This is a genomic window from Desulfitobacterium sp. (assembly GCF_034927245.1).
In the GTDB taxonomy this organism is placed as follows: domain Bacteria; phylum Bacillota; class Desulfitobacteriia; order Desulfitobacteriales; family Desulfitobacteriaceae; genus Desulfitobacterium_A.
Genome location: NZ_JAYFQK010000005.1, coordinates 1 through 57,671, shown reverse-complemented (window position 1 = coordinate 57,671; position 57,671 = coordinate 1). Strand labels below are relative to the sequence as shown.

The 57,671-nt window shown below is 41.9% G+C and carries 51 protein-coding genes, 5 tRNA genes, 1 other RNA gene and 1 riboswitch (1 of these 58 running past the window's edge); of the genes, 45 read left to right on the top strand and 12 right to left on the bottom strand.

Features of this window, described 5'->3' with window-relative positions; translation table 11 throughout:
* The 6 genes from mnmE to rpmH all read right to left on the bottom strand — a co-directional run.
* Nucleotides 1-1,040, bottom strand: the 5' portion of a protein-coding gene (mnmE, locus tag VB077_RS01385; RefSeq protein WP_323413415.1) for a tRNA uridine-5-carboxymethylaminomethyl(34) synthesis GTPase MnmE. Its footprint begins 322 nt before the window's first position; 1,040 of the gene's 1,362 nt are visible here — the first part of the coding sequence; it begins with the start codon at nucleotides 1,038-1,040; its stop codon lies beyond the left edge, outside the window.
* A gap of 53 nt (nucleotides 1,041-1,093) precedes the next feature.
* Nucleotides 1,094-1,732, bottom strand: coding sequence for an RNA-binding cell elongation regulator Jag/EloR (gene jag, locus VB077_RS01380; protein WP_323413414.1), 639 nt, complete (start codon nucleotides 1,730-1,732; stop codon nucleotides 1,094-1,096).
* A 27-nt stretch (nucleotides 1,733-1,759) separates the two neighbouring features.
* Nucleotides 1,760-2,452: a YidC/Oxa1 family membrane protein insertase gene (locus VB077_RS01375; protein WP_323413413.1), complete on the bottom strand. Its 693-nt coding sequence runs from the start codon at nucleotides 2,450-2,452 to the stop codon at nucleotides 1,760-1,762.
* 11 nt (nucleotides 2,453-2,463) lie between these two features.
* Nucleotides 2,464-2,682, bottom strand: a complete 219-nt coding sequence (gene yidD, locus VB077_RS01370) for a membrane protein insertion efficiency factor YidD (protein ID WP_323413431.1) — start codon at nucleotides 2,680-2,682, stop codon at nucleotides 2,464-2,466.
* A gap of 37 nt (nucleotides 2,683-2,719) precedes the next feature.
* The gene (rnpA, locus tag VB077_RS01365) at nucleotides 2,720-3,049 is read right to left on the bottom strand and encodes a ribonuclease P protein component (RefSeq protein WP_323413412.1); all 330 of its coding nucleotides are present in this window, start codon (nucleotides 3,047-3,049) and stop codon (nucleotides 2,720-2,722) included.
* 150 nt (nucleotides 3,050-3,199) lie between these two features.
* Complete coding sequence (gene rpmH, locus VB077_RS01360; protein ID WP_025248573.1) at nucleotides 3,200-3,334, bottom strand: 50S ribosomal protein L34; 135 nt, start codon at nucleotides 3,332-3,334, stop codon at nucleotides 3,200-3,202.
* 361 nt (nucleotides 3,335-3,695) lie between these two features.
* Between rpmH and dnaA the strand changes: the two genes are divergently transcribed.
* The 32 genes from dnaA (at nucleotide 3,696) to rsmI (ending at nucleotide 34,568) form a co-directional block, all read left to right on the top strand.
* Nucleotides 3,696-5,045, top strand: coding sequence for a chromosomal replication initiator protein DnaA (dnaA, locus tag VB077_RS01355; RefSeq protein WP_323413411.1), 1,350 nt, complete (start codon nucleotides 3,696-3,698; stop codon nucleotides 5,043-5,045).
* Between the two features lie 193 nt (nucleotides 5,046-5,238).
* Nucleotides 5,239-6,345 carry a DNA polymerase III subunit beta gene (dnaN, locus tag VB077_RS01350; protein ID WP_323413410.1) on the top strand — a complete coding sequence of 369 codons (1,107 nt, stop codon included), beginning with the start codon at nucleotides 5,239-5,241 and terminating at the stop codon, nucleotides 6,343-6,345.
* A 3-nt stretch (nucleotides 6,346-6,348) separates the two neighbouring features.
* Complete coding sequence (recF, locus tag VB077_RS01345; RefSeq protein WP_323413409.1) at nucleotides 6,349-7,440, top strand: DNA replication/repair protein RecF; 1,092 nt, start codon at nucleotides 6,349-6,351, stop codon at nucleotides 7,438-7,440.
* Complete coding sequence (remB, locus tag VB077_RS01340; protein ID WP_323413408.1) at nucleotides 7,440-7,712, top strand: extracellular matrix regulator RemB; 273 nt, start codon at nucleotides 7,440-7,442, stop codon at nucleotides 7,710-7,712. The genes recF and remB overlap by 1 nt, the downstream gene beginning before the upstream one ends.
* A gap of 74 nt (nucleotides 7,713-7,786) precedes the next feature.
* Nucleotides 7,787-9,721 carry a DNA topoisomerase (ATP-hydrolyzing) subunit B gene (gyrB, locus tag VB077_RS01335; RefSeq protein ID WP_323413407.1) on the top strand — a complete coding sequence of 645 codons (1,935 nt, stop codon included), beginning with the start codon at nucleotides 7,787-7,789 and terminating at the stop codon, nucleotides 9,719-9,721.
* A 14-nt stretch (nucleotides 9,722-9,735) separates the two neighbouring features.
* Complete coding sequence (gene gyrA / locus VB077_RS01330) at nucleotides 9,736-12,210, top strand: DNA gyrase subunit A (protein ID WP_323413406.1); 2,475 nt, start codon at nucleotides 9,736-9,738, stop codon at nucleotides 12,208-12,210.
* Between the two features lie 80 nt (nucleotides 12,211-12,290).
* On the top strand, nucleotides 12,291-13,175 hold the full coding sequence (pdxS, locus tag VB077_RS01325; RefSeq protein WP_323413405.1) for a pyridoxal 5'-phosphate synthase lyase subunit PdxS: 885 nt from the start codon (nucleotides 12,291-12,293) through the stop codon (nucleotides 13,173-13,175).
* A gap of 3 nt (nucleotides 13,176-13,178) precedes the next feature.
* Nucleotides 13,179-13,766, top strand: coding sequence for a pyridoxal 5'-phosphate synthase glutaminase subunit PdxT (pdxT, locus tag VB077_RS01320; protein WP_323413404.1), 588 nt, complete (start codon nucleotides 13,179-13,181; stop codon nucleotides 13,764-13,766).
* A gap of 23 nt (nucleotides 13,767-13,789) precedes the next feature.
* A complete protein-coding gene (gene serS, locus VB077_RS01315) occupies nucleotides 13,790-15,055 on the top strand; it encodes a serine--tRNA ligase (protein ID WP_323413403.1) in 1,266 nt (421 codons plus the stop codon).
* Nucleotides 15,056-15,121: 66 nt separating this feature from the next.
* Nucleotides 15,122-15,210, top strand: a tRNA-Ser gene (locus tag VB077_RS01310).
* A gap of 179 nt (nucleotides 15,211-15,389) precedes the next feature.
* Nucleotides 15,390-15,466 (top strand) — tRNA-Arg (locus VB077_RS01305).
* A gap of 27 nt (nucleotides 15,467-15,493) precedes the next feature.
* Nucleotides 15,494-15,572: transfer RNA gene (locus tag VB077_RS01300), tRNA-Arg, on the top strand.
* Nucleotides 15,573-15,587: 15 nt separating this feature from the next.
* On the top strand, nucleotides 15,588-16,034 hold the full coding sequence (tadA, locus tag VB077_RS01295; protein ID WP_323413402.1) for a tRNA adenosine(34) deaminase TadA: 447 nt from the start codon (nucleotides 15,588-15,590) through the stop codon (nucleotides 16,032-16,034).
* Nucleotides 16,035-16,049: 15 nt separating this feature from the next.
* Nucleotides 16,050-16,140, top strand: a tRNA-Ser gene (locus VB077_RS01290).
* A 445-nt stretch (nucleotides 16,141-16,585) separates the two neighbouring features.
* Nucleotides 16,586-17,800, top strand: a complete 1,215-nt coding sequence (locus tag VB077_RS01285) for an ATP-binding protein (RefSeq protein WP_323413401.1) — start codon at nucleotides 16,586-16,588, stop codon at nucleotides 17,798-17,800.
* 365 nt (nucleotides 17,801-18,165) lie between these two features.
* Nucleotides 18,166-18,336, top strand: coding sequence for an aspartyl-phosphate phosphatase Spo0E family protein (locus tag VB077_RS01280; protein ID WP_323413400.1), 171 nt, complete (start codon nucleotides 18,166-18,168; stop codon nucleotides 18,334-18,336).
* Between the two features lie 123 nt (nucleotides 18,337-18,459).
* Nucleotides 18,460-18,552 (top strand) — tRNA-Ser (locus tag VB077_RS01275).
* 73 nt (nucleotides 18,553-18,625) lie between these two features.
* Nucleotides 18,626-18,890, top strand: an RNA gene (ffs, locus tag VB077_RS01270) — signal recognition particle sRNA large type.
* Nucleotides 18,891-18,982: 92 nt separating this feature from the next.
* Entirely contained in the window at nucleotides 18,983-20,668 is a 1,686-nt protein-coding gene (gene dnaX, locus VB077_RS01265; protein WP_323413399.1) for a DNA polymerase III subunit gamma/tau, read from the top strand.
* A gap of 64 nt (nucleotides 20,669-20,732) precedes the next feature.
* Nucleotides 20,733-21,080, top strand: coding sequence for a YbaB/EbfC family nucleoid-associated protein (locus VB077_RS01260; RefSeq protein ID WP_323413398.1), 348 nt, complete (start codon nucleotides 20,733-20,735; stop codon nucleotides 21,078-21,080).
* A 19-nt stretch (nucleotides 21,081-21,099) separates the two neighbouring features.
* On the top strand, nucleotides 21,100-21,696 hold the full coding sequence (gene recR, locus VB077_RS01255; RefSeq protein WP_323413397.1) for a recombination mediator RecR: 597 nt from the start codon (nucleotides 21,100-21,102) through the stop codon (nucleotides 21,694-21,696).
* 128 nt (nucleotides 21,697-21,824) lie between these two features.
* Entirely contained in the window at nucleotides 21,825-22,079 is a 255-nt protein-coding gene (locus VB077_RS01250; protein ID WP_323413396.1) for a pro-sigmaK processing inhibitor BofA family protein, read from the top strand.
* Nucleotides 22,080-22,336: 257 nt separating this feature from the next.
* Complete coding sequence (nifJ, locus tag VB077_RS01245) at nucleotides 22,337-25,867, top strand: pyruvate:ferredoxin (flavodoxin) oxidoreductase (RefSeq protein ID WP_323413395.1); 3,531 nt, start codon at nucleotides 22,337-22,339, stop codon at nucleotides 25,865-25,867.
* 178 nt (nucleotides 25,868-26,045) lie between these two features.
* Nucleotides 26,046-27,617, top strand: coding sequence for a spore germination protein (locus VB077_RS01240; protein WP_323413394.1), 1,572 nt, complete (start codon nucleotides 26,046-26,048; stop codon nucleotides 27,615-27,617).
* Nucleotides 27,618-28,709, top strand: coding sequence for a GerAB/ArcD/ProY family transporter (locus VB077_RS01235; protein WP_323413393.1), 1,092 nt, complete (start codon nucleotides 27,618-27,620; stop codon nucleotides 28,707-28,709).
* Nucleotides 28,682-29,899, top strand: a complete 1,218-nt coding sequence (locus tag VB077_RS01230; RefSeq protein ID WP_323413392.1) for a Ger(x)C family spore germination protein — start codon at nucleotides 28,682-28,684, stop codon at nucleotides 29,897-29,899. The genes VB077_RS01235 and VB077_RS01230 overlap by 28 nt, the downstream gene beginning before the upstream one ends.
* Before the next feature lie 33 nt (nucleotides 29,900-29,932).
* Nucleotides 29,933-30,121: a hypothetical protein gene (locus tag VB077_RS01225; protein WP_323413391.1), complete on the top strand. Its 189-nt coding sequence runs from the start codon at nucleotides 29,933-29,935 to the stop codon at nucleotides 30,119-30,121.
* A 111-nt stretch (nucleotides 30,122-30,232) separates the two neighbouring features.
* Nucleotides 30,233-31,669 carry an amino acid decarboxylase gene (locus VB077_RS01220; RefSeq protein ID WP_323413390.1) on the top strand — a complete coding sequence of 479 codons (1,437 nt, stop codon included), beginning with the start codon at nucleotides 30,233-30,235 and terminating at the stop codon, nucleotides 31,667-31,669.
* 3 nt (nucleotides 31,670-31,672) lie between these two features.
* The gene (locus VB077_RS01215; protein ID WP_323413389.1) at nucleotides 31,673-32,533 is read left to right on the top strand and encodes a DNA polymerase III subunit delta'; all 861 of its coding nucleotides are present in this window, start codon (nucleotides 31,673-31,675) and stop codon (nucleotides 32,531-32,533) included.
* Nucleotides 32,534-33,376, top strand: coding sequence for a stage 0 sporulation family protein (locus VB077_RS01210; RefSeq protein ID WP_323413388.1), 843 nt, complete (start codon nucleotides 32,534-32,536; stop codon nucleotides 33,374-33,376).
* Complete coding sequence (locus VB077_RS01205) at nucleotides 33,373-33,684, top strand: initiation-control protein YabA (protein WP_323413387.1); 312 nt, start codon at nucleotides 33,373-33,375, stop codon at nucleotides 33,682-33,684. The genes VB077_RS01210 and VB077_RS01205 overlap by 4 nt, the downstream gene beginning before the upstream one ends.
* Nucleotides 33,685-33,728: 44 nt before the next feature.
* On the top strand, nucleotides 33,729-34,568 hold the full coding sequence (rsmI, locus tag VB077_RS01200) for a 16S rRNA (cytidine(1402)-2'-O)-methyltransferase (RefSeq protein ID WP_323413386.1): 840 nt from the start codon (nucleotides 33,729-33,731) through the stop codon (nucleotides 34,566-34,568).
* 91 nt (nucleotides 34,569-34,659) lie between these two features.
* Here rsmI and VB077_RS01195 read toward each other — a convergent pair whose 3' ends face one another.
* Nucleotides 34,660-34,932, bottom strand: a complete 273-nt coding sequence (locus VB077_RS01195; protein ID WP_323413430.1) for an AbrB/MazE/SpoVT family DNA-binding domain-containing protein — start codon at nucleotides 34,930-34,932, stop codon at nucleotides 34,660-34,662.
* Nucleotides 34,933-35,167: 235 nt separating this feature from the next.
* Here VB077_RS01195 and metG point away from each other — a divergent pair, with 235 nt between their 5' ends.
* The 9 genes from metG to rsmA all read left to right on the top strand — a co-directional run bounded on the left by metG (nucleotide 35,168) and on the right by rsmA (nucleotide 44,847).
* Entirely contained in the window at nucleotides 35,168-37,132 is a 1,965-nt protein-coding gene (gene metG / locus VB077_RS01190; protein WP_323413385.1) for a methionine--tRNA ligase, read from the top strand.
* The gene (locus VB077_RS01185; RefSeq protein ID WP_323413384.1) at nucleotides 37,129-37,893 is read left to right on the top strand and encodes a TatD family hydrolase; all 765 of its coding nucleotides are present in this window, start codon (nucleotides 37,129-37,131) and stop codon (nucleotides 37,891-37,893) included. Before metG ends, VB077_RS01185 begins: the two co-directional genes overlap by 4 nt.
* A 124-nt stretch (nucleotides 37,894-38,017) precedes the next feature.
* A complete protein-coding gene (locus VB077_RS01180) occupies nucleotides 38,018-38,806 on the top strand; it encodes a Fic family protein (protein WP_416337010.1) in 789 nt (262 codons plus the stop codon).
* A gap of 175 nt (nucleotides 38,807-38,981) precedes the next feature.
* Nucleotides 38,982-39,821, top strand: coding sequence for a 3D domain-containing protein (locus tag VB077_RS01175; RefSeq protein WP_323413382.1), 840 nt, complete (start codon nucleotides 38,982-38,984; stop codon nucleotides 39,819-39,821).
* 103 nt (nucleotides 39,822-39,924) lie between these two features.
* Nucleotides 39,925-41,094, top strand: a complete 1,170-nt coding sequence (locus VB077_RS01170; protein WP_323413381.1) for a ubiquitin-like domain-containing protein — start codon at nucleotides 39,925-39,927, stop codon at nucleotides 41,092-41,094.
* Between the two features lie 198 nt (nucleotides 41,095-41,292).
* Nucleotides 41,293-42,006 (top strand): N-acetylmuramoyl-L-alanine amidase, encoded by a 714-nt coding sequence (locus VB077_RS01165; protein WP_323413380.1) that lies wholly within the window; start codon nucleotides 41,293-41,295, stop codon nucleotides 42,004-42,006.
* Between the two features lie 114 nt (nucleotides 42,007-42,120).
* A complete protein-coding gene (locus VB077_RS01160; protein ID WP_323413379.1) occupies nucleotides 42,121-43,275 on the top strand; it encodes a glycosyl hydrolase family 18 protein in 1,155 nt (384 codons plus the stop codon).
* A gap of 182 nt (nucleotides 43,276-43,457) precedes the next feature.
* Nucleotides 43,458-44,027 (top strand): ribonuclease M5, encoded by a 570-nt coding sequence (rnmV, locus tag VB077_RS01155; protein ID WP_323413378.1) that lies wholly within the window; start codon nucleotides 43,458-43,460, stop codon nucleotides 44,025-44,027.
* A complete protein-coding gene (gene rsmA / locus VB077_RS01150) occupies nucleotides 44,011-44,847 on the top strand; it encodes a 16S rRNA (adenine(1518)-N(6)/adenine(1519)-N(6))-dimethyltransferase RsmA (RefSeq protein WP_323413377.1) in 837 nt (278 codons plus the stop codon). Before rnmV ends, rsmA begins: the two co-directional genes overlap by 17 nt.
* Here rsmA and VB077_RS01145 read toward each other — a convergent pair.
* A complete protein-coding gene (locus VB077_RS01145; RefSeq protein ID WP_323413376.1) occupies nucleotides 44,840-46,426 on the bottom strand; it encodes a methylenetetrahydrofolate reductase C-terminal domain-containing protein in 1,587 nt (528 codons plus the stop codon). The two genes, rsmA and VB077_RS01145, sit on opposite strands and share 8 nt — an antisense overlap.
* Nucleotides 46,427-46,635: 209 nt before the next feature.
* Nucleotides 46,636-46,725, top strand: a riboswitch (cyclic di-GMP riboswitch).
* Nucleotides 46,726-46,833: 108 nt separating this feature from the next.
* On the opposite strand from VB077_RS01145, the gene VB077_RS01140 reads away from it, so the two are divergent.
* On the top strand, nucleotides 46,834-48,600 hold the full coding sequence (locus VB077_RS01140) for a methyl-accepting chemotaxis protein (RefSeq protein WP_323413375.1): 1,767 nt from the start codon (nucleotides 46,834-46,836) through the stop codon (nucleotides 48,598-48,600).
* Nucleotides 48,601-48,624: 24 nt separating this feature from the next.
* Here VB077_RS01140 and VB077_RS01135 read toward each other — a convergent pair whose 3' ends face one another.
* A complete protein-coding gene (locus VB077_RS01135; RefSeq protein WP_323413374.1) occupies nucleotides 48,625-49,314 on the bottom strand; it encodes a heparan-alpha-glucosaminide N-acetyltransferase in 690 nt (229 codons plus the stop codon).
* Between the two features lie 29 nt (nucleotides 49,315-49,343).
* Nucleotides 49,344-50,189, bottom strand: coding sequence for a glycosyltransferase family 2 protein (locus VB077_RS01130; protein ID WP_323413373.1), 846 nt, complete (start codon nucleotides 50,187-50,189; stop codon nucleotides 49,344-49,346).
* A gap of 96 nt (nucleotides 50,190-50,285) precedes the next feature.
* Here VB077_RS01130 and yabG point away from each other — a divergent pair, with 96 nt between their 5' ends.
* Nucleotides 50,286-51,125, top strand: coding sequence for a sporulation peptidase YabG (gene yabG, locus VB077_RS01125; protein ID WP_323413372.1), 840 nt, complete (start codon nucleotides 50,286-50,288; stop codon nucleotides 51,123-51,125).
* Nucleotides 51,126-51,212: 87 nt separating this feature from the next.
* Here yabG and VB077_RS01120 read toward each other — a convergent pair whose 3' ends face one another.
* Together VB077_RS01120 and VB077_RS01115 are read right to left on the bottom strand one after the other, a co-directional pair.
* The gene (locus VB077_RS01120) at nucleotides 51,213-52,571 is read right to left on the bottom strand and encodes an MFS transporter (RefSeq protein ID WP_323413371.1); all 1,359 of its coding nucleotides are present in this window, start codon (nucleotides 52,569-52,571) and stop codon (nucleotides 51,213-51,215) included.
* 25 nt (nucleotides 52,572-52,596) lie between these two features.
* Nucleotides 52,597-54,105: an FAD-dependent oxidoreductase gene (locus VB077_RS01115; RefSeq protein ID WP_323413370.1), complete on the bottom strand. Its 1,509-nt coding sequence runs from the start codon at nucleotides 54,103-54,105 to the stop codon at nucleotides 52,597-52,599.
* 298 nt (nucleotides 54,106-54,403) lie between these two features.
* Here VB077_RS01115 and VB077_RS01110 point away from each other — a divergent pair, with 298 nt between their 5' ends.
* Both VB077_RS01110 and VB077_RS01105 read left to right on the top strand, forming a co-directional pair.
* Nucleotides 54,404-56,023 carry a sigma-54 interaction domain-containing protein gene (locus VB077_RS01110; RefSeq protein ID WP_323413369.1) on the top strand — a complete coding sequence of 540 codons (1,620 nt, stop codon included), beginning with the start codon at nucleotides 54,404-54,406 and terminating at the stop codon, nucleotides 56,021-56,023.
* Nucleotides 56,024-56,338: 315 nt separating this feature from the next.
* Nucleotides 56,339-57,499 carry an amidohydrolase family protein gene (locus tag VB077_RS01105; RefSeq protein ID WP_323413368.1) on the top strand — a complete coding sequence of 387 codons (1,161 nt, stop codon included), beginning with the start codon at nucleotides 56,339-56,341 and terminating at the stop codon, nucleotides 57,497-57,499.
* Nucleotides 57,500-57,671: the final 172 nt, after the last annotated feature.

Genomic DNA, 57,671 nt, shown 5'->3' with positions numbered 1-57,671 from the left:
TTTAACGGAGATACGCTAGGCATACTTTCAAGAAGATCAACTTTATTTAATAAAACAATAATGCGTTCTGAAAAACGTTCAATAATTTCTCTCTCTTCACTAGATAATTCTTTTCCCGCCTCGATAATCAAGAGAATGAGTTCCGCCTTTTCAACAGCCTTCCGGGTCCGCTCAATTCCAATCTTTTCAATCAAATCTTCACTTTTTCTAATTCCCGCAGTATCTACAAGCTGTAATAAAATTCCGCCAACATTTACCGACTCACGTATCTCATCCCGTGTTGTCCCGGGTATATTGGTAACAATAGCACGCTCTTCATGCATTAAAGCATTAAGAAGACTCGATTTACCTACATTAGGTTGACCGACAATTACAGTCAATAAACCTTCGCGCAAGATTTTACCTGTTTTGCTCCCCTGTAACAAATCCTCGGCTTGTTTAATTCCGCGATCTATTCGGGATTCTAAGGCATCTCTGTCGAGTTCCTCAACATCATCTTCGGGAAAATCAATACCTGCTTCAATAAACGCTAATATTTCCAAAACGGACTCACGCAAGGCTGCAATTTTAGCGGATAACCCTCCGTCCAGCTGCGAGAGTGCTAAATCTGCTGATGCATCATTTTTAGCCGAAATTAAATCAATAATTGCCTCCGCTTGAATAAGATCTAATTTACCATTGAGAAAAGCCCTTTTTGTAAACTCACCGGCCTCGGCAAGGCGTGCACCATTTTTTAAGCATATTTCCAATATCTTTTGAGCAACAAACAAACCGCCATGACAACTAATTTCAATGACATCTTCCCCGGTAAAAGAATTCGGGGCAAGCATTCTGCTCACTAAAACCTCATCAATAATTCTATCCTGATCTCTGAATTTTCCTAAATACAGAGTATATGTTTCATGACGAACCCAACGCTCTTTATTTTTAGGCAAAAAACAGTGATTGATTATTTCCGAAGCTTTTGGACCACTGAGTCTAATAACATGGATACTCGCTTCTCCTAAAGAGGTAGCCAAGGCGACAATTGTATCATCCACTCAAATCGCTCCCAATAAATAGAGTATAAAACAAAAAAAGGGGGCAAAGCCCCTCAAGAAATTTCTTTTGTCTTTTTTAGAGAAATAATGACCCGGCGATGGGGCTCTTCTCCTTCGCTAAACGTGGAAATTCGTGAATCATCTTGAAGCGCAGTATGGATAATCCTACGTTCATGGGGGTTCATCGGTTCTAAGACTACTCGATTTCCCGTTCTTTTCACTCTCTCAGATAATCGCTTAGCCAAACTAATTAACGTGTCCTCACGTCTTTGTCGATAGCCTTCAACATCAACAAGGATCCTTATTTTCTCGGACATTTTTTTCGAAACAGCTAAATTCGTAAGAAATTGCAAAGCTTCGAGAGTATCTCCTCTTCTTCCGATCAAAATTCCCAATTCGGAACCCGTAATATTAACATACCGTTGCTTATCTTTTTGCCCTGAATTAAATTCAGCCTGAACGCCCATTGCTGTACAGACTTCTTCTAAAAACTGACAAGCAAGAATACCCGGATCATCTTCATAGGATACTCTTACTTTGGCTAAACTCGTTCCTAATAAACCAAAAAGTCCTTTTTTAACGGGTTCTTCTAAAACTTCTATCGTGGCATTTTCTCGTTTAACTCCTAATTCCGTAAGACAAGCTTCAATAGCGTCTTCCACAGTTTTTCCTGTTTTCTCAGCTATTCTCATGGAAATCCTCCCTCACGTTCCTCCATCTTAGGCAGCAGCTTTTTCTTTCTCCTTTTCTAACTTGCGATTGATATAAAGTTGTTGAAATACAGAAACAACATTCATAACAACAAAATATAATCCGAGACCCGCCGGAACAGTATACGTAATATACCCCATAAATAGCGGCATAATGTACATCATCGATTTTTGGGTTGAAGCCATCGCCGCAGCACTGGAATTATCACCTGCCGAAGGGGTAGCAGCCGTCGTAAGTTTTGTTTGCAGGAAAGTCGTTGCCGCCGATAAAATGGGTAAAATAAAAGTTTTATCACTAAGAGTTAGGTTAAACCATAAAAATTGGGCTTGGCTTGGATCGGTAATATAATTGCCAAAACTGGCTAATGTTTTATATAGTGCCCAGAATATTGGGAGTTGAATAATAAGCGGTAAACATCCGGCTGCCGGATTAACGTTATTCTCTTTATAGAGCTCCATTACCTTGGCATTCATTTTTTCCGGTTCATTTTTGAACTTTTTCTGAATTTCCTGCATCTTTGGTTGTAAATCCGCAGTTTTCCGCATAGAAGCCATCTGTTTCCATGTTAAAGGATAAATAATCGATTTGATAATTATCGTTAAGAGAATAATGGCAATACCATAACTCGGTATTCCAATAAGAGCAGTTATATCATATAACCACTTTAAAAGAGTTGTCATCCACTGAACAAAAATATTCACAAAAACCCTCCTTAAACTGGATCATAGCCTCCCGGATGAAAAGGATGACATTTAGAAATCCGGACAATGGATTTCCATCCTCCTTTAATAACCCCATATTTTCTTAATGCTTGAATCGCATACTCCGAACATGTCGGATAAAAACGGCAAGAAGGCGGTTTTAAAGGAGAAATAAACTTTTGGTAAAATCGAATCATACCAATTAATAATTTTATTAATAATTTTTTCATAGCAATCACACTAACTCTTCATAATTTATAAAATAATTTATAGCAAAGCCTTTGCTTTTTTTAGCGTATCTAAACAACTCTTTTCAACTTCCCGATAAGAAACTCCTTTAATATTTGCCCGCGCAATACAAATTATTTCTAGATTAGGCTTTATTTTAACCGCATTTAGCCAAAAGACTTCGCGCATTAACCGTTTTGCCCGGTTTCGCTGAACCGCATTTCCCACTTTTTTCGAAGCAATAAATCCGTACTTCGACTTTCCCTCCATAATGTAAAAAACAACATAACGATTGGAGAAACTTCTTCCATGAGCAAAAACGTTCTTATAATCTTTCTTATGGCGTAAGCGAAGATTTCGCGCAAGCATAGTTCCTCCGAAAAAGAATATCCCCTCTATACTAGTATTAAAAACCTTAATCATTTTTAAACTTGGGAAATTCAAAATAAACTTGGCGAGCGCCAAGTTTCAACGCATTATCACGATGAGCACGATGAAAAAGGCCACAAATATGCGGCCTTAAGCAGATAATTTTTTCCGCCCTTTTAGACGACGTCTTTTAAGTACATTTCTTCCCGTTGCACTACTCATCCGGCTTAAGAAACCGTGTACTCTTTTATGACGGCGATTTTTCGGTTGATACGTTCTCTTCACTGAAGCACCTCCTTTGAGCAAAAGGACATTAAACGAAGAATATCTCAATAACAGATATCTTAAAAGATTATACTCTAGTTAAATTTATCATGTCAAGGTAAATGAAAGGAATAAATGTGGATAACTTAAAGGTTCTAAAAGTTATCCACTGTGCATAAATATTATTTCTCAGTGAAGTTTCTGTTGATAACCTATTGAAAACTTGGTATTATGTTTTTGCAGCTCCATATTTCGATTATTTTTTAATGTTTATTTACTCACAGCTTAAATCGATGCTAAGTTATCCACAAATGTGTATAAGTTTGTGTATAACTTTTTTTTGACTTAAATAAATACCTAATTCAACAAGGGAGGTTCATTCATGCCACCCCGCCCATCGCTTCAAAAATTATGGCAAGAGACTCTTGCCAAACTTGAAACAGAACTCTCTAAGCCAAGTTTTGAAACTTGGCTTAGTTCAACCTGTTTGCTTAATATGGATGGCAATACGTTAGTCATCGGAGTTCCTAACGAATTTGCCAAAGACTGGTTGGAAAGCCGCTATGCCCCTCTCATTCGCTCGGCTGTTCAAACCGTTTTCAATCAGCCCATGAATTTACGCTTTATAATCGGCACCCAGAAAGAGGCAAAACCCAAAATAGAGACTTCTCCACCGGTTTCGTTACCGGATATCACTGAAACAACACCTAATTTTTTAATACCGAAGTATACTTTTGATACTTTTGTCATTGGTAACAGCAACCGCTTCGCACATGCCGCGGCTCTTGCAGTAGCGGAATCACCCGCCAAATCTTATAATCCTTTATTTATATACGGGGGTGTTGGATTAGGAAAAACACACTTAATGCACGCCATCGGCAATTATGTTTTGGAGCGTTCTCCGAATACCCGTGTTCTTTACGTATCCAGCGAAAAATTTACCAATGAATTAATTGAATCTATTCGTGATAAGAATCCGGTTGAATTTCGTAACCATTATCGCAATGTTGATATCCTTCTCATTGACGATATTCAATTTTTAGCGGGTAAAGAAGGAACACAGGAAGAATTTTTCCATACCTTTAATGCACTTTATGAAGCCGATAAACAAATTATTATTTCCTCCGATCGTCCGCCTAAGGAAATTCCCACGTTGGAAGACCGTCTCAGATCCCGATTTGAATGGGGCTTAATTACCGACATTCAAGCCCCGAATTTAGAAACACGGATCGCCATTTTAAGAAAAAAGGCTAAATTAGAAAACCTCCAAGTCTCTAATGATGTCATGGTTTACATCGCGGATAAAATTCAATCCAATATTCGAGAACTCGAGGGAGCACTTATTCGTGTTATGGCATATGCCTCCCTTTCAGATAAACCGATTACCGTCGAAATTGCAGCGGAAGCATTAAAGGATATTATTCCGGTCAATGAACCAAAACAAATAACAATTGATATGATTCAAGAAGCTGTTGCCGAATATTATCACCTCTCTTTAGGAGAATTTAAGGCCAAAAAGAGAACCCGGGCTATTGCTTTTCCTCGCCAAATCGCGATGTATCTTTGCCGTGAGTTAACAGACTATTCGTTGCCGAAAATTGGCGATGAATTTGGCGGAAGGGATCACACCACAGTCATCCATGCCCACGATAAAATCACCCAAGGCCGCAAAAAAGATCCTCTGTTAGATAAAAGGATCAATGAAATTATTCAAAGGATACAATCTTATTAAAAATAAATTTTGTGTACATGTGGATAATTTTTCAGAAGTTATTCACATGTTTTTAAACATTTCTTTTCCCTTTATTTTTAGGGTTGAAAACAGATATCCACAAAGAGACAAGCTATAATACTATAACGACTAATTAATATCTTATTATTGTTAACCCTAACTTATACCTATGTTAATTGTGAGGAGGTTATTCATGAAAATATTCTGTTCGAAAGATGCCCTGCTTACCGGCGTAAATACGGTTCAAAAAGCGGTATCCAATAAAAACACCCTGCCGGTATTACAAGGGATATTGATTAAAGCCGAAAACAATTCCTTAATTTTTGAAGCGACTGATATGGAAATCGGCATTCGTTGCGTAGTGGATGCCCAAATTGAGAGAGAAGGAACAGTCGTTCTTCCGGCAAGACTGTTTTCCGAAATTGTTCGTAAACTGCCAACGGCGACAATAGAAATTGAACAACGTGATGACGCCGTCAATATTCACTATTATGAATCGGATATTTTATTAAAAGGTTTTGATCCTGAAGAATTCCCCTTACTTCCGGATCTTTTTGATGCTGCTTCTTTTAATTTACCGATTAACTTATTTAAAACGATGATTCGTCAGACTGTTTATGCATGTGCGCTTGAAGAAAATAGACCCGTGTTTACGGGAATTTTACTACAAATTGAAGATTCAAATATTCGTTTAATAGGAACAGATACCCACCGCTTAGCCTATCGAATTTCGGAGATAGAAAATCCCGAAGGGCAGAAGTTTTACGGTGTTATTCCGGGGAAAACCTTATCTGAAATTTATCGCCTTCTTAAAGAGGACGATGAAGTACTGACGATTCGTTTTAATCAATCCCAAATATCTTTTCAGTTTGGTTCCGTTCATTTATTGTCACGGCTGATTGACGGACAATTCCCGAACTATAAACAAGTTATTCCAAAAAGTTGTCAGACTAAAATTTATCTTTCAACACGGGAATTTTCGGATGCTGTGGAAAGGGCATCTCTGCTGGCTCGGGACAGCAGCAGTCATGCCAATATAGTACGTTTATCCGCAGATCAAGAAAAATTATGGCTGGATCAAACGTCGGAAATAGGTAAAATATCGGAAAAGATGGATATACAAATGGAAGGCACTGAAGTTAAAGTCGCCTTTAATGCTAAATTCTTGCTGGATGTGCTTAAAGTTATAGATAACGAAAAAATCATTTTTGAACTTTCCGGGCCCTATGGTCCGGGTGTCATCCGTCCGGCAGATGATCCTAATTACATCAATCTGGTCCTCCCGGTACGAACTTCATAAATCATGGAAATTGCCAACCTTCACTTGCAAAACTTCAGAAATTATAAAGATGAAAAGGTTCTGTTTTCTCCCGGCATTAATGTTTTACAAGGACAAAATGGGCAAGGTAAAACAAATATTTTAGAAGCTATTTATTACCTTTTAACAGGAAAGTCCTATCGCGTTCGTAAAGAGAAAGAGTTAATCCTTTGGGGAGAAGATGCCTTCCATATCTTTGGCGATTTTTTGGCTTTGGATCGTAAATTAAGTTTGGAAAGTCATTACCTGGATAAACGAAAAATTGTTAAAATAAATAATGTTCCCTGCCGAAAATTATCGGATTATGTAGGAACGATCAATGTTGTATTTTTTTCACCGGATGATCTGATTATGGTGAAAGGCGGCCCGGCCGAAAGAAGGCGTTTTTTGGATTTCCATATTGCTCAGCTCTATTCCCGTCATGTTCATATTCTGAATGCTTATAACAAAGTGCTTCATCAGAAGGCTGCTTTATTAAAAAGTCCTTTTGAGCCATCAAAAATATCCAATATAGAAATATGGAATGAACAATTAATGGATCTGGGTTCTAAAGTGATTCTCAATCGCTGGAAGTTTACCCAAGTCCTAGCCCAAAAAAGTAAAGAAATTTATGATCAACTCTCCTCCGGTGAAGAAGAATTAAGTTTGAATTACTTAGCCTTAGGTCACCAGAATGTAGAGGAAGCGTTACATGAATTTCCCATCATGCTAAAAGAAAAAATGAAACAAGAAATTGAACGACAGGTTGTATTAGTTGGTCCTCACCGAGATGACCTTAATTTTCAACTCAATGGAAAATCGGCAAGAGTTTTTGCTTCACAAGGACAGCAGCGCTCCATTGTATTAAGCTTAAAATTGGCTGAACTTGAAGTGATCTTTCTCGAAAAAGGAGAGTATCCGCTTCTACTCTTAGACGATGTTCTGTCTGAACTTGATATTTTTCGGAGAGAATATTTATTAGAATTTATTAAACCGATTCGTCAAGCTCTAATTACAATGACGAGTGCTGAAAAGCCGTTAACTGAAGTAGCGGCATTATACCGTGTCGACAAAGGACATATAGGGAGGATAATCTAATGTTTTTACATTTGGGTGGAGATATTTTAGTGAGCCAGAAAAAGGTCATTGCAATCTTAAATCTGGAAACTGCCATAAATAACATCTCTTCTGAAAACTTTTTAAAACAAATAAGGAAAAACGAAAATATTTACTCTATTTCAGAAAGCGGGAAAGAGAAATCTTTAATTATTACAACCGAAGGAAATTACTTATCCCCTATTTCTTCAACAACACTTTTAAAACGTTCGTTATCCATTGAGGAGCAAGTGGATGAAACGAGAACGGATTGATTGAGGGGTTATTTCGTCGTATAATAAATAGGTTAAAGGTTATTCGATTAGGAATTATTTGGGAGGGGACAGCTTTGCAAGAAAATGCCGATTTCCAAGAGAAAGTACCGGAAAGCGTTGAGTATAATGCTGAACAAATCGTCGTATTAGAAGGTTTAGAGGCTGTTCGCAAACGTCCTGGAATGTATATCGGTTCAACAAGCAGCAGAGGGCTTCATCATTTAGTTTATGAAATTGTTGATAACAGTATTGACGAGGCTTTGGCAGGATATTGCGATAAAATTGAAGTTATTATTCGTAAGGATAATACAATTTGTGTAAAAGATAATGGACGGGGTATTCCTGTTGATATTCATCCAAAGTTAGGTAAACCGGCTGTTGAGGTTGCATTAACGGTACTCCATGCAGGCGGAAAATTTAATAATAGTGCTTATAAAGTTTCAGGGGGTCTGCACGGCGTTGGTTTAAGTGTGGTTAATGCCCTATCGAAATGGTTGCACGTTGATGTCAAAAAAGACGGAAAGATCTATCATCAGGAATATGCACGTGGAAAAGCCGTGACCGAACTAACGATAATCGGAGAAACAGAGGGTACGGGAACACAAATTGTCTTTGCTCCGGACCCGCAAATATTTGATGAGACGACCGTTTTTGAGTTTGATATTCTGGCTCACCGGCTTCGTGAATTATCTTTTTTAAATAAAAAAATATCGATTACCTTAACCGATGAAAGAACAGAAGAACAAGAAGTATATTTTCATACCGGCGGTATTATTGATTTTGTAAAATACATTAATCGCAACAAAGATGTTTTACATCCGCAGCCTATTTACTTTGAAGCGGTGAAGGATAATGTAGAAGTTGAAATTGGCATCCAATATAACGATTCCTATACAGAGAATCTTTTTTCGTATGCGAATAATATTCATACTCAAGAAGGCGGTACGCATGAAGCCGGATTTAAAGCGGCTTTAACACGCGTCATTAACGATTATGCCCGTAAAAATAATTTGATTAAAGGAAATGATGCTAATCTTAGCGGTGACGATATCCGTGAAGGAATGACAGCAGTTATTTCCGTCAAGGTTCCAGATCCCCAATTTGAGGGCCAAACCAAAACGAAATTGGGTAATTCTGAAATTCGGTCAATTGTTGATTCAATAATGGGTGAGGGTCTTAATGTTTTTCTTGAAGAAAATCCCGCCGTCGGTAAAAGGATTATTGATAAATCACTTCAAGCTCTGCGTGCCAGAGAAGCGGCTCGTAAGGCGAGGGAACTGACGCGAAGAAAAGGGGCTTTGGAAGTCAGCTCTTTACCCGGAAAACTTGCGGATTGTTCCTGGAAAGAAGCCGACCTTTGTGAAATGTATTTGGTTGAGGGTGATAGTGCAGGAGGTTCGGCAAAACAAGGACGTGATCGCCGTTTTCAGGCTATTCTTCCCTTAAGAGGTAAGATTCTTAATGTTGAAAAGGCTCGTTTAGATCGAATTTTAGGTAATGCTGAAATCAGAGCTATGATTACGGCTATGGGTACAGGAATTTCGGATGATTTTGATCTGGAAAAAGCACGTTATCATAAACTCATTATTATGACAGATGCTGATGTTGACGGGGCGCATATTCGGATTCTTCTTCTGACATTTTTCTATCGCTATATGAGACCTTTGATTGATAATAATTATGTGTATATTGCCCAACCGCCACTATATCAAGTTAAAAAAGGAAAAGATGCTATTTATTGTTATACGGATGAAGAATTAACTAAGGCTTTAGATCGAGTCGGCCGGGAAAAAGCCGTTGTTCAAAGATATAAAGGTCTGGGGGAAATGAATCCGGAACAGCTTTGGGAAACGACCATGGATCCCGCCAAACGAACCATTCTGCAAGTGACGATGGATGATGCCATAAGGGCTGATGAACTTTTTACACTTTTAATGGGAGATAAAGTCGAGCCTCGCCGTGAATATATTTTCAAGTATGCTAAAGAAGTGCGTAATTTAGATATTTAAAGGAGTGCCTGTTAATGTCGATGGATATGCAAGGAGGAAAAGTTGTTCCGACAGAGATATCGGGAGAGCTTAAAAGGTCATTTATTGACTATTCCATGAGTGTTATTGCCAGCCGGGCCTTACCGGATGTTCGTGATGGTCTAAAGCCGGTTCACCGAAGAATTCTTTACACCCTTCATGAATTAGGAATGACACCTAATAAACCTTATAGTAAATCGGCGCGGCTTGTCGGGGACTGCATGGGGAAATTTCACCCTCATGGCGACTCCTCTATATATGATGCAGTTGTACGGTTAGCACAAGATTTTTCGAGTCGTTATCCCTTGGTTGACGGTCATGGAAATTTTGGATCAATTGATGGGGATTCGGCGGCTGCCATGCGTTATACCGAATGCCGGATGGCAAAAATGGCAACCTTTATGCTTGCTGATATTGAGAAAGATACCGTTAATTTTGTTCCCAACTATGATGAGAAACAAGAAGAACCCTCTGTTCTTCCTTCAAAGTTTCCTAATCTGCTGGTCAATGGTTCGTCAGGAATTGCCGTGGGGATGGCAACAAATATTCCTCCCCATAATTTAACGGAAGTCATTGACGGGACGATAGCCCAAATCGATAATCCGGATATTACAATTCAAGAATTAATGGAATATATCAAAGGACCGGACTTCCCGACAGGTGCAACGATTATGGGTACCGAAGGAATTTATCAGGCTTATACAACAGGGAGAGGTATTTTTAAGACCCGAGCCAAAGCACATATCGAACACATGGAAAAATCGGGGAAGATGCGTATTTTAATCACAGAAATTCCCTATATGGTCAACAAAGCAAGACTTGTTGAAAAGATTGCGGAGCTTGTTAGAGAGAAGAAAATCGAGGGAATTACGGATTTAAGAGATGAATCCGACCGTAGTGGTATGCGGATCGTGCTTGAACTGCGAAGGGATGTTGTTCCGCAAATTGTTCTTAATCAACTCTACAAACATACGCAATTGGAAGAATCCTTTGGTATGAACATGTTGGCTTTGGTTGAGGGTCGACCCAAACTCTTAACGCTTAAAGAAATGATCCATTATTTCATTGAGCATCAAAAAGACGTCATCACGCGGAGAACGAGATTTGAACTCAATAAAGCGGAAGCGGAGGCCCATATTCTTGAAGGATTAAGAATTGCTTTAGATCATATCGATGAAGTGATTCAAATTATCAGGACTTCTGCGGATGAAACAGACGCTAAAAATAATTTGATGACCCGGTTTGGGTTGAGTGACAAGCAGTCACAAGCCATTGTCGATATGCGTTTGAAACGCTTAACCGGATTAGAACGCGAAAAAATTGAAAATCAATTGCAAGAACTTTTGCAAACGATTGCGTATTTGCGCGCTGTTTTGGCTTCAGAAAAAATGGTGGACGAAATTATTAAAACCGAACTGACTGAAATTAAAAATAAATTTGGGGATGAACGGCGAACCCAAATTTCGATTGATGTAAGTAACATGCAAATTGAAGATTTAATTGCGGATGAAGATGTCGTCATTACGGTTACCCATAAAGGATATATTAAACGCCTGCCTCTAAATTCCTATAAGAGCCAAAGACGTGGAGGCAAGGGAGTTAACGGTATGGCCACGCGGGAAGAGGACTTTGTGGAGCACCTCTTCATCACGTCAACCCACCAATATATTCTCTTCTTTACTTCGCAAGGAAAGGTATATCGCCTTAGGGCGCATGAGATTCCGGAAGCCAGTAAGACGGCTAAAGGTACAGCCATCGTTAATATTTTAAACCTTAATCCAAGTGAAGAAATGATTACAGCCATTTTGTCGATAAAAGGTTATTCAGAGGATTTCTGTCTTTTGACGGCAACAAAGAACGGAATTGTTAAGAAATCAGCGCTCAATGAATATGATTCTCAGCGCAAGGATGGTTTAATTGCCTTATCCTTGGATGATGGGGACGAACTGATTGGTGTTCGTCTAACCAAGGAAAGTGATGATATTTTAATCGCTACAAAGAATGGCTTATCTATTCGTTTTAAATGTTCTGATGTACGAAGAATGGGACGTACAGCACGTGGTGTTAAAGGAATCAATCTAGAAAAAGGCGATTCTGTTGTTGGTATGGATGTTGTCTACGAAGATGGATCCGAACTTTTGACAATGACCGAAAATGGATTTTCTAAGAGAACAGATATCAGTGAATATCGGGTTCAAGGACGTGGCGGTAAAGGAATAATCGCGATGAAATTGAACCAAAAAACGGGAACTTTGATTGGAATTAAAATCGTAAAACCTGAAGATCAACTCATGATTATCACCGAAGATGGCATTGTTATCCGCCAAGATGTATCCGGAATATCTAAACAAGGAAGATCGGCACAAGGTGTGATGGCGATGAGAACCGGTGAAAGTCTTGTTGTGGCCATTGCCAAAGTTGTATATAAAGAGGAAAATGAAGATTTCAGCGATGATAAAAACGAAGAATAGGGAAAATTGACAAACAATTATTCTAGTGCTAGTATTTCAAACAAATAACAACCGTTGTAAAACTATAGAGGAGGATTATCATGGCTGAAATAGCATCATGGAAAGTTAAAACAGGACTGGCAGAAATGCTTAAGGGTGGAGTAATTATGGATGTTACGACACCTGAACAAGCAAAAATAGCTGAAGAAGCAGGAGCCTGTGCCGTTATGGCATTAGAAAGAGTTCCTTCTGATATTCGTGCAGCAGGCGGGGTTGCCAGAATGGCAGATCCGACGATTATTCAAAAGATCATGGACGTTGTTACTATCCCTGTCATGGCTAAGGCAAGGATTGGCCATTTCGTTGAGGCTCAAATTCTCGAATCATTGGGCGCAGATTATATCGATGAGAGTGAAGTTTTAACACCTGCAGACGATATGTATCATATCAATAAACATGATTTTAAAGTTCCGTTTGTCTGCGGGGCCAGAAATTTGGGTGAAGCTCTTCGTCGTATCGGCGAAGGTGCTGCTATGATTCGGACAAAAGGTGAACCGGGAACAGGCAATGTTGTGGAAGCTGTACGCCATATGCGCACAGTTATGAGTGAAATTCGTACACTTTCAACGATGCCCAAAGAAGAATTGATGACAGCGGCAAAAAATATGGGTGCTCCCTATGATTTAGTGAAATATGTAGCAGAAAACGGAAAACTCCCTGTTGTTAATTTCGCCGCAGGCGGAATTGCAACCCCTGCTGACGCTGCCTTGATGATGCAGCTTGGAGTTGATGGTATTTTCGTCGGCTCAGGTATTTTTAAATCGGGTGATCCTGTAAAACGAGCCAAAGCTATCGTTTTAGCGACTACGAATTATAAAGACCCCAAAATCTTAGCTGAGATATCTAAAGATCTCGGTGAAGCGATGTCTGGCATAGAAATTTCAACCCTCAGTGAAAGTGAACGTATGCAGGAGCGAGGCTGGTAGTCAATGACGAAGAAAATTGGTGTCCTAGCTTTGCAAGGTGCTTTCCGTGAACACCGACAAGCATTGGAAAGTTTGGGCTGTGAAGTGATAGAAGTCCGTAAATCCAGTGATTTAGAAGATATTAAAGGACTGATTATTCCCGGTGGAGAAAGTACGACGATGGGTAAACTTCTTCAAGTCGATAATCTTGGTGAAAACATTAAAGAATTGGCCAAGAAGAACTTACCTATTTTCGGTACTTGTGCCGGAATGATCGTATTAAGTAAAAACATTGAAGGCAGTAATCAATATAGCTTAGGTTTAATGGATGTCACAGTTCAACGCAATGCATTTGGACGCCAAATTGCGAGTTTTGAAACGAATCTATTGGTACCTGCATTAGGCAGGGAACCGGTAAGAGCTGTTTTTATTCGAGCGCCATACCTTAAAGAAGTGGCTCCAAACGTTGGGATTTTAGCCGAATATGAAGGAAAAGTTGTATTTGCTCGGCAAGGAAATCTAATAGCGAGTGCTTTTCACCCAGAATTAACGGAGGACCGAAGAGTACATCAATATTTTCTCTCGATTGTTGATGAACAAATGGCCAAATAGGACTTGACATAGGGGGGTAAAAATTGTTAGATCTCAAATTTGTACGAACTCATCCGGAAGTTATTAAGGAAGCGCTTAACAAGCGTAATTCAAGTGTAAATTTGGATGAGTTTTTGGTACACGAGGAAAATTATCGGAAGTTGCTTTTCGAAGTTGAAAACCTTAAGGCAAAGCGTAATACTGTATCGGAGGAAGTCGGCAAGCGGAAGAAAAATGGTGAAGATGCCGCAGCGTTAATCCTTGAAATGCGTGAAGTCGGACAAAAGATAAAAGATTTAGAGGAAAAACAAAACGATCTCGAGAAAAAGATGCAAGCCATATTATATGAAATTCCAAATATTCCGCATGAATCGGTGCCTGTAGGTCCGGATGAATCCGCAAATGTTCAAGTGCGTTCGTGGGGAAATCCAAGGAAATTTGAATTTGAACCATTAGCCCATTATGATATTGGCGAAAAGTTAAATATCTTAGATTTTGCTCGTGCCGGTAAGGTTACCGGAGCACGTTTTACCTTTTATCGAGGGTTAGGAGCTAAACTTGAGCGAGCCTTGATTAGTTTTATGCTGGATCGTCATACGGCAAAAGGTTATACCGAAATTCTCCCACCTTATATGGTCAATCGAAGCTCAATGTTTGGTACCGGGCAGCTGCCGAAATTTGAAGAGGATGCCTTTAAAGTTATGGGAACAGATTATTTCTTGATTCCTACGGCTGAAGTCCCTGTAACCAATTTATACCGTGATGAAATTTTGGATGTGGAAATGCTGCCAATTTATCATTGTGCCTATAGTGCCTGTTTCCGTTCTGAGGCAGGTTCTGCAGGAAGGGATACCCGTGGCTTAATTCGTCAGCATCAATTTAATAAGGTTGAGCTTGTAAAATTTGCTTTTCCTGAGAACTCCTATGAAGAACTGGAAAAGCTGACTCGGGATGCCGAAGCAATTCTACAAGAGCTGGAACTTCCTTATCGTGTTATGGCTCTGTCAACAGGAGATATCGGGTTTAGTTCGGCTAAGACGTATGATTTAGAGGTATGGCTTCCAAGCTTTAATACATATCGTGAAATATCGTCATGCAGTAATTTTGAAGATTTCCAAGCGCGGAGAGCTAATATCCGTTTCCGCCGCGGACCAAAAGAAAAACCGGAATATGTACATACCCTAAATGGCAGCGGTTTAGCAATTGGCCGGACTGTTGCGGCAATTCTTGAGAATTATCAAGAAAAAGATGGGCGGGTCCGTGTACCTAAAGCCTTACAACCCTATATGGGTGTTGAATTTATTGGTTAATTATTACTTAAAGATAATCGTTTACAGCCTTTAAAATTTATGATATACTAGCATCCGTATTGATTTGGAGGGGTGTCCGAGTGGTTTAAGGAGCTGGTCTTGAAAACCAGTGACTCCGCAAGGGGCCGTGGGTTCGAATCCCACCCCCTCCGCCATTTAATAAACACGATTTTATTCAAAATCCGTAACAAATGAATCAGCGACAGGGGAATGGGATTCGAACGGGAGGAATAGAAAATGCGACCTTTGGAAGCATTTTCCCGACCAGGCGTGAAAGTGAGTGTAACGAACGGCGCGAATCCCACCCCCTCCGCCATTTAATCCGCCATTTTATGCGCTCGTGGCTCAGCTGGATAGAGCGTCTGACTACGAATCAGAAGGCCGGGGGTTCGAATCCCTCCGAGCGCACCATATAATTCTCAGATGAAACAGCGTCTTGGCCTCGTAGCTCAGGTGGATAGAGCGGGGGTTTCCTAAACCCTGTCTTGCGGAGGTTCGAGTCCTCCCGGGGTCACCATTATAGAGGTACTCTATGAGTCATCAGGATTGGATGCGCATTGCCTTGGAACAGGCCAAGATCGCGTATGATTTAGGAGAAGTTCCGATAGGTGCAGTTGTTGTACAAGATAATCATGTTATTGCTTTAGCTCATAATGAGAAAGAGCAAAGGCAAGACCCAACAGCTCATGCCGAGGTTTTAGCTGTACAACGTGCCACAGAAAAGTTGGGGGTTTGGCGTTTATCTGAAGCAACACTTTACGTTACGTTAGAACCTTGTCCGATGTGTGCAGGTGCTTTAGTCCAAGCACGTTTGAAGAGACTTGTTTATGGAGCAAGCGATCTGAAAGGCGGTGCGGTCGGTTCAGTGATGAATGTTTTGGACCGGAACTATTGGAACCACCGGGTGGATGTGATTGCAGGAATCCTCGAGGATGAATGCGCGGCACTGCTGAAGGATTTTTTTCGTAAGCATCGGTAAAAAGTGAATAAGTTTGGAGGAGTATCGAAGTGGTCATAACGAGCCCGACTCGAAATCGGGTTGGCGCGTGAGCGTCACGTGGGTTCGAATCCCACCTCCTCCGCCATACATATATTTTAATCATGCAATCAATGACCTGTCAGTTTTGACAGGTCATTTTTATAAACCAAAATAAGCGGCGACTAATACTCTGTGCTTAATAAGAAATTATAAAGTAGTTTTGCGGATATAACCATAAAAATGTTAATGAGAAATAATGTTTAGCGGATTTAATGTTATTTGAAATTCGACAGCGGCAAAACACTTATACCTTGCTCACAATTATTCGAAAAATATTCTTTGCTGCTTATATTCGAGTTTATCAACCGATAAAAACTTATACCCCGATATCTTGGCACACTAATTGAATTACAGTTTGGGTGATGAATTTCGTAGAAATATATATTTTATAAGTTATATCTTATATAGTCTAATAAATAAACTTGCATTTAAGATATACACGCGATATTGTATTGCTATGATATTAGATATGGCAAGGGGGTCTTTTATTTATGATCAATCGAGAGTTATACATGAGCCGCATTCGTCCCTTTATTGGGAATAAGCTTATTAAGGTTTTAACCGGCATCCGGCGCAGTGGCAAGTCTGTCATGTTGGAATTAATTAAGCAAGAGCTGGTCACCTCCGGTGTCAATGAAAATCAGTTCATTTCTATCAATTTCGAGAATATGAGCAACGCACACCTTTGCTTTGCAAACGCCTTGCATGAGGAAATTACCAGGCGGGTGAAGGAGATCTCCGCTAAGGCCTATCTGTTTTTTGATGAAATTCAAGAAGTTGCTGGCTGGGAAAGGTGCATCAATTCCTTTCGGGTTGAATTTGACTGTGATATTTATATTACCGGCTCCAATGCCAAGCTGCTTTCGGGAGAACTGGCCACATACCTGGCAGGAAGGTATGTAGAGTTTGTGATTTATCCTTTTTCTTTTCAAGAGTTTTCAAAGCTATATCAAGAGGTTTTTTCCGATGCCAATTCGAGAGAGATGTTTATCCGGTATTTGACGGATGGCGGGATGCCGTATTTGAGCAATCTTCGTTATGCCGAACAGCCAAGCCGTCAGTATCTGCAAGACCTCTACAACTCCGTTGTTCTGAAGGATATCGTAAAACGCAACAGTATTCGGGATGTTGATCTGCTGGAGCGTATCATCGCCTATATTACGGCTAATGTCGGGACGACTTTCTCTGCTACGGCAATTTCTAAATATCTCAAAAGCGAGGGGCGCACTGTAGCGCCAGAAACAATATTGAACTATATCAAGGCTTGCGAGGATGCCTTTCTGTTCTACCGTGTCCGCAGGCAGGATTTGCAGGGGAAGAAGATTCTTACTGTCAATGAAAAATACTATATTGCCGATCACGGAATAAGGGAGGCTGTTTTCGGCGGGAATAGGAAAGATATCAATCTCATTTTTGAGAATATTGTTTTTATGGAGTTGCTGCGCCGGGGCTATAAAGTTACCGTTGGAAAAGCAGGAGAAAAAGAGATTGATTTTATCGCTGAAAAGCAAGGGCAAAAGCTCTATGTTCAAGTGGCCTACCTGCTTGCCTCTGAGGAAACGATCCAACGTGAATTCGGAGCATATGATGCTATAAAGGATAACTATCCCAAGTATGTTGTGTCCTATGACGAATTTGATATGAGCAGGGATGGTCTCAAGCATTGGAACATACGTGAATTTCTTCTGACAGATGATTGGAATTGAAAATAGAAGGGGTATATCGGTACTTTAGTGCCCTTGTACATTGATGCTGCACTTTTAATGATATAGAAGCATGGTTATACAAAACAATGAAATATATCAAAATGTCGTTGAATAAAGTGTTATTAATCTTCAAAAAGTCGTTGTACTTTTTGTATTTTTGCTATGGCTGACAGATTGCGGCCTTGTGCATCAAGTAAACCGTGTAACCGCTCTATCGGAAGTATTAATAATCTTTGCGACTTATCAATTTAAAGTAATAAGTCATAATTCGACAGACAATTCCCTGTTTCTGGAATAAATTTCGTTGTTATTTTCTCTTGAAATCTTTAAAATGTAATATATAAAGAGATTCGGGGGGAATAAAAATGGAAAAAAAACTTTTAAAGAGAATAGAGGCGTTGCGAAAAAAACTGAATAAACTGGGCTTAACCCATAATCTTGTAGATGATGAAGTTGTCGAAGTCAGTCAACAACTTGATCAATTATTAAACCAATATCAACGAGTTACGACATATAAACAATTAAGTTTTTGGTAAAGTAGAATTTGTAGAATATGGAATGGGAAGTCTTTGGTGAAATTTGTTGACATGGTTTTAACTATAGCTTATAATATCAAACGTCACTTGAAATTTAATATCTTATTTTCAACGACCCACCACGGAGAGGTGGCTGAGCTGGTCGAAGGCGCTCGCCTGGAAAGCGAGTACATGGGGTAACCTGTGTCGAGGGTTCGAATCCCTCTCTCTCCGCCATTAGTTAACTAGAGCCAAGTTTGATCAATAATGTATTCGACTTCGGCTTTTTATTTTGTTATAATAATTTTGGTCGTGCTAGACGGGATGGTGGCGGAATCCTGTAACCTGCAATCCGCTATAGCAGGGTTGAATTCCTGCGCGAGGGCAACGCTTGTGGAGCGGCCAAGTATGACTTGTAATGAAGTTTGGGTCTTACGCAACAGAGCACTTTGAACCGTGTCAGATCCTGACGGAAGCAGCACTAAGGAGTAAACTCTGTGTGCCGTAAGATTGCCTAAACCGAGCAAGGAAGCTTGGATTCGTCCGGAAGTGTTTGTTCGGACAAAGGTGCACGGCCTTTAAATTTAAGATGGTCTATGTACCATCTTTTTTGGTATATACGGAAAAAACAACGAATGATGTCTTGGCGAAAAGTGAAGGTGGGATAATGGCCTATTTAGCGCTTTATCGTGAATGGCGCCCGAAAAAGTTCAGTGAAATAGTGGGTCAGGAACATGTGACAAAGACCCTCACCAATGCCTTAAAACAAGGAAAAATTGCCCATGCTTATTTGTTCAGCGGGCCTCGCGGAACAGGAAAAACGACTGCGGCCAAAGTTCTGGCTAAAGCTTTAAATTGTGAGAATCCAAACGGAATTGAACCTTGTAATCAGTGTTCCTCTTGTTTAAGCATTGACCAGGGAAACGCAATGGAAGTCTTGGAAATCGATGCTGCATCGAACCGCGGTATTGATGAAATCCGTGAATTGCGTGAAAATGTTCGGCTTAGTGCAAGTGAAGGAAAATATAAAGTCTATATTATTGATGAAGTTCATATGCTGACGACGGAAGCCTTCAATGCTTTGCTCAAGACGCTAGAAGAACCGCCGAAACAAGTCGTTTTTATCCTGGCAACGACAGAGGTTCAAAAAATACCGTTGACCATCCTGTCTCGAGTGCAGCGTTTTGAATTTCACCGAATTCCTCTTGAGCAAATTGAGACACGTTTACAAGAAGTCTGTCAAGCGATTGAGCGTACTGTTTCTCCGGAGGCCTTGAAAATTATTGCTCAAAAGTCTGAAGGGGGTTTACGTGACGCCTTAAGTGTTCTTGATCAGTGTTTACTTCTGGATGGAAATATTGGGGTAGAGCAAGTTTATCAAGTTTTAGGAATGGTTGGGGAAGAATATAGCGCCAGACTCTTTGATATCCTTATTACTCGGGATTATGCCCAAGCATTAGGTTTATTGACAGAAGGAGTTAATCAAGGCCGTGATCCGCGGCAGATATTGAAGGAATTTCTGGAGTATTTGCGGCAGTCTTTACTCTATGTTTCAACCCATCAAATTCCTAATATTGCCCCTCAACTCAAAGAGAAAATTGCCGAGCAAAGTGACAAGGCTGGGATGAGGCTTATTCTTCAATGGATTAGTATCCTTTTGCAAGGAGAAGGTCAGCTTAAATATGCATCGAATGCCCGCCTTGCTGCGGAAATGTTAATCGTTCAAATGATTTATGATACGCAGGAACGGGCAGGAAGTCCTTCGGATAACGTGGAAATAGAGCGGCGTCTCACTTTACTTGAGCAGGAGGTTGGAAAGCTGGCATCGGGACAAGGTGCTCAGGTTCAATCCGCTCAATTTGCTCAACAGGATCAACAAAATCACCAAGGACGGGCTTCAAAAAGCCTACGAAATTCCGCTGAAGAAAAACGTAAACCCGAATCAAAAACGCCACCTAAGGTTAATTTATCTAAAAACGGACAAAACGGTCTATCGCTTGAACTTATTCAGGAAAAGTGGCCGGAAGTTCTGGACCAGGTGCGAAAATATAAAAAGTCAACCCATGCTTTTCTCATGGAAGGGAAACCTGCAGATTTAAGAGAGCAAAAATTGTATGTTGTTTTTAAGGAAGGGTTTTCATTTCACCGGGATAAAGTGGATCAACCTGAAAATCGAGAGACGATTGAAAAAGTGCTACAGGAGGTTTTGGGTACCCCTTTGCAAATGCAAAATATGATGGAGAACGAATGGGAAGGCTTAAAACCGAAAATAAATCAAGAAGACAATAATCCCATTGTTAAAAAAGCCGAAGATATTTTTGGCGCAGACCTTGTTGTGGTTAAGCAGGATTAGACAAGTAAGAGAATTTTAAGTACAATCATTTAAAGATGTATTTATAATAAGGAGCGTGTGATTTATGGGTTATAAAGGCGGTATGGGGAATATGGGGAATATGGGCAATATGAATAATATGTTGAAGCAAGCTCAGAAACTCCAGGAGGAAATGGCAAAAACTCAAGAGGAACTTAAATCAAAAACAGTTGATGCTTCGGCCGGCGGGGGCGCTGTCCAGGTTGTCGTTAGCGGAAAAATGGAACTTATTGAATTAAAGATTAAACCGGAGGCTGTGGATCCGGAAGATGTGGAAATGCTCGAAGATATGATTAAGGCTGCTGTCAATGAAGGCTTCCGTAAAGTTGAAGAAATGACGGCTTCGGAAATGGGCAGGCTGACCGGAGGCCTAAAAATCCCCGGATTGTTCTAGGATATCAGAGAACTAAAATATGGATTTTTTAAACTATCCACAGCCTTTAGCGGATCTTATCGCAGGTCTTTCGAAACTTCCGGGTATTGGGCCAAAAACGGCGGGCCGTTTAGCCTTTTATCTTTTGCAGCAACCTCAAACAGCTGAATCCCTTGCGGATACGATTCATTATGCTTTAAAGAATATTAAGGAATGCTCCGTTTGTTGTAATTACACCCAACAAGATCCTTGCCCTATTTGTACGAGCGATAAACGAGACCCCTCACTCCTCTGTATTGTAGAACAACCTCGGGATGTTGCTGCCCTAGAAAAAACAAGAGAATATAAGGGAAGATATCATGTTTTACATGGAGTTATTTCTCCACTTGAAGGGATTGGACCGGAGCAATTAACGGTTTCTAAATTTTTGAAACGACTGGATGGGGTTCAGGAAGTCGTTATGGCTCTGAATCCAACTGTCGAAGGGGAAGCAACCTCACTTTATTTGTCCAAGCTTTTAAAACCTATGGGAATTAAAGTGACACGGATCGCTCACGGTTTACCGGTTGGCGGAGATTTGGAGTATGCCGATGAGGTTACGATTGCCCGAGCTTTAGAAGGCCGCCGGCAGATTTAAAACGGTTCATTGAAAATTAGATAATGGCAGCGAAAAGTCAAAGATTTAAAGTCAGAGTCAGTTCTTCTTTGCAAACTTCAGGCATAGGCTTGGACTAGGACACTGGGACGAGCAAAGGAGGATTGACCATGACATTTATTTTTTTTGGTCTTTTCATTGTTCTAATGGGGCTGGTTGTGCTTTCAAGCTTAAGAAAACCGCATATTTTGCTTAAACTATCCATACATATTTTGGGAGGAATTGTGGGTTTATGGCTTTTAAACCTTGGTTTAAGTATTTTAGGTTTTGGAATTCCCATCAACGTGTCTACTATTATTCTTGTGGGTATTCTGGGTTTTCCGGGCGTTTTAGCACTTGTAGGACTGCAGGTCTTCGGGATTTAACCTGTACAGTTTTTCACACATATGATTTTATCTTGACTAATGAAACAGGCGAAGGTTATACTTGTACTGAAGAAGAAGGGGACTGTTCTAGTATATATTAGATCAGTGCCCTCGTCTATTTTTTGAAATTCTTTATGAAAATTCTATCTATTTAATAAGTCTAAATAGTGGTCTTATTAACATTTTGTGATAATAGATAGAAACAAAGAATTTTAAAATATAATTAAACTTTTCTTATTTTAAGGAGGATGTATCCAATGGCAAAAATGAAAACCATGGATGGTAATGAAGCGGCAGCACATGCGTCGTATGCATTTTCAGAAGTCGCAACCATCTTCCCCATTACGCCTTCTTCGACGATGGCCGAGTTTGTGGACGAATGGGCAGCTCATGGAAAGAAAAATATCTTCGGTCAACCTGTAAAGGTTGTAGAAATGCAATCTGAAGCAGGGGCTGCCGGTGCGGTTCATGGTTCCCTCCAAGCTGGTGCTTTAACAACAACGTATACTGCTTCTCAAGGGTTACTCCTGATGATTCCTAATATGTATAAAATTGCGGGAGAACTGCTTCCCGGTGTATTCCATGTAAGCGCCCGTGCCTTAGCAACCCATGCGCTTTCTATTTTTGGTGACCATCAAGACGTAATGTCTGTCCGTCCTACAGGTTTTGCAGAACTTTCTTCCCATAATGTTCAAGAAGCATTGGACTTAGCTTTTATTGCCCATTTATGCGCAATCAAGGGCCGTGTTCCTTTCCTTCATTTCTTTGATGGTTTCCGTACATCTCATGAAATTCAAAAAATCGAACTTACAGATTATGAAGATGTCGCTAAACTCTTAGACCGCGATGCTCTTCAAGCTTTCCGTGATCGTGCTTTGAATCCGGAACATCCTGTTCTGCGTGGATCTGCTCAAAACCCGGATATTTATTTCCAAGAGCGTGAAGCATCAAACAAATTCTATGAAGCAATTCCGGATATCGTTGAGCATTACATGCAAGAATACAAGAAAATTACAGGCCGTGAATATCATCCTTTCCAATATTATGGTGCAGAGGATGCTGAGCGTGTTATCATTGCGATGGGTTCTGTCTGCGATACCATTGAAGAAACCATCGATTATCTGATGAGTAAAGGAGAAAAGGTCGGAGTTATTAAAGTTCACCTTTATCGTCCTTTCTCTACGAAGTACTTATTTAAAGTAATGCCTAAGACTGTGAAGAAAATAGCAGTTCTTGATCGTACAAAAGAGCCGGGTTCCACAGGTGAACCTCTCTATCTTGACATTAAAGATGCTTTCTATACTAGTGAACTGCATCCTGTCATTGTCGGCGGACGCTATGGCTTAGGTTCTAAAGACACTACTCCATCTCAAGTCCTTGCCGTCTATAAAAACTTAAGTGCGGATCAACCTAAGAACAGCTTTACGATGGGCATTGTTGATGATGTTACTAATTTATCTTTAGCTGAAGACGAAATCATTGATACCGCACCGGAAGGCACTATTGCTTGTAAGTTCTGGGGCTTAGGTTCTGACGGTACAGTCGGGGCAAATAAGCAGGCCATTAAAATTATCGGTGACCATACCGACATGTTTGCCCAAGCTTACTTCCAATATGATAGTAAGAAATCCGGCGGTACGACGATTTCTCACGTTCGCTTTGGTAAGAAACAAATTAAATCTCCATATTATGTTATTGGAGCAAATTACATTGCTTGCCACAACCAAGCCTATGTTCCACTCTATGACTTAGTCAAAGGTTTGAAAAAGAACGGAACCTTCGTTCTTAATACGCAATGGAAACCTGAGGAGTTAGAGGAAAAGCTCCCCGCTTCTTTAAAACAATATCTTGCGAAGAATAGCATCAACTTCTACACGATTGATGCAGTATCTATTGCTCGTGAAATTGGACTGGGTTCCCGGATTAACATGATTATGCAAGCTGCTTTCTTTAAACTTGCTAATGTTATTCCTGTTGATCAAGCGATTGCTTATTTAAAAGAATCTGTTGTTAAATCTTACGGTAAAAAAGGTCAGGAAGTCGTCGACATGAATAATGCGGCGATTGATCGCGGCGTCGGTTCTCTCGTTAAAATCGATATCCCTGCTGCTTGGGCTGAAGCAGGTAATGCTCAAGCTGAGGCTGCAGCAACCCAAGAATTGCCTGATTTCGTTAAAAATATTATGAATCCTATGAATGCATTAGAGGGTGACAACCTTCCTGTCAGCGCATTTAACGGAATGGAAGATGGCACACATCCCTCCGGAACTGCAGCTTATGAAAAACGCGGAATTGCTGTTATGGTTCCCGAATGGCAAATGGATAATTGTATCCAATGTAACCAATGTTCCTTTGTTTGTCCTCATGCAGCAATTCGTCCGTTCTTGATGGATGAAAAAGAAGCGGCTAAAGCTCCTGAAACCTTTGTCGGTAAAAAAGCAATCGGTAAAGAAGCTGAAGGACTTAAATTCCGTATCCAAGTAAGTACGCTCGATTGCACAGGTTGCGGAAACTGTGTAGAAACCTGCCCGTCTAAAGAAAAGGCGATTGTGATGAAGCCTGCACAAGAGCAAATCGCAGCCCAAGCCGAAAACTGGGAATATGCACTTACCCTTTCTGATAAGAGCAAACGCTTTAACTTAAACACGGTTAAGAACAGCCAATTCCCACAACCTTTATTTGAATTCAACGGTGCTTGCCCAGGTTGTGGCGAAACAGCAAATGTTAAGCTTCTCACCCAACTCTTTGGTGATCGCATGATGATTGCCAATGCAACGGGTTGCAGCTCTATTTGGGGCGGTAGTTCTCCTTCCGTACCTTATACCACGAACAAAGAGGGCAAAGGACCAAGCTGGGCAAACTCTTTGTTCGAAGATAATGCTGAGTTTGGTTATGGTATGTATCTTGGAGTTCGTCAACAACGTGAAAAAATCCAAGCGCTGATGACAGAAGCTCTGGCGACAGAAATTAGTGCTGAACTCAAAGAAGCTTTCCAAGAATGGATTAGCAGTATGAATGACGGTGATGCTTCGAAAGCAGCATCTGCAAAAGTTCTGGCACTTCTCAATGACTATCAAGGAGACAATGAACTTCTTAAAGGAATTCTTGATCGCAAAGATCATCTCGTTAAGAAATCACAATGGATCGTCGGTGGGGACGGTTGGGCCTATGATATCGGTTACGGCGGCTTAGACCATGTTCTTGCATCAGGCGATGATGTTAATGTCCTTGTTATGGATACCGAAGTTTATTCCAACACCGGCGGACAATCTTCCAAAGCAACCCCGCGTGCTGCAGTAGCTAAGTTCGCTGCTGCCGGTAAGAGAATTCGTAAAAAAGACCTCGGTATGATGGCCATGAGTTATGGATATGTTTATGTTGCCCAAATTGCTATTGGTGCTAACATGAATCAAGCTTTGAAAGCCATCAAAGAAGCTGAGGCTTACCATGGACCTTCCCTGATCATTGCTTATGCACCTTGTATCAACCACGGTCTAAGAGCCGGGATGTCCAAGAGCCTTGAAGAAGCCAAGAAAGCTGTAGAAACCGGTTATTGGCATCTCTATCGCTTCAATCCTGATCTTGAAGAAGAAGGTAAGAATCCGTTTGCGCTTGATTCCAAAGAACCGACCAAACCTTTCCGTGACTTTATTATGGGTGAAGTTCGTTATACTTCCCTGCTTAAGACCTTCCCGGAAACCGCCGAAGAATTGTTCGCCGGTGCTGAGAAGTATGCTAAGGTGCGGTTAGATTCTTACAAACGTCTTGCTGATCAAAAGTGGGACTAAAAAGTTCAAATTAAATAAGTTTTAAAGGATGGGACTGGAGTTAACTCCAATCCCATCCTTTTTTATACTTTATACCTCCGGGAGGATGCAGGGGCTCGGAGGTGATTGAATCTCAAAGGGTTAAATGTGCCGTGCATAATGGGGGGGGCTTTAGCGGAAAATAAGCTTAAAAGGGGGGATGATCTTGAAGAGATGGTTAAAAATGATGAAGGATCTAACTATCCGTCCCTATGAAAAGAAAGTTCGTAAAGCTCCAAAACTACCCGTCGATGAAAAATGGGATCAACCGCTTTCCGGTCAAGAGATTCATAAAGAATTATCAAAAAGCAGTGACATTATTTTTCGTGAATTTAGCATACGCGCTAAAAAAGAAATTCCTTGTCTATTGGGAGTTGTGGACGGACTCATTGATAAACATCTCTTAGATGAGTATTTGCTTCACGTTATAATGATTGATTTAGTCAATGATCCTGATTTCCAGGATATAACAATCGATAATGTTCACGATTTTTTAATAAAACTTCTTACTCCCATGAATGAAATTAAAAAGATCAGTCTTATGGGTGAAGCATTTGATGCCATATTATCCGGTGACGCTGTACTTTTTATCGGTGAGACTCAAGAGGCCTTGGTTATCGGTGCCCGTGGATGGCAATCCCGCGGGGTGACTGAGCCGGAAGCTGAATCATCAATCCGCGGACCGAAGGAAGGCTTTAATGAAACACTTCGAACCAATACCTCTCTTCTAAGGCGAAAAATTAAACATCCTTCCCTTCGTCTCGTATCTATGAAAATCGGAGATTTAACGAAAACAGACGTTGTCATTGCTTATGTAGAGAAACTGGCAAGGCCTAGTGTCGTTTCTGAAGTTCTCAAGCGCTTAGGCAGGATCAAAACGGATGCGATCGTTTCCGGGGATATCCTTGAGGAATTTATTGAGGATTTTCCGTATTCGCCTTTTCCGCAGATATTTCATACCGAACGGCCGGATACCGTTGCCTCGGATCTTCTTGAAGGGCGTGTGGCGATTATTGTGGACGGAACGCCAACAGTTCTTATTGTTCCGGTAACCCTTACTTCGTTTATGCAGGTCAATGAAGACTATTATGAACGTGCGTTGATTGTTATTCTTACTCGTTTTGTTCGGTACTCAGGGGCCCTGATTTCTACAGTTGCTCCTAGCTTATATATTGCGGTAACTACATTTCACCAGGAACTTCTGCCGACTTCGTTGGCCTTAAGCATCGCAGCGGGCCGTGAAGGTGTACCTTTTCCGGCCTTAATTGAGGCTCTTGTAATGCTGATGACACTAGAGATCCTGCAAGAGGCGGGGCTCAGACTTCCGAAGCCTATAGGGCAGACTATTGGAATTGTCGGAGCAATCGTTATTGGTGACGCCGCTGTTAAGGCCGGTCTCGTCAGCCCGATTATGGTTATCGTCATCGGTTTAACGGCTGTATCAAGTTATGCTATACCTTCCTATGATTTGGCTATTGCGATCCGACTAATGCGATTTCCGCTCATGATTTTAGCAGGAACAATGGGTTTTTATGGGGTGGGAATTGGCTTTTACGCCGGACTTATTCATTTATTGAATCTTCGCTCCTTTGGAGTGCCTTATCTCAGTCCTATAGCCCCATTAAGGATCCGAGCCCTCTTACAGGATACCTTTGTCAGGTCTCCTTGGTGGGCTATGAAGAAAAGACCTAAGCTCTTGGATACAGACCCAAATTCAGGAGGTAAGAGGTAAATGGAACGCTTATCGACACATCAATTTTTGGTTCTAAGTGCTGCAGTGCTTCTGGGGACAACCTATTTGTCAGTGGGATCGTTAATAGGTGAAGCCGGACGCGACGGCTGGATGATTATCTTTCCGGCCTTTATTTGGGCAGTCCCTTTTGGCTTGATGATTTTATCCCTCATGGCAAAATATCCGGGCAAAGATTTAATTAAAATATCCGAAAGGGTTGTCGGTAAAGGGCTAAGCAAAGGAATAGGGATTATTTATATTATATTAGTCACGTATTACGGAAGTCTTTTGGCGGGGCTGGAAGTCGATATTTTCAATCGTACGGTTCTGCCTTTAATGCCGCGTTTTGTATTTTTATTAGGAGGAGGATTTCTAACTTTTTATCTTTTTTACAGTGGTATCGAGGTTCTGGGGCGCTTCGCCGAGGTTGTTTTTCCGATTGTTACTGTGGGGCTGATTCTTATGATCATCTTTATTATTCCTCGGTTTGAAGAGGGAGAACTATTTCCGATTTTAGCCAATGGGATCCAGCCGGTTCTATCTTCCAGTGGTAAAATCGTCCATTTTTCTGCGGAATATATTTTGTTTTTAGCCGGCTTGCTTCCCTTTTTACCGAATAAGGCAAGCGATATAAAAAATCTAAAACAAAAACTTTATATTGCAGTTAGTATTGTAATTATTCTCAATACCCTTATCGTCCTAATCCAGATATTAACCTTCGGTCCCTTTGAAACGACCCGAATGAGTTTTGGTCTTTTAGCATTAGGAAAAATGATTGAAATATCTCGGACATTATCGGGTGTGGAGTCGATTTTCAATCTCTTTTGGCTGGGGGGCTCAACTATTAAGGTGGCATCGTATTTCTTTGCAGTGATGTGGGCCATGAAAAGTGTTTTTGGTTTTAAAAGTCGGAAATGGAGTTTTCTGCTGGGATTCATTAGTTATATTATTATTCAGTACGTTGCACGGGGGTTGGAGATATCAACAGAACTCGGTTTTGTCGGCAGATATTTTTTGGTACCTTTTACGGTATTATGGGTTCTGATGATCTGGGGGGTGGACAAATGGAAAAATCGTTCCCAAAATGGGTAAGAAACTATCCGCTGATCGTCTTCGTTCTTGTGTTATTATTGCTCATCGAGGGCTGCGGCGGCAAAAAGGAAGTCGAACAATTGGGGTTTATCATGGGTATTGGCATTGATTCAGGTAAGGATCCGGGGAAATATAAAGTGACCTGTCAGCTGGCACTGCCTAAATCGGGTGGGGGAAATGGGACAGAGACGGAAGACTGGACGATTACCAGCGAAGTATCCACCATTTCCGGTGTTATTGAAAATATAAGTCAGGTTTTAAATAAGAGTTCGTTTGCAGGGACAGCCCGTATTATTGTTTTGGGGGAAGGGTTAGCACGGTCAGACATTAATGAGGCCTTAGATCATTTCCAGCGTTATTATGATTTCCGCCGAACAATTTACCTTGTACTGGCGAGAGGCGAGGCTAAGGATATATTAGAAACCCAACTTCGGACCAAGCAGCTTCCGGCCTTGGATATTCTGGGAACGATTCAGGGACAACCCACATTCTCGAGTTTTCCGGTGACGCGATTGGGGCACTATTTAACCATTTTAGGACGTGCCAACCAGAATCCGGTGATCCCCGTGGTTCAAAAAACAAAACATGGGGAAAAGGAGATTGAATACGCGGATGAAAAGGGAGAAGAACTGCTGGTGGAGGGTGCGGGGGTATTTGAGAATGGGAAATTAGTTGATTGTCTTTGTGATGAGGAAACAAAAGGATTTATGTGGTTGGATAATACCGTTAAAAATCGGTTTATCAATGCCGAGACGGAGGGTCTCATTCTTTCTGCTTGGGTACGAAAAACCTCGACAAAATTTAAAATCGAGACAAATGCAGACGGAAAGGAAGGGATAACCTTCCAGATCAAAACTAAGGCCTCAATTGATGAGATTAAGGGACAACAAAAGTCCATGAATCTTGAAGAGTGGAAAGCATATACGAAAAGCCTTGAACCGGTCGTTGCTCAGGCTATCGAAAAGGAATGTCGGGCTGCGGTGGATAAAAGTAAAGCGATACACGCTGACTTCATCGGTATTGGGCGAAAGGTTGAGCAAAAGGATCCAAAGTTTTGGAATCAAGTGAAGCCGGATTGGCTTAACCAACTTGCGGATTTTCCGGTGTCTTATGACATTCAGGTCACCCTTGAACATACGGGATTACCTTTGAACAGCCCGGTTAGCCCTCAGAAAAGTGGGCAAGAATAGACTTAATGAAGGAGTAAGGGGGTTCATTGCCTTATGAAGTTAAATATCTTGCCGCGCTGTCAATGTTGTCAAGAGGTTCCCGTTCAGGGTCTATATGATGGTATCCGAATTCAAGGGGGTTTTTTTTGTTCAAGCTGCTGCCAAAACATCATAACGAGTTCATCAAGTTCAGTTCTTTATCAGCATTTTTTGGAAGGCGTAAAGAAAGCACTTTTTCAGTAATACACCTTTAGAATCAATCGTTTGAGCTTGTTGGGGTAGGATGATTCTTTATTAAAGATGTGATACAATAATAGGAAATACCTTTAATTTGAAGGAACTGGGGGAATATTTTTGCTGTCCCTGGGAGAGGAGTTGTTACAGTACCAAAATCAGGAGTTTCTGTCGTTTCATACTCCTGGGCATAAAGGAAAACGAGAGTTTTTTGAGGGCCTGAATTTTCCGGAACAGGATCTGACAGAACTTCCTGGCTTAGATATGTTGCACACACCACAAGGGGTGATTGATAAGGCTCAGAAACGAGCGGCTCAGGTTTTCGGCGCAGATGAAAGCTTTTTTTTGGTGAATGGAGCTACTGCAGGGAATCAGGCGATGTTTTTAAGCCTTGCGGGAATAAAAGGAAAGGTCTTAGTCGGAAGGCAATCTCATCGTTCGGTTATGGCGGGACTCGTACTTTCCGGCTTGGAGCCGATCTATATTAAACCTATTATTCACCCCGAATTTCATCTCCCCTTAGGATATGATTTTAAGATTGAACCTCAATTGTGGGGGGAAATTCAAGGGCTGCATTTAACCTATCCCAGTTATTACGGAACCCTTTCGGATTATAAACCTATTGTTCAAGGACGGGATGTATGGGGACCTAATGTTCCTATTCTTGTCGATCAGGCTCATGGTTCACATTATTTGTCCAAGCTGTTCCCACCGAGTGCTTTAGAATGGGGTGCGGATCTTGTTTTAAACAGTTCGCATAAAACACTGAGTGCCTTAACTCAAGCGGCGATGCTTCATGTTCAAGGGGAAAGAATATCAAGAAGCCGTCTCAGGCAATCCCTGGAGCTCCTTCAGTCCTCGAGTCCAAGTTATCTCTTAATGGCGTCTCTTGAACGGGCTGTTGAGTTTGCTCAGAAGGGAAAATGTTGGGAGCTTCTTTTTGAAGCCGTTCAGGAGCTTCATCAATGTGCGGGCAAGGTGCTTCGAATATTGAATTCAGAGGATCAAGGTCAATATGGGATTGAACAGATTGATTGGTCCAAGATCTTGGTCAATACCTCTTCAATCGGACTTGCCGCACCATTAGGCGTGGATTTTTTACGAACTCATTTTCGAATTGAGCCGGAACTTTGGGATCAAGAGAATATTTTATTCTTGCTGGGAATTGGCAATACGCCGGAAGAGGTTCGACGTTTAACCGAAGGATTAGTAGCGATGGTACAATGGTTCGAATCGACTAAGAGGTCTGAAGGTACAACGTTGATGCCCTGTAAAGATACGCAGGATTTTACAGAGGGTGCAGGGTTGCCTTTGCCTCCTCTTCGACTCACTCCGCGTGAAGCCTTTCTGGCCCCTAAATGTCAGATTCCCCTTAAGGAAAGCCTAGGAAAGATTGTGGGGGAGAGTATTTCCCCTTACCCGCCGGGGGTTCCTTGGATTATGATGGGAGAAGAGATGACCCCGGAACTTCTTGAGGTGTTGTTGAATTTCCCCTCAAACCGATATCAAGGGTGGGATAACCCCGAACAGGGGATTTGGGTCATTGAGGAGGGATAAAGGGTGAATATAGCATTTGAGCTTTTAGTGAGGGCGGCGTTGGAGGAGCGTATAGCTCACTTACTATTGTTCCATAGCGGAGCAGCCCTTGAACGCCGTCAGGCGGGTGTGTATCTGGCTCAAGCCTTAAATTGCCAAAGCCTGCGGGCAGCGGCACCCTGTCTGGAGTGCTCGGCTTGCCGTAGAATTCATTCGGGAAATCATCCTGATGTACATATTCTGCAACCCCAGAAAGCCTCTTTGGGAATTGAGGAAATACTCCATTGGCAAGAGCAAGTATACCGTAAACATTATGAGGGAAAATATAAGGTCTTTATTTTAGAACAGGCTGATCGATTGACCCTTCCCGCGGAAAATGCCTTGTTGAAGGTGATCGAAGAGCCGCCGGAAAGAACAATAATCATTTTAAGCGCTCAAAATGCCGAAGCCTTGCTGCCTACGATTCAAAGCCGTGCTCAAGCTGTTTATTTTCCGGAAACGGAGAAGGATAATTGGCTTAATTCTTTAGATCCTTCCATAAATCCACAGGAAGCAGAAGAAGCTTTTATGTTGAGTGGAAACGATCCGGAAGGTGCACTGGTTATCCTCGATTTGGGTGTTGCAAAGGTGAAGCAATGGGTTGATCAATTTGAGGAAGCGATTCGGGAAAGTGATTTCCTAAAGGTTTTTAGCCTATTTCCAATTGAGAAAAATGAAGCTTTAATCTACCTCCAGGTCTTAGCCTATCAAGAATATGCGGACGTCAGAAGTCCCGGAGCGATGTTAGCGATAAATAAAACGCTGGATCAAATTCGTAAGCAGGCTAATCCTCGTTTAGCGATTGAAGTATTGGCCCTGGAATTATTCCGGCAAGGAGGACATTAAGTGGTTGAGGTTGTGGGGGTCCGTTTCAAACGGGCAGGAAAGATTTATTACTTTTCTTCTGGGGATCTTGAACTTAAAGTTGACGATAAAGTGATTGTGGAAACAGCGCGTGGTGTTGAATTTGGAGATTTAGTGATTGCCCCCAGAAATATTCCGGAGGAATCTGTGGTTTCTCCGCTTAAACCGGTTATTCGTAAGGCTACTGCGGATGATGTGCGAATTATGGAAGAAAATAAAGCGAAGGAAAAAGAGGCATTTCAAATATGTCTTAAGAAGATTGAAAACCACCAGCTTCCCATGAAATTAGTCGATGTCGAATATACATTTGATCGTAATAAAATTATTTTCTCGTTTACGGCCGATGGCAGGGTGGATTTTAGGGAACTTGTTAAAGATCTGGCTTCTGTTTTTCGGACGCGTATTGAACTTCGGCAGATTGGCGTTCGGGATGAGGCTAAGATGCTGGGCGGGGTCGGATCTTGCGGCCGAATGCTCTGCTGCTCTACCTTTCTCGGAGATTTTGAACCGGTATCGATTCGGATGGCCAAGGATCAGAAGCTATCCCTTAATCCGACTAAAATTTCGGGTATTTGCGGGCGGCTTATGTGTTGTTTGAAGTACGAGAATAGTATTTATGATGAGGAATTAAAAGAAGGTGTAAAGCATCCAGCCTTCGATTATGATGAGGGATGCGGCTATGAAATTATTGCGGACGAAAATAAATCCGATAAACCCGATAAACCTGAGCGGCCAGCCCAGGCCATTCCTGTATCAGGAAAGGGACGTCAAGAAGGGCGTCAAAGGAAAGGGGAAAAGAATAAAGGAAAGAGTGAGAAGGTATGAGTCAATTGACCCAGGCTTTAACTGAAGTAGAGGAGAAAGTGAATTCCCTGCTCGAAGAGGTACGAAGCTTACGCCCGTACATTGAAAGTCTGGAAGAAGAAAATGCTCGGCTTAAGCGAGAATTATGTGAAATTCCAGAACAAGAAACGGAGCGGGTTATTGCCAACGCGGAGCATCTGCAGGGTGTTGCTCATGATAACTTAGTGAAATTATATAAAGAAGGATTTCATATTTGTCATCTCCATTTTGGACAACCCTTAGAGGATGGAGATTGCTTGTTTTGCATGGCCTTTTTGAGGAAGGATTAGGGAAGTTTTGTTGGGTAAGGATTTTTTGATAGGAGCGTTATATATTGTCTACAGTTGAGAAAGGGACGCTTTACGTTTGTCCGACGCCGATCGGGAATTTAGGGGATATTACTTTGCGCGTTCTTGAAGTTTTGCGTGAGGCTGATGTGATTGCGGCGGAGGATACACGGCATTCTCGAAAGCTATTAGAGCATTTTGGGATTACGACCCCTTTGACAAGCTATCACCAGCATAATGAGAAAGGAAAAGCTCTGGAACTTATCCGCAGACTTCAAGGCGGGGATGTCATTGCTTTAGTTTCCGATGCCGGGATGCCGGGAATCTCTGATCCCGGACAAGAGGTTATTCGCATGTGCTTGTCCGCAAAGATACCTGTCGATGTCTTACCCGGACCTAATGCAGGTTTAACAGCTTTGGTTCTTTCAGGGCTTCCGAATGATCATTTTATTTTTCACGGTTTTCTGCCTTCCACCAAAAGTGCCCGAAGGCGTGAACTTCAAGGATATGCAAAGTTGCCATTTACCCAAATTTTCTATGAGGCTCCGCACCGATTGGTAGATACCCTTGCTGATCTGTTAGAGGTATGCGGAGACCGTGAAGCTGTAGTTGTGCGTGAACTCACTAAGCTCCATCAAACGGTTCATCAGGGACTGTTAGAAGACTTGCTGGCCGAATTCCGGATGAATCCCCCTCGCGGAGAAATCTGTGTTCTTTTAGCTCCCTATAAAGAAGTGCCGCTTCAGGGCGGGCCGGAAGATTGGAAAAAAGAAGTGGAAGCGGGAATTAATCAAGGTTTACAGCCGAAGGAAGCTATGAAATGTGTTGCTCAAAAATACGGAATAAGTAAGAGAGAAGTTTATAAAGCAGTTCTGGAGGGAAAATAACGCTGACAATTAAGGGGCTGTTTTGAAACAGCCCCTAATCCGGGACAAAAAAAGAAGAAGGCATTGCACCTTCTTATGTATCAGGGATTTATTAAACAGCTTCTGATTCATTGCTGGCAGCGATTGTTGCTCCCATAGCAGCAGCGCATTCCCGGCAAACATTTTTACCGCGGAAAACTTGGACATCGCTGGCATTACCACAAAAAACACAAGCAGGCTCATATTTTTTGAGGATGATCTTTTCTTGGTCGACATAGATTTCGAGTGCGTCTTTTTCGTCAATACCTAAAGTTCTGCGTAGTTCGATTGGAAGTACAACACGACCAAGTTCATCTACTTTTCTTACGATTCCGGTTGATTTCATCATAGGAACTCTCTCCTTCTAACAACATTCGACAATTTACTACAACCTTATGATACCAATGGTACCATTTAAAGTCAATGGGTTTTTGAAAAAAAGTTGTCATTTCTTTTTTTAAAGGTATAATTGACTTTATTGTAGGGAAACTTGACAAAAATTATTGAATTTAATCTGTAAAAGTTCGCGTAAAACTTTATAATAATTAAAAGCGCTAAATAATTTAGAGAGGATGAGTCTCTTGAAATATTACATAACGACACCGATTTTTTATCCTAATGCAACTCCTCATATTGGGACGGCATATACGACAGTTGCGGCAGATGCTTTTGCCCGCTATCATCGCATGAAAGGTGACGATGTTTACTTTTTGACGGGTACGGACGAAAATGCTCAAAAGATTGTCCGTAAAGCTGAAAGTGAAGGTTTAGATCCTAAAAGTTATGTCGATGGGATTGTTGAACGGTTTAAATCGCTTTGGGATGAGTTGGATATTTCTAATAATGACTTTATTCGTACGACAGAGGAACGTCATCATAAAGTCGTCCAAGCTCTTTTTACTAAACTGCATGATCAAGGCGATATCTACAAGTCCGAGTATGAGGGCTGGTATTGTACACCTTGTGAAACGTTTTGGCCTGAAAGCAAATTAATCGATGGCAAATGTCCGAATGCAGATTGCCGGCGCGAGGTTGAATTATTAAAAGAAGAGAGTTATTTCTTCAGGTTGTCAAAATATCAGGATGTTTTGCTTAAGCACATTCAAGAGAATCCCGACTTTATTCAACCGGCTTCGCGGCGCAACGAAATGATTCGTTTTATCGAAGGCGGTCTGGAAGATCTTTGTGTATCGAGAACGACGTTCCAATGGGGAATTCAAGTCCCCTTTGATCCCAAGCATGTGGTCTATGTATGGCTTGATGCTTTGATTAACTATATTTCGGCATTGGGATATCCCGATGGTGAGCTCTATAAAAAGTATTGGCCGGCTGAGGTTCATTTAATGGGCAAGGATATTGTGCGTTTCCATGCCGTTATTTGGCCAATTATCTTAATTGCCCTGGGAATTCCTTTGCCGAAGAAAGTGTATGGACATGGTTGGTTCTTAAGCAAGGAAGGCGGAAAGATATCTAAGTCGCGCGGCAATGTTCAAGACTCTTTTGAGTTGATTCGGCGTTATGGCTCGGATGCTATTCGTTACTTTCTTCTTCGTGAAATGCAAGTCGGAGCAGATGGAACGTATTCAGAGGAAAATCTCGTAGAGCGCCTTAATAGTGATTTAGCAAACGATTTAGGTAATTTTGCTTCCCGAAGTCTGGCGATGATCGTGAAGTATCGGGGGGGCATTGTTCCTAACGCCGGAGAAGATACAGCCTTAGAACAGGAGCTTAAGGCTTTGAGCCGGGAAGTTAAAGCTAAGGTTGAGGAAAGAATGGAAGCTTTAGATCCGGCGGGTGCTTTAGAAAGTATCTGGCGCCTGGTTGCCCGTATGAATAAATATGTCGATGAAACAGCACCTTGGGCACTGGCTAAACAAGAGGATAATCAGGCAAGGTTGGATCATGTTTTACATACCTTTGCCGAAGCAATACGCATTTTTGCAATTCTTTGTGCACCTTTTATGCCTAAACTTCCGAGTAAAATGTTCCGGCTTCTCGGGGTTGATCAAGAGATGCTGCGTTGGGAAGATATTGATCAATGGAACATGATACCTAGGGGGACGCGGGTTGAAAAAGGTCAGCCTTTATTCCCCCGTGTGGATTTATCCCAATGGACAACTGAGGAGGAGAATCAAAACATGAATCAAGATATGAACCAAGATGTGAATCAAGAACAAAACAAGACACCTGAGGAAGTAAAGCCTCAATTTGAGCCGATCAAAGAGGAAATTACAATTGATGACTTTGCGAAGATTGATTTGCGGGTCGCAAAAATTCTTCAAGCGGAAAGAGTAGAAAAAACGGATAAACTCATGAAATTAGAAATAGAGGTATCCGGTGAGAAGCGCACCATCGTTTCGGGAATCGCCCAACACTACACGGCTGAGGATCTTGTGGGAAAATCAGTGGTCATTGTAGCCAACCTTAAACCGGCAAAATTACGGGGAATTGTTTCACAGGGGATGATTTTGGCTGCTTCGCAAGACGGTGTTTTAGAGGTACTGACGGTTCAGAAAGATTTACCCGGCGGAGCCCGTGTAAAATGATTTGGGATACTCATGCCCACCTCGATGATCCCCGTTATCAGGAGGACTTTGAACAGGTTCTTGAAAATATGAAAAAAGCGCAGATCTCGCGCGTCACCAATATCGGATATGATTTGCCCTCTTCTCAGAATTCCGTGGAATTAGCCCATCGTTATGATTTTATTTATGCGGCGGTTGGTGTCCATCCTCATGATGCAGAAGGGGTAAGTGCAGATACATGGGAAACCCTTTTGCAGCTTGCCAAGGATAAAAAAGTAATCGGTTGGGGAGAAATCGGGCTCGATTATTACCGGGATCTTTCTCCTCGCTCAATTCAGCAAAAGATATTTATTGAGCAGATTGAATTGGCTAATGAAGCAGGGTTGCCTATTATTATTCATGATCGTGATGCCCACGGAGATCTTTTGAAAATCGTGAAGGAACATCCTCCAAAGCACGGCGGTGTATTCCATTGTTACTCCGGTTCTTGGGAAATGGCCAAGGTAGTTTTAAATTTAGGTTTTTATCTTTCTTTTGCCGGCCCTCTCACCTTTAAAAACAATCGTCAAACCGTTGAAGTTGCCGGTAAGGTCCCGCTTGATCGTTTCTTCGTAGAGACGGATTCACCTTATTTAACGCCGGAACCCTATCGAGGGAAACGCAATGAGCCGACTTATGTCCGCCAAGTTGCCGCTAAAATTGCCGAACTTCGCGAGCTGAGTTTAGAGGAAATAGCTCAGCAGTCCTTTCAAAACGCTCAAACGTTATTTAAGGTTGAATAGAATCCAAAACAAAAATTTTTATATAGAATTGCTCTAGTCCGGAAACCGTAAGGTTTTCGGACTAATTTTAACCTCGTGAAGTGTGGTATAATGTAACAAATAATGTAAAAAAGGAGGAATGCGCTTGGATCAATATAACCGGGCGGTTGGACTGTGGCAGTCATACAAAATTGCATCCGCCGCTGATTTAGATAAATACCTTAATAGCTTCCGCATCCTATTTGCGTTTCATTCCGGAAGGATAGAAAACGAGGAAATCACCTATCATGATACAAGGGAGATCTTTGAAAACGGTAGGGTTGTAGACTATACCGGAAGTCCCCATGCCCTGTTTGAACAGCAAAACCAAAAGCTGTGCTATGAGTTGTTGAAAGAAAAAATAGTGAAAAAGGAGCCTCTCAGCATAGAGTTAGTTAAGGAAATTCACCAGGTTCTCACCGGTGGGACATATGATGAGCGCAGGTATATTGAAAATAGGGAACGGCCTGGCGAATTTAAAAAGCACGATTATGTAACCGGCATCCATGAAGTGGGCGCTGCTGCGGAAGATGTGGAAAAAGACCTGACAGAGCTGATTGCCGAAATCAACGCATACGAGGGCAAAGATGTCTTAAAAGCCGCCGCCTATTTTCATGCAAGGTTTGAGTATATCCATCCCTTCGCAGACGGTAACGGACGTGTCGGCAGGACACTCATGAATTACTATCTCATGACACATAATCATCCGCCCCTTATCGTCTATAACGAGGATAAGCGGATGTATTACGAGTGCCTGCAAAAGTATGATGAAGCCGAGGATTTAAATCCCCTTTATGAGTTTTTTAAATATGAAATTGGAAAAACATGGGGAAAGGCCTTGGCACTTGCCAATGGCGTGAAGCTGGAACGCAAAGGCTTAGCAGATTTTACCTAAGGCATCTAGTCAACAGCATAATATTAAAAAAGCCATCTCGAAAAGGGATGGTTTTTTTCGTGGTGTGCCACGCATGGCGATTAACTTTACAGCCAACTTAGTGAAAAGTTTTAGGGTTGCCTGGAAGTTCTTTTTTGCTTGTACCTATCATAATTTAAGATAAGGAGGGGAAAGAATGTATTCATTGCCGATAGCTAACTATATGGATTATTGGCGTATTGCAAAAAACCGAAGTGTATATATAGGGAGCGGGTTGTTAATCGCGGGGACGACCTTGGTTTACTTACCTATGGATAAAGTTATGGAGAATTTACCCCAAAGAACAGTTCCTCTGTTTCAGTCAGCGCCGGCGCCGGCAACGACAATACCGTCTTCGGCCAAAGAAGTACTGCCGAGGGATGCTGCGATTGAACAGGCTGCCTCGGAGCAAGCCTTGCCAGAAGCCGTTGCGCAGGTTCATACGGAATTCCGAATTATCGATGTTGAAGTTCCGGTGGAAACGGAATATGAGGAGTCAAACCAGCTTAGCCCCGGTACAACCAAGGTTAAGGATGAAGGGAAAAAAGGAGTTGAACGGCAGGTCATTAAAATAACTCAAGTCAATGGAGAAATCACGAGTGAGAAAATAACACATCAGTTTATGCTTGAGGCACCCAAGAAACGTGTGGTCTTACGTAATACAAAGCCTATTGCAGCTGTAAAGCCTGAGAGTAAATCTGAAGCCGATGTAAGTCAGCTTAATATCCGGAAGGTAATGGTCATGGAAGCAACGGCTTATACTTATACAGGCAATAAAACGGCAACAGGGATTGAGCCTAGGGAGGGGATAATTGCGGTTGATCCGCGAGTGATTCCATTAGGGACACAAGTTTATGTTGAAGGTTATGGATATGCAGTGGCTGCTGATACGGGTGGATTAATCAAAGGGAATATAATCGATGTGTTTTTTCCCAGCTTCCAAAGATGCATTAATTGGGGAAGGCGGCCTGTCAAGGTCTATGTCATCAATGCTTAGATGGGATAAAATGTAAATTATTTTGACAGCTGACCACTTATAAGATAAAATGAGGTTGTAAGTTGACATTGGAAATGTTCCAAGAAATTCATGGGGGGATATAATGATTGAGAAAACGGGACCAAAGGCTAATCCGCTAGTCCATAGCTCCCGCAAGACTCAAATACTCGCGACTTTATTGGGAATACTATTGGTTATTACAATTATTGTTGTATTAAAAGCGAAGACAATTAACGTCCACATTGATGGAAAGGTCGTTAGTATAACGACAATTAGTGATTCGGTAGATGGCGCTCTGAGATACTCAGGACTTGGTATTTATCCGGAAGACCTTGTCGTCCCTGATCGTTCAACTCAAGTTGAAAAGGGATTGGAGGTTAATGTTACTCGAAGCCTTCCGCTCACGCTATATCTTGATGGTAATAAATATCCGGGCCGTTCACCTCAACAAACTGTGGGTGAAGCATTGCAAGATATATCAGATCGGTTAGGGCTAAATATCCAGCAGACAGATGAAATTGATATTGACAGTCAAAGTCCATTAGTGGCTAATATGGAAATAGAAGTGAAACGGGCTATCCCCATTCACGTCGATGTTGATGGTAAAGAAATTGATACTTATTTAGCGCCTCGTACTGTTGCTGAAGCACTTAATAAACTTGGAATCACACTGAGTGAGCAAGACAAAGTCTCGCTGCCTTTGGATCAAACCTTGAAAGAAGACGATGAAATCAAGGTTGTAAGGGTTACGGAAAAGGAAGAGACAGTAACGACAGAAATACCTTATCAAGTGGTTGCTCAACCCGCCGATTTTCCGGTCGGTTTTCCGGATCGAACCCTGAATAAAGGAGAAAATGGGCTTAATGAGCAAGTCGTAAAGGTAACCTTCGAAGATGGCAAAGAAGTTAAACGAGATGTCCAAAAGCAAGAGGTTACCAAAACACCGGTGAATCAAGTTGTTGCGCGTGGAAGTCAAACTTCTGTTTCCCGTGGCGGCAGGACGATAAACTTTAAAAGAGCTCTTATTGTAAACGCGAGTGCCTATTCTTCGGGCTCGATTACGGCAACCGGAAATTCCGTACGTTATGGGGTTGTCGCTGTTGATCCGCGCGTTATTCCCTTAGGCAGTTCCCTTTATGTTGAAGGCTATGGAGATGGAGTTGCTTTAGACACAGGCGGCGCGATTAAGGGAAACAAAATTGATCTCTATATGAATTCGGAGGAAGCGGCTAGGTCATGGGGTGTACGGCCGGTAGTCGTATATATTAAATAATAACCATAAATTATCCGATGACTTAAGTTTCCATTATCGAGTAACATTTACGGGACTGTTGCACAATGACTGCAACGGTCCCTTTTTGTGGTGCGCCACGGCCCAAACTCCTCGTATAAGATCTTCATTTAGTAAGCATGTTAACAAGCCTCTCGGTCATATTTTAGATATAGGATGGGATTCAGAGGGGGGAGAGGCTTGCGGAAACCCGTATTTTTCTTAGGAAATCCAAAAGGAATAGCAGTCATTATTGTTTTAATGCTGATGGCGAGTCTGGTATTTTCCGTACTCTGGCAAGGTTCCACTGTAGTATTAAGTCATTTAAAGACTCAACATATTGTGGTTATCGACGCCGGGCATGGGGGATATGATCCGGGAGCAATTACGACCGAAGGGCTTTATGAAAAAGAAATTAATTTACAAATGGCAAAGCGGGTGGGGGAATTACTTAAACCCACCGGAATTCAAGTCATCTTAACACGGGAAGACGACGTGGATTATGTTCCCGAGGGATTACGGGGGCGGCAGACTAAAAAACAAGCAGACCTAAATTACCGGATTGACATGGCCAAGCAAGCGAATGCTGAAGCGTTTATCAGCCTCCATCTTAATGCGACCAAGAGCGGTCAAGGTTCCGGAGCAGAGACATTTTATCAAAGTCAATCTGAGGAGGGAAAACGCTTAGCCGAGTATATCCAACAAGAATTAATTAAGGTTCCGGGTATGAACCAACGTATTGCTAAGCCTGGCAATTTTTATGTTATTAAAAATACACCCATGCCGGCTGTTATTGTAGAAATGGGGTATATTTCAAATTCTAAAGAAAGGGTTAAGCTTCAACAATCATGGTATCAGGATCAGTTAGCACGCTCCGTAGCGAAAGGTATTGCACGGTATTTCAACCTCCCGTAAAGAATAATATAAATAATATTGGTTTATTCTGGATGAAATTCAATACATAAGCTTAGGTGAAGATGGAAAAAATAAAGTCAGCCACCGAATCAAGATGAAGGAGTTGATCTCTGAATGAAACGGTTTCTGACTTTTTCTATGATAGCTGTTCTGGTTTTAGGACTTAACTTAACAGGATGCGGTATTAACCAACAGCCTATGCAGCAAAATCAACCTCAGCAATTGACTGAAAACGGCCAACCTCCTACAGCGGAAGCAGATACACGTCAAGACGTTCTCGGCACCGAAAAGCGGGTTGTCATGGGTTTTTATACCGACCCAGAAGGGCCTACACCGGGCTCAAAAGATTCAATGATGAAAAATATCAGTATGTTGGATGAAGTTTCTTTCTTTTGGTACACATTTGATGCCAATGGAAAAATTGTGACCTCAGGGAAAAAGGATTTGAGTATTAAGGAAGCCGCTCAAAAAAATGGGGCAAAAGCCTATGCGTTAATTCATAATATGAGAGGCGGAACATTTGATGCCAATCTTGCCCATCAGGTATTAGCCAACCCTTCTGTAAGAGCCGCCTTTGTCAATAACCTTGTTAATCTCACCGTTAATGAGAAATGGGATGGAATTGCCGTAGATATCGAAAAAACCCCACCCGGAGACCGTAATAACTACTCCACATTTCTTGAGGAATTGCATAATGCTCTAAAGGCTAAAGACAAGGTCCTTAATGTTTCGATACCGGCGAAATTTGTTGATTATCCCTCAGATTTATGGTCTGGAGCCTATGATTATGCGGCAATTGGAAAAGCCGCAGACCAAGTCGTGCTGATGACCTATGATGAGCATGGTTTGGGAACAACCCAAGGTCCGATTGCCTCCCATGCCTGGGTTAACAAGGTCATTAATTTTGCTGTCGGCAAGATCCCCAAAGAGAAAATTGTAATGGGTCTTCCTGTTTACTCCTTTGACTGGGGTTCTAATAAGCCGACTATGCCTGATTACTTATCCTTTGCCCAATCCGTTGAACGCGCAAAGAAGCATGGGGTTGACGTTATGTTTGATGAGGAGCACCAGGTACCGCATTATCATTATACGGCTAATGGCGTCCGGCATGAGGTCTATCTCGAAAATGCGAAGAGCTTGCAACCCAAGATGGAGTATGCCAAAGAGCATAAGTTGCATGGAGTGGCTATTTGGCGGATTGGAATGGAAGATCCCGCTATTTGGGATAGTCTGATTAAAACTTACGGAACCAATAAAAATAAGCAGTAACTTTTAACCACTTATGAATTAAAAGTATTAGCATAAAGTATCAGCATACCAGAGGGGCTGTCGCAAAACAGCCCCTTTTACGTGGTGCATAGGTTTTGCGACAGCCCCATTAATTTGAGAAAATATTTTAGATAAGATAAGATAATTAAGTTATTGAATTTTCAAAAGGAAGAGGTTACCTGATGATTGAGGAATTGATTGTTGTCGAAGGAAAAAATGATGCTCAAGCGGTGCGCCGTGCTTTGGGGAAAGTGGATATTCTTTGGACCGAAGGATATGGCCTAACCCATGAAAAGCTTCAATATATCAAGGAAATGGCACAAAGGCGTGGAGTGATTATTTTGACTGATCCGGATTCAGTCGGGGAACAGATACGGGAACGCATACGCTGTGCAGTCCCCGAGGCTAAACACGTCTATCTGTCGAAAAAGGATGCCCGTTCCCAAGACGACAAGGATATCGGTGTAGAAAATGCTGCCCCAGAGGATATTCGCAGGGCGTTTCAGTTAATTCAAACCGAGCATATTACGGAAGGCAGTGAACCCATTTTTAAGATGAATGACTTAGTTCGGGCAGGGCTGGTTGGACTTGTGGATTCAGCAGAAAAAAGGCGACAAGTTGGCCGGATTTTAGGATTAGGGGATGCTAATGCCAAGCAATTCTTACATCGGTTAAATCGTTTTCAGATTTCTCGTGAAGATTTCGAAGAAGCACAACTACGAGCAGGAGGTAAGGATGGAAAACGCAGCTGATTATACAAGGCGTTTACTTAAAAGAGGGGCAAAAGCACATAAATCTCTGGGACAGAATTTCCTAATGGATGATCAGGTCATTTCTGAGATAATCGAATCAAGTGTTCTTGACCCCAATGTTCCAATGATCGAGGTGGGTCCGGGTTTAGGAGTTTTAACCCGGATTCTTGCCCGCGAAGTCCATAAGCTTTGGGCGGTTGAGTTGGATAAAAGTAAAGTCGAAATCCTACAGCGTGAACTTCAAGGACTTCCTTTGGAAATTTTAGTGATGGATGCCCTAAAACTCAATTTAAAAGAAATCTGGGGTGATCAAAAGGGCTTCCTGGTCGGAAACTTGCCTTATTATATTACCAGTCCGCTTCTTATGCATTTTCTTGAGCAAAAGGAATCTTTAATGGGGATGACGGTGATGGTTCAGAAAGAAGTTGCGGATCGCTTAGCGGCAAAACCGGGCTCAAAAGCGTATGGAATCCTTTCTATTGCAGTTCAAGTTGCGGCTGAGCCTGAAAAAATTTGCGATGTCTCGCCTCAGGCTTTTTGGCCGTCACCTAAGGTTCACTCAGCCGTAGTTCGCTTGAATTTACGTCCTTATCCGGGTTTTCAAGTCAATACCGGCGATTTTTTCAAGGTCGTGAAAGCTGCCTTTAGTCAGCGCAGAAAAACTCTGGGAAATTCACTTTCCTCGGGTTTAGGATTAGATAAAAAAGTAGTCGGGGGAATCTTGCAACAAGCGGGGATTGATGAACAAAGACGGGCGGAAACGCTCAGCATTGAAGAATACCAGATGCTAACCCAAGTCTATGTTGAAAAACTTATTTAGCAACATCCTTATTCTCAATTTGAGAGGCGGACTTAGCGGCTTCCTCCTCAGGATTCGGAATACCAAGAATCGCGGCAGAATGATCGCGTCCGAGATAGAAGTTCGACCAGGAAGAGGTTTGATAAAGATCCCAGTTAGCGGGCGGTATATGATGGGAGTCAAGATCTTCTTCTTCGCTGAACTTCTTTAACCGTGAATAAGCCCGGACGTAAATACATTTTTTTTGATTTGGATAGACCTCACACCAACCATTAAAGCTTCCGCCGCAGGCCCCGTTTCTTTGATTTTTTGGACATTGAGACATAGGGCAGAGATAAGCGAGTTCAAACATAGCACAGTCGCCGCAGTCTTTGCAGTCGAGCATAGCAACTTTGGCGAGATGCTCAAAACCGTGTTTGTGGTTGGCTTTACGTGATTTATAAATGCTTCTCATGACAGGGAAAAAGGCTTTATTGGGAGTAAAGAGCAAATGATGCATCAGCCTCATGCCGCTGTAGGAAATGCCGACAGGGGCATTAAGCGGAAGATTTTTGCGATTGACAGGAATGTTAGTATTAAGCCCTGTCTTCTCGTCTTTTTCATAATAATAAAATCCATTCGGCATAGGGTAATCAAATTCACGAACGAGATCCATCCAGTTTGAACTGAGTTCTTCGCCTTTATCAATGATGTATTCCACTTGCTCGTATTTCACATTATTCCCGCCGATATGAACCCCGGCAAATCCCATGCCCTTTAGGATGGCATACATTTTGGCGGCTCTAAGCAAGCGGGCGCTTAAGCCTTTATCCTCAGCTTTCCTTTCTTGATCGATTTCCGCGAGCAGCTTATCAGTGACAACGCATCCGGGGAGCTGATTTTGATTCATTATCCGAGCGGCTCCGTAAGGAAGAATATAGATATTACCGACAATAGGGACATTTAAATCATTTAATCTCATAAATTGAATGACTTCGTGAAATTTCCGGGCATCATAGCCAAGCTGAGTTACAATAAATCGGGCAGCGCTTTCGACTTTCTTTTTTAATTTAAAATATTGAACCATTTGCTCTGCTTCAGTCGCTTTAAAGGGAGATACTGCAGCACCGGCAAAGAAATCACTCGGTTGATGACGGATAACCCCTTTCATTCCGGGATATTCCAAGCCTTGATTCATTTCACCGATCAGTTCGAGAACATGGGTTGGATCAAGATCGAAAACAGGCTTAGGTCTACCCTTAAAACCGGACTCGGTATAGTCTCCGGTCATAACTAAGAGATTACGAACTCCAGCCCGGTCTAAGGCATAAAGCTGGCTTTCCATTTGATTGCGATTCTTATCTTTGCATGTAAAATGGACAAGCGGTTCAATTCCGAGTTTTAAGATCTCTTCTCCTAAATAATCAGCAAGCATCGCTGGATTTCCACCGGGATTATCGGTGATAGTTAAGGCATGAATTCTGCCGCCTTTGACCGCTTGTTCAGCAGCCAGAAGAGCATTTTCCTGGGATCTCTCGCGCGCACCTCTCCCAGGAACCAATTCCCAAGTTACGGACATCGTCTTTTGATCGAGCAGGGACTCCTTAAATCGGTTTTCCATCCTACCTCTTCCCCTTTCCTACCCTTTCCCTTGGTTAAGTAAAAAACCTTTGATGACACGTCTATACCTCTAATTGTAGTACAATTTAGACAACTTCTTCAACATAATTTAGAAAGTTAATTCTCGAAATATTTAAAAGTTTAAGTTGAAATTTTTAGGTAATAAGGTGATAATAGAGATGTTAGTCGAAATTTCACATTAAAAGTATTTTGAAATAAGAGCAAACTTAAGCGAAAGCTAAGGACGCAAAGCTGCGAGTCTAAGACCTATGGGTGGGTTATGATTGTCGGGTTGCCAAAATATAGGACCGAACTCTGAATCATCCTTGTTTTGGCAGTGCCGAACAAGGTTTTTCTTATTTAAAATTTTAATTTACATAAACTTATATACAAGATAGGAGGATTAAGGTGAAAAAGATTCGAACGCAATTTATTGTAGCTTTTATGCTAACCGCCATGATTCTGGGCGCTGTTGTCGGAGGGTATAATATTTATAATCATATTAAATTTGCAGATCAGGAAATCCAGAATTATCAAGATACCTTATATGAAGATTATGATAATAAGTTAAAAGCCCAAGTTGAAACGGCATCAAGCCTAGTTCAAATCGTTTATAATGAACAGCAGAAGGGATTGCTGACCGAGGAAGAGGCTAAATTGAAAGCGGCTGATCTCGTACGTAACCTGCGTTTTGATGGAAGTAATTATTTTTGGATTGATACGACAGAAGGTCAAAATGTCGTTCTTTTAGGAAATCAAACAGAGGGGACAAACCGATACGAGGCTAAAGACCCCAACGGTGTTGAATACGTAAAAGAGTTTATCAAGCAAGGGTCGCAAGAAGGCGGGGGTTACATCGATTATCAATTTGCAAAACCCGGTGAAACTGAGCCGCTCCCGAAAAGAGGGTATACACTGCTTTTCAAGCCCTATAATTGGGTTATCGGGACCGGGGATTGGGTTGATAATATTGAGAAAAACGTCAGCGCTCAGCAAGCAATCTACCATGCGGATATGATGAAAAATATAGCCGTTATTATCGGGATACTTGTAGTCGGCTTAATTGGCGTACTGATCTTTACTCTATACTTTAGTACTAAGTTATCGAAACCCATTATCCAAGCGGCAAAAGGAACTGCTGCTCTTGCCAATGGAGATTTTACCATTGAAAAGCTTGAGGTGTCTTCCAAGACTGAACTTGGCCATTTAGCGGAGTCCTTTAATACTATGGTGGATGGGCTGCACAAGCTTGTTCAGGAGGTCTTTGAAGCTTCATCACAAGTTGCTTCAACTTCTCAAGAATTAACGGCCGGAGCCGAGCAATCTGCACAGGCTTCCGGTGAAGTCGCCAGTTCCGTAACGGAAATGGCTCAAGGTGCCGAAAAACAAAAGAAAACCGTGGATGAAGTGGCAGCGGTTGCCGAAGAGATTGCCGCAGGTATGGAACAAGTTAAAACCAATACCGGAGAGGTTGTCGGATACGCTGAACGAACTTCTGAATCGGCAGACAAAGGACGTATTGCGATAACGACAACGATTGAACAAATGAATCAAATTACGTCCGTTGTGAATCATTCAGCTGAGCTTACCCTACAACTGGGTGAGAGATCACAGGATATCGGCAAAATTGTCGATACCATTTCGGAAATAGCTGATCAAACTAATTTACTGGCTTTAAATGCAGCAATAGAAGCAGCCCGGGCCGGCGAACAAGGAAGAGGTTTTGCTGTAGTAGCGGATGAGGTTCGCAAACTAGCGGAGCAATCTCAAGAAGCAGCGAAGGAAATTTCTGAGTTAATTACGGCTATGCAACAGGATACAGAGAATGCTGTGACTGCTATGAATAACGGAACCGCCGTAGTAGAAACAGGATCAAAGGTTGTAACACAGGCTGGAGAAGCCTTTGAGGAAATTGCACAGCATATCGAAAAAGTTGTGGCTCAGGTCAAAGATATTTCGGAAGAAATGATTCAGATGACCACGGGAAATGAACGTATTGTTGCTTCGATTCGCGATTTGGATGAGATTAGCCGAGTTATTGCCGAGCAAACTCAGAATGTATCGGCTTCTTCAGAGGAACAAGCTGCGTCGATGGAAGAGATCGCTTCATCAAGCCAGGTTTTGGCGAAAATGGCAGAGGATCTTGATCAATCCTTAACTAAATTTAAAATCTAAATCATCAAGGGTAATATATCGAGCTTAAAAACTAAAATTTTCTGCGATAAATATTATAGTCAAAAGAATAGGCTGATGAACGAGATAGATGAGCAAAGAATTTTTGCTCATCTTTTCTATTATTGAAGGTAAGGGGTAAGAGACCGGTAAATCGGAAGAAGCAAATTTAAATCGGTAATATAGAATTCCTAAAGCGGAGACTGCGCTATAAGGAAAGAGTGGATAGATATCAATTGTAGTAATTCCAGGGTAATAGATTCCTAAAGGGAGAAGCCAAGGACCGGAGATCAGAATTCGGGAGAAGATAAAACCCAAAACCAAGGCAAGGATGGAATATAAGATTAAGAATAAAGTGGATTGTTTATGGAGAAAGGGATATAAAAGGGCCATGACGCCAAGAAAATGAAGTATTCCAAAGCGAACATACGACCCAGGCATCACAATATATGTAGCAAGGGTAATGATTAGGGCCCAAAATAAAATTCGGAAGGCCTTGCGAAAAGGATGGTGACTGAAACCACTGCTTATTCCCGCAAGGAAAATAAAGAGAAAGGCCGACAGCTTCCCCATGATATACCAGTTCCGGGAATCGACACGGATCGGGGCAGGTGTATAAGCGTCTAGATCATAAATGAAGTGGTAGAGAATCATAAGAATTAGAGCAAATGTCCGGGCTATATCAATTCCTGGAATCCGGGAGGAGGTACCTTTCATGCCAACACCTCACTTTATTCACTCAATCCTCAATCCATTTCCCGTTGATAGGGAATAATAAGATGCTGTTCGCAAAAAGGATGAGAGATTTCTAAGGCCTCATCCCAAAGCTTGAGAATATCGAACCGTCTTTCCGGATGATAGCCTAACAATTGGTGTTTTCCTAAGGAACGTGTAAGCGGTTCATCATGGGCTAACGCGAACCCCATGACACAATCCCCGATAATGGTTTCGGCGATTAAGCGAGCATGCTTTCGTTCTTTTCGGGGAGATTTTAGGTCTTGATGGCGAAGCGAAATTGCAACCTGGGCACTTAAGCCGAGTTTGCTTGCCCATACCAAGGACAAAGGAGGAATGGCAATCCCTTCAGGGGGAATGGATTCCAGGGCCTTGGCAGATAAGACATGAGGGCCATGGGTTGGCGTTGCTAAGCCTAAAGTATGAAAAAGCCCGATTTCTTTATTGAGATTGGCTCTAAAACGCAAAACAAGATGGACAAGGTTTATGCGATGTGTAATATAAGGATAACAATTGGTAAGTCCCATATCAACTCCCTGATCCAAAGCAGAGAGAAGTTTCTCAAGATTGTACAAAATATCCCCTGATATATCTCCGTCTAAAAAGAGCACTCCCTTAGAATTCAGCTTACGGGCATATAGTGCCCCGATGGCGCGCGGAATATCAATGCCAAGCGGTTCGGCAAAATAAATTGTGTGAATCCGAGAATCGGGAATAGAACGGGTGAGTTCAAGGGTTCGGTCAGTACAACCGTTCAGCACAAGAATGATATACCGCAGAGGAAGTTTTAAGACTGTGGCCAGGGCAGCGAGGATACTCTTTTCTTCGTTACAGGCGGGAATTACAACATCATACATGCTTATCTCCCTCCTATTAAAAGATTCTATTCTATCATATGCCGTTTTTCATTGTTCGTCATAGAATAGAAAAGAGATGGATAGGAGGGGTGAAGTGTGTTTGATGTTGGAGATATAGTGGCTAGACATTCACACAAACAGGATCTATTTTTCAGGATCGTCCAGATTAGAGCCGGCGGAGGAGAAAGGACAGCTTTACTTAAGGGCATAAATACAAGACTTTTGGCGGATGCTCCTCTGAATGATCTTGTAGAGAAGAATTCCTCCGAGATTGCTCACTATCAGCTGAAGGATTTCCAGGAAATTTATAATAAGCTTAAGGTTGTTGTTAATCAAAGGAAAGTTTTTCAGGAAAAAGATGAGGCTGAAGAATTCTTTGAAATTCCGGGACGGGTGCTTCATCTTGATGGAGATGAGGATTATCTTAATCAATGTCTTAAAACCTATCGGCAGTTGGGCCTGGAAGCCAAGGGAATTTGCGTATCGGAAACAGAACAGCCGAAATTAATATACCGGATTCTCCAGGAAAATCCGACAGATATTCTTGTTTTAACGGGGCATGACGGGTTTATTCACGGAAAAAAGGACTTTCGGAGCCTTGATAGTTATAGGAGTTCACGTTATTTTGTACAATCTGTTATCGAGGCTCGGCGCTTTCAACCCAACAGAGATGCTTTAGTTATTTTTGCCGGTGCTTGCCAGTCTAATTATGAAACGATATTAACCGCGGGTGCGAATTTCGCATCTTCTCCCAAACGAGTGTTGATCCACGCTTTTGATCCGGTCTTTATCGTGGAAAGGATTGCCTACACTCCAACCGATACGCTGGTATCTTTAAAAGAGGTTATAAAGCATACGGTTACCGGAACAGACGGGGTGGGTGGGATTGAGACGAGAGGGCAGCTGCGGCGGGGATACCCGAGAAGCCCCTATTAACTACTAAAAGAAGCAAAAGCTCTAATCCTCAATTATATGAAGATCAGAGCTTTTGCTGTAGACTCTTTTAAACAGGAGCAGTAAAGCTTAAGAATCTTTTAAGATCATGCCTTTAGTTTCAATTCCAAGTACGGCAACAAAAATACCACCTAAAGCAAATGCTCCGGCTACAATTCCGAAAACACCGGTAATACCGATGGAGGATAGACCCGCACCGATAACGATTGGGGCAAGAGCAGATCCAATGCGCGAGCATGCAGACGCTCCACTGACTCCGGTAGCCCGAACTTTTGTCGGGTAAAGTTCCGGAGTGTACGTATAGGTAATTCCCCAAATAGCGGAGACAAAGAACGAGGTGACAACCCCAAGCAAGACAACAGTACTGGTTGTAACACCATGACCTAATGCCCACCCATAAACTATTGTTGCAATTCCCGCTAAGAAAAGATTCGTGACTAACAGCCACTTCCGTCCGAATTTGTCCATTAAATAGGCACATATAATCTGGTTAGGTACATATGCGATTTGCATAATTAACACGTAGGAGAAAGACTTGATCATGGTGTGACCGGCTTTAACAAAAAGGGAAGGTAACCATGAAAATAAACCATAATACCCAAACATACCCAAGAACCATAATCCCCATAACATAATCGTGCGTTTAATATATTTGTCGGAAAAGAGTACACCCATATTAATCTTTTCCTTGGCCGCTGAAGCATTAGCAATAACGTCTTCGACGACAACCGGTGGAAGAGTATGATTTTTAGCGGTAACCTTTTCAATCTTTTCGATGATCTTTTCCGCATCATCATTGCGTCCTTGAGCAATTAACCAACGCGGCGACTCCGGTAAGTGACGGCGAACATAGAAAATATAAAGCGCGGGCAGAGCACCGGCTACAAAAGCCAACCTCCATCCATATGCCGGAATAATAAAATATGAAACAATTGCGGCCAAAACCCAACCTACGGCCCAGAAGGTATTGATTAATCCTTGTACTTTTCCACGGTGTGCCGCGGGGATAAATTCACCGAGAAGTGAAGTGACTACCGGCGTTTCGCCGCCGAGTCCAACCCCTACAAGAAACCTAAAAACGAGAAGGTATGAGAAACTTGGGGCTACGGCACAGAGTAAAGAAAAGACGGCATAGATCAACATTGTGATTTGAAATACTGCTTTTCTTCCCCAGCGGTCAGCAACGGGTCCGGAAAGTAAAGCACCGACTAACATGCCGACTAAGCCAATACTCAATATGGATCCAACTTGAGCGGAGGAGAGCTTCCACGCTGAGGTAAGAGCGGTAACCACAAAAGTGACTAGGCCGACGTCAAAGGCGTCAAAAGCCCATGCTAAACCGTTGATAACCAACATTTTGTAATGAAAGGAGCCTAAGGGTAATCGTTCCATTCGTGCGATAAGCATTTCACTTGAATTGTCTGGCATTCTTTCTTCCTCCCTTGTAAGATTATTAGGACTGACTCAATGAATTCATGGTATCGCTGCGAAAGATAGCCATATCACCCCCTTTCATATTTTCGTTGGGATAATCAATTCGCAGATGGCTTCCTCGGGTTTCGCGACGCGCTAAAGCTGACTCCACAACTGATTTTGATATTTGCAGCATATTTTTTGCTTCAAACCATTGTTGATAGCTAGAAGGTTGAAGATGTGTCAGTTTTTCCGATAATCCAAGTAATTCACTTCGGCATTGAAGTAAATTATTTTCTGAACGCTGGACCCCTGCTTTTGCCCACATCAGTTGACGCAGTGATGAAACTAAAGTATGAATATCGTCTTTACCTAAAGGTGGCAGGTCTATGGCGGGAGAAGTACTTATTTGAGCTTTATTTTTTTGAGCATAGATTGCCGCAGATCTTCCCGCTCGGGGACCAAAGACCGCACATTCCACTAAGGCAGAACCGGCCAAACGATTGGCGCCATGAATACCCCCTGTACATTCTCCGCATGCAAACAATCCCGGAATATCCGTTTCACATTCTGAATTGATCTGAATGCCACCCATCGAAAAATGGGCAGTGACCTGCATTTTTAGCCGGGAGCCATAACCATGTTTCACTAAGTCTGCGAGAATGGGGTGTTTGTCCAAATCCTTTTGGCTCATTCCGGACAAATCGAGAAAAACTTCATGTTGCTTAAACATTTCTTGGGCCAACCTATCCCGATTCTCTTGTTCGGCTTTGGGAAAATTCTGCATAAAACGTTCCTTTTTTTCATTAATAAAAATTGCACCTTGGTCAAAAATTGCCGGATTCAAATCAAATATTTTGGGCTGACTCAATCTGTAAGGGTAAAACTGAATGAATTCAAGTCCGGTAAGTCTGGCGCCTGCTCGAGCAGCAATCGCTTGTCCATCTCCGGTTATACCCATTGGATTGGAGGTCTCTTTAAAAATTCGGCTGAAGCCTCCTGTTGCCAAAATAACGGCTTTAGCAATAACTAAAAAGACTTCATTATTGCAAAGACAAACCAGTCCGTTTAGTTTTCCGGATTGAGAAATGACATCGATGACCATTGTGTTTTCGAGTAGACATATGTCTGAGTTTCTAACGTGTTCGGCAACCGGTGAAGTCAGTAATTTTCCTATTCTGGGTTCGCAAGAATAACGGACTATTTCTCCGCCGTTGGGGAGGGTTTCGATGCCTTTTTTAAACTGAACCCCGAGTGAAATCACATGATTTACGGCACTGGGTCCTTCGGAGATAAGAGTTTTAATCAGTTCCGGATTTCCCATGAATCGTCCGGATTCCCGAAAAAATTCATAATAGAGCTTTTGGTTCAATGGATCCTGTTTTGCCACACGGTGAACGGTTTGGGCAACCACAGATGAGCCGGAACGACCGGTTTTGTTTTTACAAATTATAACAACCTTACACCCTTGTTTTCTTGCGGCAAGTGCGGCATACATACCGGCCAGACCACCACCGACAACCACAACATCGGATATAATTTTTTGCATTTACATCACCCGCCGTTTTTAATTTAATGACTAATAAATAAATCCAAAAAACAGGGTTTAAGGATTATTATGTAGAATTATAAAGGTTATTATGTAGAATCATAAGGTTAGGAAATAACGGGAACCGTTTAAAGAATCATCGGTGACGGATGACATACATGTAAATAGAATCAGCTGAGGGCTTTAAACTAAATGTGATTACTGTAACATTCACAAGTATATTGCAATTGTTATGCCAATTTGAAGTGGAGTGCAGTATTTAGGATGAAAATTGGTTTATCTTTGGGAGGAGTAAAATATGCAGTTTGAATCCCTGATCAAACTATTGCCGATTCTAGCGATGATAACCGGGGGCTATGCAACGATCACAGATCTAGAGGGACGAAGACTTTATACATTTGATTTTAACGGCAATGAGGTAAAAGAATTGCGGGGGGAAGTCTATGAATTAGCGCAACAGGCTGTAGCAGAGGGAGAACCCTTAGTGGGTTATTCCCAGATTGAAGATCAAGCAAGTGCTTGGGCTTTACCCTTGGATAATTATGTTTTGAGCTGCAGTAATGTCGAACGCTTAAAGAGAGAACAGAATTTTAAAGAGGCGCTTCAACGAGCTCTGCCCATGATTGCCCAAGTAGCCGGGGGAGAGGCTGTTTTATTTAATGAACTCGGTGAGCGTTGTATCAGTTATGATGCCGATGGAACAGAGAGGAAGAAATATAAGGGAAAGGTTAGCAAACTGGCGCTGCAAGCAATTAAAATGCAAGAACCCGTTGTTGGGAAATCGTTTTCTGTAAACGGAGCTACGGCCGTCCGTATTCCGATTAATAAAAACTTTGGATTTGGATTTAACAATGAAAATGTCACGCGCCAACAAAAAAAGCTTTATGATGAAGTTAAGAAAATGCAACAAACTCGTTATACTTTTGATGATATTATTGGGGAAAGTCAGGCCATAAATAAAACCAAAAGCGAGGCCAAGTTTGTGGCTGAGGGAATATCTTCGATCCTTATTTATGGGAAAACAGGAACCGGTAAAGAATTGTTTGCCCAATCCATCCATAATGCCAGCAACCGGCGAAATAAACCGTTTGTCGCGCTTAACTGCGGCGCTATACCGGCATCATTGATCGAAAGTAATCTATTCGGTTATGAGGAAGGGGCGTTTACGGGTGCCAAAAAGGGTGGAAGCCCCGGTGTTTTCGAACAAGCCAATGGGGGTACTATTTTTCTGGATGAAATCAGCGAAATGGAATTAAATTTGCAAACGAAACTGTTGCGTGTTTTGCAAGAACGGGAAATCGTCCGTATCGGAGGATATAAACCTCTCAAAGTAGATGTAAGGGTTATTGCCTCAACGAATAAGGATCTCAACGAACTTATTGCTGAAGGGAAGTTTAGGCAGGACTTATATTATCGCTTAAATGTCGTTCAGATTAAGATTCCGGAGCTCAGGGAGAGACAAGAGGACATTCCTCTATTAGTCAGATATTATATTAATAAATACAATCGATCCTTTGGAAAATTTATCGAAAGTATTGGGCCCGAAGCAGAAAAAGTCCTTGAAGACTATACCTGGCCGGGTAATATCCGTGAACTACAGAATTGTATCGAACATGCTATGAATATGGTTGGACGAGATGATACCAGCCTTTTGGTTCGACATTTGCCAACATGTCTGCTTCATCAAAGGGTAACTCCGGGTTCTGATGCTTTGGTTATCCCAATTCAGTCCGGAGGATTAAACTTGAAAGAGGCTATCGAATTAACAGAGAAATCTATTATAAAAAACGCTCTTCAAGTCACTAAATATAATAAAAATAAAGTGGCGCAACTTTTAGGAATCAGCACTACGACATTATGGAGACGTTTAAAGGAATTAGGTCTTGAAGAGGAATTAAATACCCGCAAAAACCATTAAATCTTGCAATTCTGCAAATAGTTATTTCAATATTGAAATTTCAAAACTAGGGATACACTCTATTTTGGTTTATAAATGGCCTAAAAGCGCTCTTTAATATATTTCAGATTTGAAAAATATTAAAAGCGCTTTTTTAATGTACCAATAATTTTCTGTCAGCGATGAAGGTAATAAGATCATTAAGCTATGAAAATACGGCTAACGAAGCTGGTATGAATAATGCATGTATAAAACCAATGACGCGTCAATGAACTGTCGATCATCCCAGAAAGGGTGCATAGCTTTCTTAAGGCAGAAAAAAAGGAGGACTTGTTCATGTCAGTACTTGCACTAACTAACATTGGGAAATTGCTTACGGGGGATATTCAGAATCCATTCTTAAAATTCGACACCATAGTCGTCAAAGATGGAAAGATCGCTAAAGTGGGTAATGCCGATATCTTAAAGAATTTCCAGGTTGAAAAAACCGTGGATGTAGCGGGGATGACCGTTTCTCCGGGTTTTATTGATTCCCATGTGCACACGGTTCTCGGTGATTATACCCCACGCCAGAAAACGCAAGATTATCTTATCGGGGCAGTCCATGGTGGTGTTACCACGTTTATCTCAGCAGGTGAATGCCATACTCCCGGTCGTCCGAAAGATCCGGCGGGAACAAAAGCCTTGGCTATTCTTGCCCATAAATCGTTTGATAATCTACGCTCTACCGGCCTGAAAGTCCACGGGGGTGGTCTGATTTTAGAAAAAGGTTTAGTTGAAGCTGACTTCGCGGAAATGGCTAAAGAAGGGGTTTGGCTTGTCGGTGAAGTTGGGTTAGGAAGTGTAAAAAAACCTGAAGATGCAAAACCCATGGTGGAATGGGCTAAGAAATATGGAATGAAAGTTGCGATGCATACAGGCGGAACTTCAATTCCCGGCAGTTCTACAGTGACAGCTGATGATGTCATTGCTGTTCAGCCGACCGTGGTTTCACATATCAATGGTGGGCCGACAGCGATTGCTCCTAAAGAAGTCGAAAAGTTGATCAATACTACGGATTTGACTTTGGAAATTGTGCAATGCGGCAACCCGAAAATCGCACAATTAGTCGTGAGTAAGTTAAATGAAAAAGGAGCTTTAAAACGGCTTATCTTTGGCAATGATTCACCGTCCGGTACAGGGATTATTCCTTTGGGAGTTCTGCGCACGATGAGTTTTGTTGCTTCGATGTGCGGAATTCCAGCCGAAAAAGTTGTAGCTATGGCTACAGGAAATACGGCTAAAGTCTATGGCTTAAATACCGGGTTGATTGAAGAAGGTAAAGATGCAGATTTAGTTATCATGGATGCACCAATGGGTTCAATTGCTTCTGATGCTATGGGAGCACTCGAAGCAGGGGATCTTCCCGGGGTAGCGATGGTTATCGTCGATGGCGAAATTATCGTAACGAAGAGCCGTAACACCCCTCCATCCACCCGGAAATACACGGTTGAGTAAAACTTTCGTAAGAAGTATCGATAAGGAATTGTAAATAGCCTCTCGGAATAAAAAGGGAGGAAATCTCCAAGATGGGATAAAGTCCCTGGGAATTACGATGAGCAAAAGGAGATGAAGAACCCCACTCATAAAATGGGCATGCCAAAAAGGCCTAACCGCACTCCTTTTTCAA

What these genes read in the sequence shown, in the direction of transcription:
- VB077_RS01135 (WP_323413374.1), bottom strand. Translation starts at nt 49,314, where the DNA reads ATGAAAGGTACCTCCTCCCGGATTCCAGGAATTGATATAGCCCGGACA.
- VB077_RS01110 (WP_323413369.1), top strand. Translation starts at nt 54,404, where the DNA reads ATGCAGTTTGAATCCCTGATCAAACTATTGCCGATTCTAGCGATGATA.
- VB077_RS01235 (WP_323413393.1), top strand. Translation starts at nt 27,618, where the DNA reads ATGGAACGCTTATCGACACATCAATTTTTGGTTCTAAGTGCTGCAGTG.
- rnmV (WP_323413378.1), top strand. Translation starts at nt 43,458, where the DNA reads ATGATTGAGGAATTGATTGTTGTCGAAGGAAAAAATGATGCTCAAGCG.
- VB077_RS01170 (WP_323413381.1), top strand. Translation starts at nt 39,925, where the DNA reads ATGATTGAGAAAACGGGACCAAAGGCTAATCCGCTAGTCCATAGCTCC.
- jag (WP_323413414.1), bottom strand. Translation starts at nt 1,732, where the DNA reads ATGAGAATAGCTGAGAAAACAGGAAAAACTGTGGAAGACGCTATTGAA.
- dnaA (WP_323413411.1), top strand. Translation starts at nt 3,696, where the DNA reads ATGCCACCCCGCCCATCGCTTCAAAAATTATGGCAAGAGACTCTTGCC.
- VB077_RS01185 (WP_323413384.1), top strand. Translation starts at nt 37,129, where the DNA reads ATGATTTGGGATACTCATGCCCACCTCGATGATCCCCGTTATCAGGAG.
- dnaN (WP_323413410.1), top strand. Translation starts at nt 5,239, where the DNA reads ATGAAAATATTCTGTTCGAAAGATGCCCTGCTTACCGGCGTAAATACG.
- VB077_RS01230 (WP_323413392.1), top strand. Translation starts at nt 28,682, where the DNA reads ATGGAAAAATCGTTCCCAAAATGGGTAAGAAACTATCCGCTGATCGTC.
- VB077_RS01240 (WP_323413394.1), top strand. Translation starts at nt 26,046, where the DNA reads ATGATCTTGAAGAGATGGTTAAAAATGATGAAGGATCTAACTATCCGT.
- VB077_RS01175 (WP_323413382.1), top strand. Translation starts at nt 38,982, where the DNA reads ATGTATTCATTGCCGATAGCTAACTATATGGATTATTGGCGTATTGCA.
- dnaX (WP_323413399.1), top strand. Translation starts at nt 18,983, where the DNA reads ATGGCCTATTTAGCGCTTTATCGTGAATGGCGCCCGAAAAAGTTCAGT.
- VB077_RS01160 (WP_323413379.1), top strand. Translation starts at nt 42,121, where the DNA reads ATGAAACGGTTTCTGACTTTTTCTATGATAGCTGTTCTGGTTTTAGGA.
- recF (WP_323413409.1), top strand. Translation starts at nt 6,349, where the DNA reads ATGGAAATTGCCAACCTTCACTTGCAAAACTTCAGAAATTATAAAGAT.
- gyrA (WP_323413406.1), top strand. Translation starts at nt 9,736, where the DNA reads ATGTCGATGGATATGCAAGGAGGAAAAGTTGTTCCGACAGAGATATCG.
- recR (WP_323413397.1), top strand. Translation starts at nt 21,100, where the DNA reads ATGGATTTTTTAAACTATCCACAGCCTTTAGCGGATCTTATCGCAGGT.
- rnpA (WP_323413412.1), bottom strand. Translation starts at nt 3,049, where the DNA reads ATGCTTGCGCGAAATCTTCGCTTACGCCATAAGAAAGATTATAAGAAC.
- VB077_RS01105 (WP_323413368.1), top strand. Translation starts at nt 56,339, where the DNA reads ATGTCAGTACTTGCACTAACTAACATTGGGAAATTGCTTACGGGGGAT.
- pdxS (WP_323413405.1), top strand. Translation starts at nt 12,291, where the DNA reads ATGGCTGAAATAGCATCATGGAAAGTTAAAACAGGACTGGCAGAAATG.
- yidD (WP_323413431.1), bottom strand. Translation starts at nt 2,682, where the DNA reads ATGAAAAAATTATTAATAAAATTATTAATTGGTATGATTCGATTTTAC.
- nifJ (WP_323413395.1), top strand. Translation starts at nt 22,337, where the DNA reads ATGGCAAAAATGAAAACCATGGATGGTAATGAAGCGGCAGCACATGCG.
- VB077_RS01195 (WP_323413430.1), bottom strand. Translation starts at nt 34,932, where the DNA reads ATGAAATCAACCGGAATCGTAAGAAAAGTAGATGAACTTGGTCGTGTT.
- VB077_RS01250 (WP_323413396.1), top strand. Translation starts at nt 21,825, where the DNA reads ATGACATTTATTTTTTTTGGTCTTTTCATTGTTCTAATGGGGCTGGTT.
- VB077_RS01260 (WP_323413398.1), top strand. Translation starts at nt 20,733, where the DNA reads ATGGGTTATAAAGGCGGTATGGGGAATATGGGGAATATGGGCAATATG.
- VB077_RS01285 (WP_323413401.1), top strand. Translation starts at nt 16,586, where the DNA reads ATGATCAATCGAGAGTTATACATGAGCCGCATTCGTCCCTTTATTGGG.
- VB077_RS01225 (WP_323413391.1), top strand. Translation starts at nt 29,933, where the DNA reads ATGAAGTTAAATATCTTGCCGCGCTGTCAATGTTGTCAAGAGGTTCCC.
- VB077_RS01145 (WP_323413376.1), bottom strand. Translation starts at nt 46,426, where the DNA reads ATGGAAAACCGATTTAAGGAGTCCCTGCTCGATCAAAAGACGATGTCC.
- VB077_RS01115 (WP_323413370.1), bottom strand. Translation starts at nt 54,105, where the DNA reads ATGCAAAAAATTATATCCGATGTTGTGGTTGTCGGTGGTGGTCTGGCC.
- VB077_RS01205 (WP_323413387.1), top strand. Translation starts at nt 33,373, where the DNA reads ATGAGTCAATTGACCCAGGCTTTAACTGAAGTAGAGGAGAAAGTGAAT.
- rsmA (WP_323413377.1), top strand. Translation starts at nt 44,011, where the DNA reads ATGGAAAACGCAGCTGATTATACAAGGCGTTTACTTAAAAGAGGGGCA.
- VB077_RS01130 (WP_323413373.1), bottom strand. Translation starts at nt 50,189, where the DNA reads ATGTATGATGTTGTAATTCCCGCCTGTAACGAAGAAAAGAGTATCCTC.
- VB077_RS01120 (WP_323413371.1), bottom strand. Translation starts at nt 52,571, where the DNA reads ATGCCAGACAATTCAAGTGAAATGCTTATCGCACGAATGGAACGATTA.
- tadA (WP_323413402.1), top strand. Translation starts at nt 15,588, where the DNA reads ATGAGTCATCAGGATTGGATGCGCATTGCCTTGGAACAGGCCAAGATC.
- VB077_RS01280 (WP_323413400.1), top strand. Translation starts at nt 18,166, where the DNA reads ATGGAAAAAAAACTTTTAAAGAGAATAGAGGCGTTGCGAAAAAAACTG.
- pdxT (WP_323413404.1), top strand. Translation starts at nt 13,179, where the DNA reads ATGACGAAGAAAATTGGTGTCCTAGCTTTGCAAGGTGCTTTCCGTGAA.
- remB (WP_323413408.1), top strand. Translation starts at nt 7,440, where the DNA reads ATGTTTTTACATTTGGGTGGAGATATTTTAGTGAGCCAGAAAAAGGTC.